This is a genomic window from Pseudomonas fluorescens (assembly GCF_001623525.1).
GTDB classification, from domain to species: domain Bacteria; phylum Pseudomonadota; class Gammaproteobacteria; order Pseudomonadales; family Pseudomonadaceae; genus Aquipseudomonas; species Aquipseudomonas fluorescens_Q.
The window spans coordinates 3,493,498-3,550,024 of sequence record NZ_CP015225.1; the positions used below are offsets into that span (position 1 = coordinate 3,493,498).

57 protein-coding genes (2 of these 57 running past the window's edge) are annotated in these 56,527 nt (G+C 60.8%); 5 read left to right on the forward strand and 52 right to left on the reverse strand.

Features of this window, described 5'->3' with window-relative positions; all coding sequences use genetic code 11:
- The 28 genes from TK06_RS15050 to TK06_RS15180 all read right to left on the reverse strand — a co-directional run.
- Positions 1-416: the 5' portion of a phage baseplate assembly protein V gene (locus TK06_RS15050; RefSeq protein WP_063322723.1), read on the reverse strand. It extends 94 nt beyond the left edge of the window; 416 of the gene's 510 nt are visible here — the first part of the coding sequence; its start codon is at positions 414-416; the stop codon falls past the left edge of the window.
- Positions 417-546: 130 nt separating this feature from the next.
- Complete coding sequence (locus tag TK06_RS15055) at positions 547-1,587, reverse strand: phage baseplate assembly protein (protein ID WP_063322724.1); 1,041 nt, start codon at positions 1,585-1,587, stop codon at positions 547-549.
- Positions 1,588-1,590: 3 nt separating this feature from the next.
- Complete coding sequence (locus TK06_RS15060; protein ID WP_063322725.1) at positions 1,591-2,829, reverse strand: DNA circularization protein; 1,239 nt, start codon at positions 2,827-2,829, stop codon at positions 1,591-1,593.
- Positions 2,816-4,390, reverse strand: coding sequence for a hypothetical protein (locus tag TK06_RS15065; RefSeq protein ID WP_063322726.1), 1,575 nt, complete (start codon positions 4,388-4,390; stop codon positions 2,816-2,818). The genes TK06_RS15060 and TK06_RS15065 overlap by 14 nt, the downstream gene beginning before the upstream one ends.
- A gap of 130 nt (positions 4,391-4,520) precedes the next feature.
- Positions 4,521-4,817, reverse strand: coding sequence for a phage tail assembly protein (locus TK06_RS15070; RefSeq protein ID WP_045155211.1), 297 nt, complete (start codon positions 4,815-4,817; stop codon positions 4,521-4,523).
- Positions 4,814-5,161: a phage tail tube protein gene (locus TK06_RS15075; protein ID WP_003198314.1), complete on the reverse strand. Its 348-nt coding sequence runs from the start codon at positions 5,159-5,161 to the stop codon at positions 4,814-4,816. Before TK06_RS15075 ends, TK06_RS15070 begins: the two co-directional genes overlap by 4 nt.
- Before the next feature lie 67 nt (positions 5,162-5,228).
- Positions 5,229-6,725, reverse strand: coding sequence for a phage tail sheath subtilisin-like domain-containing protein (locus TK06_RS15080; protein WP_063322727.1), 1,497 nt, complete (start codon positions 6,723-6,725; stop codon positions 5,229-5,231).
- Positions 6,725-6,907 carry a DUF2635 domain-containing protein gene (locus TK06_RS15085; protein ID WP_003198311.1) on the reverse strand — a complete coding sequence of 61 codons (183 nt, stop codon included), beginning with the start codon at positions 6,905-6,907 and terminating at the stop codon, positions 6,725-6,727. The genes TK06_RS15080 and TK06_RS15085 overlap by 1 nt, the downstream gene beginning before the upstream one ends.
- Complete coding sequence (locus TK06_RS15090; RefSeq protein ID WP_063322728.1) at positions 6,904-7,488, reverse strand: phage tail terminator protein; 585 nt, start codon at positions 7,486-7,488, stop codon at positions 6,904-6,906. Before TK06_RS15090 ends, TK06_RS15085 begins: the two co-directional genes overlap by 4 nt.
- Positions 7,489-7,612: 124 nt before the next feature.
- The gene (locus TK06_RS15095; protein WP_063322729.1) at positions 7,613-8,629 is read right to left on the reverse strand and encodes a contractile injection system protein, VgrG/Pvc8 family; all 1,017 of its coding nucleotides are present in this window, start codon (positions 8,627-8,629) and stop codon (positions 7,613-7,615) included.
- Between the two features lie 9 nt (positions 8,630-8,638).
- Positions 8,639-8,851: a tail protein X gene (locus tag TK06_RS15100; RefSeq protein ID WP_063322730.1), complete on the reverse strand. Its 213-nt coding sequence runs from the start codon at positions 8,849-8,851 to the stop codon at positions 8,639-8,641.
- Complete coding sequence (locus tag TK06_RS15105; RefSeq protein WP_063322731.1) at positions 8,844-9,227, reverse strand: phage tail protein; 384 nt, start codon at positions 9,225-9,227, stop codon at positions 8,844-8,846. The genes TK06_RS15100 and TK06_RS15105 overlap by 8 nt, the downstream gene beginning before the upstream one ends.
- Positions 9,227-11,404 (reverse strand): phage tail tape measure protein, encoded by a 2,178-nt coding sequence (locus TK06_RS15110; protein ID WP_063322732.1) that lies wholly within the window; start codon positions 11,402-11,404, stop codon positions 9,227-9,229. Before TK06_RS15110 ends, TK06_RS15105 begins: the two co-directional genes overlap by 1 nt.
- 128 nt (positions 11,405-11,532) lie before the next feature.
- Positions 11,533-12,099: a phage tail assembly protein gene (locus tag TK06_RS15115; RefSeq protein ID WP_063322733.1), complete on the reverse strand. Its 567-nt coding sequence runs from the start codon at positions 12,097-12,099 to the stop codon at positions 11,533-11,535.
- A 152-nt stretch (positions 12,100-12,251) separates the two neighbouring features.
- Complete coding sequence (locus TK06_RS15120) at positions 12,252-12,758, reverse strand: phage major tail tube protein (RefSeq protein WP_063322734.1); 507 nt, start codon at positions 12,756-12,758, stop codon at positions 12,252-12,254.
- On the reverse strand, positions 12,758-13,924 hold the full coding sequence (locus TK06_RS15125) for a hypothetical protein (RefSeq protein ID WP_063322735.1): 1,167 nt from the start codon (positions 13,922-13,924) through the stop codon (positions 12,758-12,760). The genes TK06_RS15120 and TK06_RS15125 overlap by 1 nt, the downstream gene beginning before the upstream one ends.
- A 2-nt stretch (positions 13,925-13,926) precedes the next feature.
- Positions 13,927-14,136 (reverse strand): hypothetical protein, encoded by a 210-nt coding sequence (locus TK06_RS15130; protein WP_063322736.1) that lies wholly within the window; start codon positions 14,134-14,136, stop codon positions 13,927-13,929.
- Positions 14,137-14,226: 90 nt separating this feature from the next.
- Complete coding sequence (locus TK06_RS31795) at positions 14,227-14,625, reverse strand: phage tail assembly chaperone (protein ID WP_072343356.1); 399 nt, start codon at positions 14,623-14,625, stop codon at positions 14,227-14,229.
- Between the two features lie 214 nt (positions 14,626-14,839).
- Positions 14,840-15,115: a glycine-rich domain-containing protein gene (locus TK06_RS33485; protein ID WP_428993587.1), complete on the reverse strand. Its 276-nt coding sequence runs from the start codon at positions 15,113-15,115 to the stop codon at positions 14,840-14,842.
- The gene (locus TK06_RS33040) at positions 15,036-17,114 is read right to left on the reverse strand and encodes a phage tail protein (protein WP_238992545.1); all 2,079 of its coding nucleotides are present in this window, start codon (positions 17,112-17,114) and stop codon (positions 15,036-15,038) included. The genes TK06_RS33485 and TK06_RS33040 overlap by 80 nt, the downstream gene beginning before the upstream one ends.
- Positions 17,115-17,750: a phage tail protein I gene (locus tag TK06_RS15145; RefSeq protein ID WP_063322737.1), complete on the reverse strand. Its 636-nt coding sequence runs from the start codon at positions 17,748-17,750 to the stop codon at positions 17,115-17,117.
- Positions 17,747-18,742 (reverse strand): baseplate J/gp47 family protein, encoded by a 996-nt coding sequence (locus TK06_RS15150; protein WP_063322738.1) that lies wholly within the window; start codon positions 18,740-18,742, stop codon positions 17,747-17,749. The genes TK06_RS15145 and TK06_RS15150 overlap by 4 nt, the downstream gene beginning before the upstream one ends.
- The gene (locus TK06_RS15155; RefSeq protein WP_063322739.1) at positions 18,739-19,071 is read right to left on the reverse strand and encodes a hypothetical protein; all 333 of its coding nucleotides are present in this window, start codon (positions 19,069-19,071) and stop codon (positions 18,739-18,741) included. Before TK06_RS15155 ends, TK06_RS15150 begins: the two co-directional genes overlap by 4 nt.
- Positions 19,072-19,082: 11 nt before the next feature.
- Positions 19,083-19,694 carry a phage baseplate assembly protein V gene (locus TK06_RS15160; RefSeq protein WP_063322740.1) on the reverse strand — a complete coding sequence of 204 codons (612 nt, stop codon included), beginning with the start codon at positions 19,692-19,694 and terminating at the stop codon, positions 19,083-19,085.
- A 3-nt stretch (positions 19,695-19,697) separates the two neighbouring features.
- Complete coding sequence (locus TK06_RS15165; RefSeq protein ID WP_063322741.1) at positions 19,698-20,210, reverse strand: hypothetical protein; 513 nt, start codon at positions 20,208-20,210, stop codon at positions 19,698-19,700.
- 36 nt (positions 20,211-20,246) lie between these two features.
- Complete coding sequence (locus TK06_RS15170; RefSeq protein WP_060738977.1) at positions 20,247-20,597, reverse strand: phage holin family protein; 351 nt, start codon at positions 20,595-20,597, stop codon at positions 20,247-20,249.
- Positions 20,598-20,716: 119 nt separating this feature from the next.
- Entirely contained in the window at positions 20,717-21,145 is a 429-nt protein-coding gene (locus tag TK06_RS15175; RefSeq protein ID WP_063322742.1) for a hypothetical protein, read from the reverse strand.
- Between the two features lie 544 nt (positions 21,146-21,689).
- A complete protein-coding gene (locus TK06_RS15180) occupies positions 21,690-22,424 on the reverse strand; it encodes a LexA family transcriptional regulator (protein ID WP_003198297.1) in 735 nt (244 codons plus the stop codon).
- Between the two features lie 623 nt (positions 22,425-23,047).
- Between TK06_RS15180 and TK06_RS15185 the strand changes: the two genes are divergently transcribed.
- From TK06_RS15185 to fdxA, 4 genes are all read left to right on the forward strand, one after another.
- Positions 23,048-23,401, forward strand: a complete 354-nt coding sequence (locus TK06_RS15185) for a DUF6124 family protein (RefSeq protein WP_063322743.1) — start codon at positions 23,048-23,050, stop codon at positions 23,399-23,401.
- Between the two features lie 583 nt (positions 23,402-23,984).
- On the forward strand, positions 23,985-24,152 hold the full coding sequence (locus tag TK06_RS32760) for a hypothetical protein (protein ID WP_203417384.1): 168 nt from the start codon (positions 23,985-23,987) through the stop codon (positions 24,150-24,152).
- Between the two features lie 494 nt (positions 24,153-24,646).
- Positions 24,647-27,226 (forward strand): DNA mismatch repair protein MutS, encoded by a 2,580-nt coding sequence (mutS, locus tag TK06_RS15190; RefSeq protein WP_063322744.1) that lies wholly within the window; start codon positions 24,647-24,649, stop codon positions 27,224-27,226.
- Between the two features lie 142 nt (positions 27,227-27,368).
- On the forward strand, positions 27,369-27,692 hold the full coding sequence (gene fdxA, locus TK06_RS15195; RefSeq protein ID WP_063322745.1) for a ferredoxin FdxA: 324 nt from the start codon (positions 27,369-27,371) through the stop codon (positions 27,690-27,692).
- Between the two features lie 489 nt (positions 27,693-28,181).
- Here the strand turns inward: fdxA and rpoS are convergent, their stop codons facing one another.
- From rpoS to TK06_RS15230, 8 genes are all read right to left on the reverse strand, one after another.
- Positions 28,182-29,189 (reverse strand): RNA polymerase sigma factor RpoS, encoded by a 1,008-nt coding sequence (gene rpoS / locus TK06_RS15200; protein ID WP_003198289.1) that lies wholly within the window; start codon positions 29,187-29,189, stop codon positions 28,182-28,184.
- 106 nt (positions 29,190-29,295) lie between these two features.
- Complete coding sequence (locus tag TK06_RS30920; protein ID WP_086936656.1) at positions 29,296-30,141, reverse strand: peptidoglycan DD-metalloendopeptidase family protein; 846 nt, start codon at positions 30,139-30,141, stop codon at positions 29,296-29,298.
- 211 nt (positions 30,142-30,352) lie between these two features.
- A complete protein-coding gene (locus TK06_RS15205; protein ID WP_170862085.1) occupies positions 30,353-30,988 on the reverse strand; it encodes a protein-L-isoaspartate(D-aspartate) O-methyltransferase in 636 nt (211 codons plus the stop codon).
- A gap of 41 nt (positions 30,989-31,029) precedes the next feature.
- Positions 31,030-31,779: a 5'/3'-nucleotidase SurE gene (gene surE, locus TK06_RS15210; RefSeq protein ID WP_063322746.1), complete on the reverse strand. Its 750-nt coding sequence runs from the start codon at positions 31,777-31,779 to the stop codon at positions 31,030-31,032.
- Positions 31,767-32,825: a tRNA pseudouridine(13) synthase TruD gene (truD, locus tag TK06_RS15215; protein WP_063322747.1), complete on the reverse strand. Its 1,059-nt coding sequence runs from the start codon at positions 32,823-32,825 to the stop codon at positions 31,767-31,769. The genes surE and truD overlap by 13 nt, the downstream gene beginning before the upstream one ends.
- Positions 32,822-33,295 (reverse strand): 2-C-methyl-D-erythritol 2,4-cyclodiphosphate synthase, encoded by a 474-nt coding sequence (gene ispF / locus TK06_RS15220; protein ID WP_063322748.1) that lies wholly within the window; start codon positions 33,293-33,295, stop codon positions 32,822-32,824. The genes truD and ispF overlap by 4 nt, the downstream gene beginning before the upstream one ends.
- 43 nt (positions 33,296-33,338) lie before the next feature.
- Positions 33,339-34,184 carry an S-formylglutathione hydrolase gene (fghA, locus tag TK06_RS15225; protein WP_063322749.1) on the reverse strand — a complete coding sequence of 282 codons (846 nt, stop codon included), beginning with the start codon at positions 34,182-34,184 and terminating at the stop codon, positions 33,339-33,341.
- Positions 34,185-34,192: 8 nt separating this feature from the next.
- Positions 34,193-35,305 (reverse strand): S-(hydroxymethyl)glutathione dehydrogenase/class III alcohol dehydrogenase, encoded by a 1,113-nt coding sequence (locus TK06_RS15230; RefSeq protein WP_063322750.1) that lies wholly within the window; start codon positions 35,303-35,305, stop codon positions 34,193-34,195.
- Between the two features lie 107 nt (positions 35,306-35,412).
- Here TK06_RS15230 and TK06_RS15235 point away from each other — a divergent pair, with 107 nt between their 5' ends.
- On the forward strand, positions 35,413-36,309 hold the full coding sequence (locus TK06_RS15235) for a LysR substrate-binding domain-containing protein (RefSeq protein ID WP_063322751.1): 897 nt from the start codon (positions 35,413-35,415) through the stop codon (positions 36,307-36,309).
- A 103-nt stretch (positions 36,310-36,412) separates the two neighbouring features.
- Here TK06_RS15235 and ispD read toward each other — a convergent pair whose 3' ends face one another.
- The 16 genes from ispD to rseP form a co-directional block, all read right to left on the reverse strand.
- Positions 36,413-37,120 (reverse strand): 2-C-methyl-D-erythritol 4-phosphate cytidylyltransferase, encoded by a 708-nt coding sequence (gene ispD, locus TK06_RS15240; RefSeq protein ID WP_063322752.1) that lies wholly within the window; start codon positions 37,118-37,120, stop codon positions 36,413-36,415.
- A complete protein-coding gene (gene ftsB, locus TK06_RS15245; RefSeq protein WP_003184873.1) occupies positions 37,117-37,395 on the reverse strand; it encodes a cell division protein FtsB in 279 nt (92 codons plus the stop codon). The genes ispD and ftsB overlap by 4 nt, the downstream gene beginning before the upstream one ends.
- 171 nt (positions 37,396-37,566) lie before the next feature.
- Positions 37,567-38,856, reverse strand: a complete 1,290-nt coding sequence (gene eno / locus TK06_RS15250; RefSeq protein ID WP_063322753.1) for a phosphopyruvate hydratase — start codon at positions 38,854-38,856, stop codon at positions 37,567-37,569.
- Positions 38,857-39,060: 204 nt separating this feature from the next.
- Positions 39,061-39,906, reverse strand: coding sequence for a 3-deoxy-8-phosphooctulonate synthase (gene kdsA / locus TK06_RS15255; protein ID WP_063322754.1), 846 nt, complete (start codon positions 39,904-39,906; stop codon positions 39,061-39,063).
- Between the two features lie 4 nt (positions 39,907-39,910).
- Positions 39,911-41,542 (reverse strand): CTP synthase, encoded by a 1,632-nt coding sequence (locus TK06_RS15260; RefSeq protein WP_003198266.1) that lies wholly within the window; start codon positions 41,540-41,542, stop codon positions 39,911-39,913.
- A 274-nt stretch (positions 41,543-41,816) separates the two neighbouring features.
- Positions 41,817-43,142, reverse strand: coding sequence for a tRNA lysidine(34) synthetase TilS (tilS, locus tag TK06_RS15265; RefSeq protein ID WP_063322755.1), 1,326 nt, complete (start codon positions 43,140-43,142; stop codon positions 41,817-41,819).
- A gap of 132 nt (positions 43,143-43,274) precedes the next feature.
- Positions 43,275-44,222, reverse strand: coding sequence for an acetyl-CoA carboxylase carboxyltransferase subunit alpha (locus TK06_RS15270; RefSeq protein WP_063322756.1), 948 nt, complete (start codon positions 44,220-44,222; stop codon positions 43,275-43,277).
- 149 nt (positions 44,223-44,371) lie between these two features.
- The gene (gene dnaE / locus TK06_RS15275; RefSeq protein WP_063322757.1) at positions 44,372-47,893 is read right to left on the reverse strand and encodes a DNA polymerase III subunit alpha; all 3,522 of its coding nucleotides are present in this window, start codon (positions 47,891-47,893) and stop codon (positions 44,372-44,374) included.
- Between the two features lie 194 nt (positions 47,894-48,087).
- A complete protein-coding gene (gene rnhB, locus TK06_RS15280) occupies positions 48,088-48,741 on the reverse strand; it encodes a ribonuclease HII (protein ID WP_063322758.1) in 654 nt (217 codons plus the stop codon).
- The gene (gene lpxB / locus TK06_RS15285; RefSeq protein WP_063322759.1) at positions 48,738-49,868 is read right to left on the reverse strand and encodes a lipid-A-disaccharide synthase; all 1,131 of its coding nucleotides are present in this window, start codon (positions 49,866-49,868) and stop codon (positions 48,738-48,740) included. Before lpxB ends, rnhB begins: the two co-directional genes overlap by 4 nt.
- 2 nt (positions 49,869-49,870) lie before the next feature.
- The gene (gene lpxA, locus TK06_RS15290) at positions 49,871-50,647 is read right to left on the reverse strand and encodes an acyl-ACP--UDP-N-acetylglucosamine O-acyltransferase (RefSeq protein WP_003198252.1); all 777 of its coding nucleotides are present in this window, start codon (positions 50,645-50,647) and stop codon (positions 49,871-49,873) included.
- On the reverse strand, positions 50,644-51,084 hold the full coding sequence (gene fabZ, locus TK06_RS15295; protein WP_003184897.1) for a 3-hydroxyacyl-ACP dehydratase FabZ: 441 nt from the start codon (positions 51,082-51,084) through the stop codon (positions 50,644-50,646). Before fabZ ends, lpxA begins: the two co-directional genes overlap by 4 nt.
- A 105-nt stretch (positions 51,085-51,189) precedes the next feature.
- The gene (lpxD, locus tag TK06_RS15300; RefSeq protein WP_060738995.1) at positions 51,190-52,245 is read right to left on the reverse strand and encodes a UDP-3-O-(3-hydroxymyristoyl)glucosamine N-acyltransferase; all 1,056 of its coding nucleotides are present in this window, start codon (positions 52,243-52,245) and stop codon (positions 51,190-51,192) included.
- A gap of 3 nt (positions 52,246-52,248) precedes the next feature.
- Entirely contained in the window at positions 52,249-52,752 is a 504-nt protein-coding gene (locus TK06_RS15305; protein ID WP_003184901.1) for an OmpH family outer membrane protein, read from the reverse strand.
- A gap of 45 nt (positions 52,753-52,797) precedes the next feature.
- Positions 52,798-55,185, reverse strand: a complete 2,388-nt coding sequence (gene bamA / locus TK06_RS15310) for an outer membrane protein assembly factor BamA (RefSeq protein WP_063322760.1) — start codon at positions 55,183-55,185, stop codon at positions 52,798-52,800.
- Positions 55,186-55,259: 74 nt separating this feature from the next.
- On the reverse strand, positions 55,260-56,527 hold the 3' portion of the coding sequence (gene rseP / locus TK06_RS15315; protein WP_063322761.1) for an RIP metalloprotease RseP. 85 nt of this gene lie beyond the right edge of the window; the window shows 1,268 of its 1,353 coding nt (coding positions 86-1,353); its start codon lies beyond the right edge, outside the window; the stop codon is at positions 55,260-55,262.

Sequence of the window (56,527 nt, forward strand, 5' to 3'; positions counted from 1 at the left end):
TCGCCCTTGGAAACGATCTTGCCGGTGTGGTTGATGACCGGGCTGTCGATGTTCACCGCACTGCTGGCGCGGATGTTCAGGATGGCGGTGTCGATGTCGATGACACGGCCGCGCTTGAAATGGATCTTGTCGCCTTCGTCGGTGTAGAGCGCCACTTCGCCGGGGGCCAGGGCCTGGAGGCGGAAGCGGCGATCGGCGACCACCAGGACCACGGCATGGGAACGGTCGCCCCCCAGGAACGTGGCAATGCCCTCGGCACCGGCCAGCGGGTTGCTGGTGAAGCCGTAGGGTTCGAAATGCTCCATGTCGTCGTTCACTTCGCCGGCGGTGAGGCGCATTTGCAGCGACTGCAACTTGGTGGCCGAATGGGCGAGCACGACAGTGCCGCGCGCCAGGAGGCGGGTCAGTAGGCTCATTGAGGTTTCCTTGAGAATCGGGGACTTGAACGCGGTGTTCGGATCAACGTCTCTATTGGCTGCACTGCCGCCATCGCGAGCAAGCTCGCTCCCACAGGGGGACTGTGGTGGGCAGGCGTCGGCGTGGGGCTCAGGGTTTTGGCGGCATCGGATTGGCGTCGAAGGTATGCGGCGGCGCGACTTGCAGGGTGGTGACGGAGCCTTGGGCCGACAGCGAGTACGTCACTTTGGAAATCAGCATGTCACCGTCGAACCCCAGCACCGGGTCGATCACCCGTACCAAGGTGTTGTGCCGCCACAAGTCACCATTGGCCTGGCGCCAGCCTTGCACGCGGTAGGTGGTGGTCAAGGCCTTGCCGGTGCGGATGGCGCTTTCCCAATCAGCCCGTTGCTGGGCCAGTTCGAAGGTCAATTGCGCACTCTCGCTGATCACCGTCACCCGCTTGCGCTTGAAGCCCAGATCGGTGGCAGTGCCAGAGACTTCGCTCACCGCCGCCCCGCTCTGCTGATCGTTGCCCTTGTGCTGGCCGATGACCCGGTATTCGGAGAACACCTGGCTGTAGTCCATCGGCGCGTTGCCCGACAGAATGTTCTTGCCCAGTTCCAACACATCACTGGCCCGCCCACCGCTACCGGGTTTGGCCAGCAACACACGTCCTTGCGCGTCATCGGTGGAGAACACTCGGAACAACGTCAGCAAACGGTCGATGGATTGAAAGACCGTTTCCCCCGGCACGATGCTGTGTTCGCTCAACCGTGCGGTTTCAGGGATCTCGCTGACGACCCCCACGCCGTATTGCGATGCCAGGGCCTGGACGATGCTCAGCAGCGTTTGCCCACGCCATTGGGTCGGGCGGTTGATCGCCGCGCAGTCCACCAGGTCCTGGGTCTTGGAAGCGCCTTCAATGCTCAGGCTGATCTGCCGACCGTCATAGCTGACCGGTGCCTTGAATACATATCCGCTGAGGACCAGATCGGCACCAATGCGCACCTGGCATTCATCGCCCGGACGGATCGGCACAGCTTGGGTCTGCCCCGGCCATTGCCAGGTGATGTCGAGTTTGAAGGTGCGGAACTGGCGCTCCAGGTCCGCACTGATTTCCACGCTTTTCCAGCCGCCGTAATCCAAACCGCCGATAGTAAGCGAGACAGCGTTGTCGAGTTCGCTCATGGCTTACTCCCCCGAGACTTTCAGGTCATTGGGCGGCAGGAAACCAGGATGGGCGACGCCGTTACGCTGGGTCACCTCCGTCACCCGGGTGGCATCGGCGAATTGCTGATATGCCACCACCAGCGCCGGCAGGCTTTGCTTGAACGACAGGTTGATCAGCCTGACGCCCGAAGACGCCACCGCCGTCAGATGCGCGGCCATTTGCTGGCGCAGGTTGTTCATCGCCTGGTAGTGCTCCGGATCAGCCTTGAGGGAGGCCTGCCAGATCGCCTCGTTAAGGGCATCGCGCAGGGCCAGCACATCGTCGGCCACCGGTACGTCCCGGCGCTGGACCGGTTGCATGGCCTGTTGCGCCACCGACGGCGTAGCGCCCAACTTGACCACAGGCGCCGCCACCGGCATCGCCGCAATCCATTGCGCGGCCTGCACCAGCAGGGTGTCCTGTACCAGGTCGGCCACGGCCTGGGCCGCCGCCATGGTGTCCTTGCCGGTGGTGAGTTTGGGCGCGTCGGCCTTGCGAATGGCCTCCACCTGTTGCGACACGCTGGCAATCACGCCGCGATAGCCGTCACGGGCAAAGTCCTTCAGCTCGCGGATGTCGCCCAGCAACCCCTTGAACTCGGCCACCACCTCCTTGGGCAACGCTTTCACCGCCTTGACCAGATCGCTGAGTTGCCGATAGGTCTCGATCAACGGCTTGAGCTCCTGCTCGATCACGCCGTAGATTTCCTTGAGGCTGTTGCGCAGGTCAGCGATGCCGATCCGTGCGGCCTTGAGCAAGGTCATGGCGTCTTCGAAGCGCCGCACCGCCGAACCGAGAAAGCTGTCGGCCGAGACCAGCAGCAGTTTCTGGCTGTTGATCGTGGCCGAAGGGAATTGCAGCGGCTGGTCGGGATAAAACTTCAGGGCGAACGTCACCAACCCGCCGTCCTGACGGGTCTGGGTCATGTCGCACTCGCCGACCTTGACCTGCAGGCGCCCCAGCCATGGATGCACCAGTTCGCCGCTGCCCTGCTCCAAGGCCTTGAGCAGCTTGTCGCGCTGCTCCAGGCAATCGGGGCCGACGATGAACGCGGTCAACTCATGAATCTTCGCCTGCTGGCCGAGCCCCTCGAAAAACGGCTGGTCACGCTGCGGATATTCATGCAACTGACCTTTGTGGCCGACCGGGGTTTTCGCCTGATCGACCCAGAACCCGACGCCACGAAACGACGCCGGCAACAAACGATCACGCCAGCTCATTGGAGCCTCCTGTGGAAAGTGAGCGATAGCCGATGCGCGAACTCACCGCCAGGGCCGGTTGATTGGTCTGGGGCGGATCGGCGCGCAGCCCGGCCGGCGCGTTTTCGAAGCGCACGGTCAGGCCGCCTTCGAGTTGCGTGCGGTTATTGGCGGCGCTTTGTTGCACCAGGGCGCTGGAGGTTTGTGGCAACGTACCCGGCGCCAGCGAGGTCTTCGCCAGAACGTTGGCGGAGGCTGGCGCCAGGCTGGACGACAGGCCCGGAGGCTGCTCGTTGGCCGCGCCAAAAAACGCCGGCGCCAGCTCCCCTTTGCCTTCGACGTTGGTGGCGCGCTGCGCCTCGGTCAAGCCCTCGACCTTAGCGGTGAACGAGGTGATCATCTCGCCGAAGCCGCCGCTGAAAAACGCCTTGATCGGCGCAATCACCGCCTGCAACTCGTTCCACCACTGGCTGAACCACTCGCCCACCGGCCCCCACTGTTGGGTGAGGCCCTCGATGGGCGACCAGTCGAACAGGCCGCTGAACACCGCCAGCATGATCGCCACCTGATTGCGCACGCCTTCGCAGATCCCGGCGAAGACTTCACCGATCGTGCCCCAATTGGCCATGATCAGTCCCAACGGTGTCCAGTCGAACAGGCCTTTCAAGGCGTCCATCACCGGTACGGTCAAGGCCTTGAGCAGGTCCCAGATCGCCGCGAATAACCCGGTCAGGGGCGCCCAATTGGCAATGATCAAACCCAAGGGTGACCAGGCGAACAGCGTCTGCATGAAACCGATGACCGGCGTTGCCGCCGCCACGACCACATTCCAGAGGGCGCCAAAAAAGCTGCTGATCGGAGCCCAGTTGCTGATCACCTGCCCCATCGGGGTAAAGGCGAACATCGTCTTGAAGAACTCGACCATCGGCAGGACGATCGGCGCAAGCCTCTGCCAGAGTCCGGCGAAGAACGCTGAAATCGGCGTCCAGTGGGCGATGATCATCCCTGCCGCCAAGGCGATGCCCATGGCAATCAAGCCGATGGGGTTCATCTTCAAGGCCTGGTTCACCACTTCGAACGCCTGGCTCGCGCCGCTGACCGCCATCTGGATCGCGTTGAACGCCACGACGCCATTCGCCAGGCCTTGTACCAGTTGCGGGTTGTCCTGCAGGACCTGGGCCACGCCGTTGACCATGGGCTGCAAACTGACCGCCACCGCGTTGACAGCAGGCCCCAGGGCCGAGCCGAACTGCACCGACACGTTGCTGATGGAAGTCTTCAATCCTTCCAGGTTCTGTGCCGCTACACGGGGCGCGTCAGGCGTCTGGACAGCACTGGCCGCCGCGCTCGCCGCGCCTACTTCGTCCTTGAAGGCCAGCGCCGACTTGAGCCCGTCCATAAAGGGCTGGGCCAGGCCGCCGCTGGGCAGCAGACCGGAAATATCCAGGCTGCCCAGGCCCGTGGCGTCGAGGTTCTGCTTGAAACTCGCGACCTTCGTACGAAGGCCGGCGAGCTTGGGTGACAGCTCATCGATGCCCGTCAGCAGCACCGCTTTTTTCTCTACCGTTTGTGTGTCTGCCATCACTGCACCTGCTGCGTCGCATTGATCCGTTGCGCGTGCTCCAAGGATTCGCGGAGCACATCCAGTGGCCTGGCCATCATCTGTTCGGGGTCAACCTTCCAGAACCAGGCCAGGTCATAGGCGGCGGCGATCAGGTCGCCGATGGCTGCGACGCCGCACTCATGAAAAAACTCGCCACGGCCCAGCTCAAGGCGTTGAGGTCAGCCAGGTCCAACTGGTTGACCGACGACGGCGGGATGCCGGCGCACACCGCGATGTATTTGGCCGCAACGTCCATGTCCAGGCTCACCTCCTCGCTCTTGTCGATCTTGTACGGCAGCGCCTTGATCGCCCGCACTTCCTGCACCGTCGGACGGCGCAGGGTCAGTTCGCTCAACGGCTCGCCGTGGGCCTCGATGGCCACGCGCAGCGTCACGACATCGGTCATTGCCAGGTCCCCTTGATGCCTTCGAATTTCAGCTCGATGGTGGCGTCGTCCCCCTTGGACACCGGCTCTTCCACCAGGTAGGCGCCGGCCAACACATAGACCTTGCCGTTGTTGAATTCGCAGGTGACGGTCATGTCGGTGCCGGCGACCAGTTGCTTGAGCGGGAAGTCCGCGGTGTGCAGCGCCGTGACCTTGAAGGACGGGGCGATGTCGGTTTCCTTGTAGAAACCCGGTACGACGGTTTCGCGTTTGGTGAACATCAGTGGCGCTTCGCAGCCGCCATTGATGGTCAGTTGAGCGCCGTCCACTTTGACGTAGCAGGTGCCCGCAATCAGTTGACCCATGGTGTTTCTCCCTTCAAATAAAAAGCCCACGCAAGGTGGGCTGAATGCATGCGACTGAGTGCTACCGTCAGGCGGCGGCGTCGTATTGCAGGCGGAATTGGTTGAGCAGCGCGAACACCCGCAGGCCGTTGATGTAGTCCGGTGGGAACAGCACATTGACCCGGCTCGGGTCCTGGCTGTCGCGCTCGACGATCAAGTGCTCGGCGAACAGCTCAGCGTTTTCCACGTGGCCTTCCAGCTCGAGCTTGGCGTATTGCGCGATCAGTTCGCCGCGGATGGTGCTCGGGGTCACGATGGGCTGGCCGGCGCCGAAACGGGTGCCGTCGGAGGCCAGTTTGTGGCGACCGTACTTGCTGGTGATCACGCTTTGCAGGCGGCGGACGATGAACGCCGACTGGTGCATGGTTTCGCTGTCCAGGTAGGAGTTGTCGGCCTGGCCGAAGGCATTCTTCTGATACGTGGTGATGGAACGCTGGATGCGTACGTAGCCACCTTCGTAATACGCCGTGGCGATGCCGTAGTTGAGCAGCGACTGGCGCTCGGTCAGGGTGAAACGCTCGCTGGCCGGTGCCGGGTCCAAGCCTGGCAGGCTGCCGCTCTGGGTCGGACGGCTGGCGTCGGCGGAGATGAACACCGCCGTACGCGCCGCCAAGGCCGCGGCCTGGACCCAGAACGGTTGCGGTACGCCCAGCTCCAGCGCCTGGAGGGTCATGTGCTGGTCGTTGCGCGCCTGTCCGGCGGCAACCAGGGTGCCAATGGTGCCGCGCTTGGCGCTGTAGACATGGCCGAACAACTGCTTGGCCCAGGACCAGCGACCGGTGTTGTCGTCCATGACCGCTTGCCAGGTGTTGAGGCTCGCCACATCGGACCAGGGCATGGCGATGAACTCGAAGGGTTCGTCGCCCAGGGCTGCGACGGCAGCGGTCTGGTCCGGCACGCCGGCACCGCCGGTCATCGCAGTGATGGCGGCGGTCAGCCCCGCCGGGGTGTTTTCGCCATTGCTCTTGCCCAGGCGATTGAATTGCAGGTTGATGTCGTTGCCGCTGTCACCGGTCCATTTGGCGCGGAGCGTCACGACACCTTCGGCGGCCGCAGCGGCCACCGGCAGGTCAGCGGCCGCGTTGATTTTCAAGGCCAGCGCAGTGGCGGCCTGGGCCGCCGTGGCGCCGTTGACGATGGCGGCCTGGACGCGTACACCGCCAACGTACAGGCTGAGCACACCGCTTTCAGTCGCCTCGCCGGTGAAGGTCAGCACGCCCTGGGCAATGGCGCCTTCGACGTTGTGCAGCGGCAGGCACCAGATTTCACCGAGGGGGTCCGTCTTGCGCCAGGTCTCGTACATCGACGCGAGCATCGAACCCTGCCCACCGATGTTCCTGGCCAGCGCGACGCTGGACACCAGCACCAGTTTGCCGACATCGGCCGGGGCGACATTGTCGTTGACCTGGGCGACGATCAACCGGCGCATGGCCGATGACGCGCTATTGGCGGCCGAGTTGTCCATTTCGGCGTAGAACAGCGGAACACGAATGTCCGCGGGAATGTTGCTGAATCCGATCGCCATTATTTGGCTCCCTGTGGTTTTGCCGCTTTCACGGCTTTGGTAGTGATATCGCCGTCGGCCAGACGTCGACGCCACCAGGCGTTGTCTGGCACTTCACGGCCTTCGAGGGGCAACAGATCGCCCGCTTCCGGGTCCGGTACGGCACGGCCCGGGGCCGGCAGCACAGTGATGCGTTTGCTCATGGGGTTACGTCTCCAGAGAAAGTCAGTTCCACGCGCCCGTCGGGGCCGGGACGTTTCAGATTGGGGTCCGCCGGGTCGATGGCATCGACCCGCACGGTGGCCCCGGTAAAGGACGACAAGCCGTCCAGTTCACGCTCGTGCCAGCTTTCGGCAGGCTGGCTCGCCAGATTGCGACCCAACTGGAACTCGGCGAAAAAGCGCAGCCGGTACAGCACACGGCTGCTATTGATGGAAACCAGTTCGCTGCCGTCGTATTCAATGCCGGTGTACTCGGCGCCCGGCTTGAACCCCACCAGCGCGCGCCACAGTTCGGCCCGCAGGTCGTGCAACAGATCCAGCGCTTTTGTCGCGTCAATGGCGTCGAGCACCAGCACGGCATCGAAGCGATCGCGCACCGCTTGCAGCGTGACGTTCTGAGCCGCGTTCTTGCTGGCAATGTCGGCGGTGGGCAGGACATAGGCGCAGGGGGGTTGCAGCGGGGTCTCGGCTTGCAGCGTGGCGAGGTCAAAACCTGCGGCCACACGCTGGGCAAGCGTCGGACAGTGCTCACGCAACTGCGTGAGGATCGGTGTGATCTTCATGGGGGGACTCCAGTATCTGAAGGTGCGAGCCTCCCCTGTGGGAGCGGGCTTGCTCGCGATGGCGGCGTGTCAGTCAGTGCAAATGTTGAACATCTGGGCGCTATCGCGAGCAGGGGTAGTGGGATCAGGCCTTGGCATCCAGGCAGGTCGCATCAATCAGGCAGCGATAGCTTTTTTCCCGGTCGCCACTGGCGGTGACCTTGTCGATCGACCAGCGACCGCGCATGAAATCCGGCCAGGTGGCGTCCAGCAGTACGATGCCCTCGGCGGACAGCCCCGGGTTGCCAGGGCACTCGATCGCCACCTTGAGGGCTTCGCGCATCATCCTGCGCACCTCGCCTTCACCGGCAGCGCGGGCGTCAGCGGCGTTCTGGAAGCGCTGGCGCAGGGTTTTGAACGGGGCGAGGCCGCTCTCCTCGACCTGCAACTTGCCGGCCGTCGCGTCCCACCAACGGGTCTTGCAACCTTGGTATTTCGCCCGGGCGGTTTCATCCAGCTTGGCCGAAATAAAAGCCTGGTCGCCAGGGCGATTGTTGGTCGTCACCGACAGTTTTATCTCGGGCAGGACCTTGCCCGACAACGACTTCGCCTGGCCGCGCCGAGCCAGCACATACAGCTCGTTGATCGGCTTGGCGACGGCGTCATAACGATGGGCCAAGCGCGTCAGGAACCCCATGTCGGTTTCGTTGGACTGGTCGATATGCTCGATCTTGATCAGCGCCAGGTCTGGCGCCACCCGGGGAGAAAAACCGTGCCTGGACGTCAGTTGACGAAACAGCGCCCCCAGGGTCGTCGGTCCATGGCTGACGGATCGGCGCTGCTTGAACCCGGTCTGGTCCGCCGCGCTGAACGGCGCGGCCATGGCCACCAAGGTCAGGCGCAACGGGAACAGCGTCGGCGTGCGCCGGGTAATGACGAACTCGCCCTTGTCCACCAGCCCCGACTCCAGGTAGCCGACCCGCAAACCGATTTTCCCACCCAGGCTGGGCAACCCTTCCAGCCCGTCCAGGCTGATGGTGAGGGTCAATTGATCCGACTCGATTCCTGCCGCGTCGACGTGTGTCCAACTGAGCAATCGTGCGTTGAGCAGCGCGGCGTTCGCGCCGTACACTTCCACCGCAGGCGTGAAACCCAATGACATGTTGCCTCCTTAATCCCAGGCCGAAACCGGTGGGGTTGCCACGGGCTTGAGGTCCACTTCCGGCAAGACCACCCATACGCCCGCCGGCAATACAGGCCCCCATTCAGCCAGCCCCGGATTGAGCCGCCAGAGCGCCTCTTCGACGATGTCGTCACAGCGCTCAAGCTCGCGGTACAGCAACAGATTCACCGAATCACCGGCGATACTTCGAACCCTACGCATTGGCGAACTCCGTCAATTCAACCACCCAGCCGACCACCATCGCCGTGCCGTCATCAATGATCTCGGTCTGTGTTTCCGTCACCTTGCTGATCTGCCACAGGCCCCAATTGCGACCGATGCCATCGACCAACGGCACGGGGACTCGCTGCGCCTGCAAGGCGCGCAACTCATCGAGGCGATCCATGGCGGTGGCGTACATCGACTTGCCGGTGATCGTCAGCCCTTGCAGGCCTTGGCCGACCTGGCTGGACTTGGGTTTGCTAGTGAGGATGTCGATGCTCTTCCAGCCACCGTCCGAGGTGCGTACCAGGCTGTGGTACGCAAAGTTTCTCGACAAACCGAAAATGAAACTGCCGAGTGCCATTTGCTGACGCATCACGTACCTCCGTCGGTCAGGGCCGCGTCACTGCGCATGGCGAGTGAGTTGGGCATGGTCGTCAAGCCGAATTGGCCCGAGAGCTGCTGCACGACCAGGTTGGCCAACTGACTCGCGCTGGCCTGGTCCTGGCCGTTGATGTAGATGTTTGCGGTCATGGTGTTTTGTTGCGTGGTTGTCTGGGTGCTGGCCAGGTCTTTGCTGACCTGGTCTGGAGCGGCGAGTCTGTCGGCGGGGGCGACGAGCTTCTCACCCAGGGACGCGCCCGCATCGCTCCCCAACCAACCGCCCAGCAGTCCGCCAACCAGACCACCAATGGCAGTGCCAATCACCGGAACGACGCTCCCCAAAGCGGCACCGGCCGCAGACCCCGCAGCAGCGCCTGCCCAGCCGCCACCTGCCGCTCCCAGGCCTGCGCCCATCATTCGTTTGTCGCCGGTCAGTACACCCTCGGCCACATCAGCGACGGCACCGACTACTTTTAATGGGCCGGGCGCCCTGCGGGTCATCGAGCGCAATGAGGCCGTTGGCCCGGGTGAAAAACGCCCTGCGCCTCCCAGTGAGCCTCGTGTACTGACGCGTATTTTCGTCCTGCTCGTGGATTCGGGACGCTGGTTGGCATTGCGTGTATCCAGCTTGTCCCCACGAGGATTTCTGAAATCTTCAGAGATCACTTCCCCCAATCGGCCGGGAAGGTGCGGAGCGACCTTGCCCAACACCCGCTTGGCCACCTGATTGGACATCTCATCCCCTACAGCCTTGAGCAGCGCGCCCACCAGCGGTTTGATCGCCGCGCCAATCAACACAATGGCCGCAGCGGCTTTAGGTGAGGACTCCGCCAACTCACTCATGCCATCGGCCAGCGACCCCAACCACTGGAACGAGGTATCCGTCGAGGGCATCAGGGCATTTCCCGCGGCCAGCGACAAACGCTCGCTGCGGGCGTTGAGGACGTTCAGTTGGCCCTGCCGGGTGTTCGACAGCGCCAACGCGTCCTGCCGCACCGAACCATTGTTGTCCAATTGTGAAGTGGCATATTGGCCTGGGTCTTTGACCTGCCAGAACGCGGCGTTCACATCGTCGAGTTTCTGCGACATGCGCAACACCGCGGCATCCCCAGAGCCAAACAACGAAGAGGCCAGGGACGAGCGTTTTTCGGCCGGCTGCGCGTTCAAGGCCGCCAGCACCGACATCACTGTCCCCGGCGCGGCGTCCTTGTCACGCAAGCCGCTCGCCACCGCTTTGGGATCAAGCCCCAGTTGCTTCCAAGCCGCTTGCTCGGTCGCGGAGGCCTGATCGCCCTTGCCTAGAGCAGTCGTGAAGTGATCGAGCGCCACACCCGCTTCAGCTTGTTGCGCGCCGGTATTGAGAAGTGCCGCCGTCAGCGCCGCAGCTTGGGCAGGTTGCAGGCCCGCCGAGGTCGCGGCCGCACCGTCACGCTGCAACACTGTGCCGATCTCACTCGCTTTCGCACCACCGGGAATCTTGCTCAGGTGGTTGGTCGCATCCGCCAGATCAAACGCTTTCTCTGCGCTGAGCTTCATGGAGGTGCGCCAGCCGAGCAGCATCTCAGCGGCTTCCATGGCTGGCATTTTGAACGTCGATGCTGTGACACCCGCATCACTGGCGAAGCGCAACAGCGCCAATTGCCGGTCCGAGGCACTGGGCAGATCGCTGCCGACTCCTGCCCTGGCCGCCAGGCTTTGCATCCTCACCACCTCAACCGCAGTGGTCCCGCCGGCCGCCACCAACGGCGCACTGGCGATACGCTGGGTTGGCTCCGCCATTTCTGCAATCTGGCGAGGCGTGAAGTGGCCGGCCTGCTTCAGATCGGCCATGGCCGAGTCCATCGCTATCGCGGGTTTGAGCAGCGCCGGTGGTTCTATACCGCCACCCGACTTACCCTTTGGCTCATTGGCCGACTCACCCTTGGCACCAGCGCCCATCGTCTGGGAAAACAATCGTTGCGCCGATAGCTTCACGGTCAGCGACTCGATCGCCGTGGTCAGCAACCCGAGCTTGAGCCCAAGTTTCTCCAGCGCCAGGTCGAGGCCCGACAGCTGATCCCTGGCGAACGTGCCTTGTGCTGACACACCGTTCGTAGGGCTGGTATTACCGAACGCCAACCCACTCTCATTGAAGGCTGCGTATTTGAGCGAATATCTATCGTCCGCCATCCCGCTCTACTCCTGTTTCACGCCAAGGCGAGTGATCGCAATGTCGTAGCGGCGCAAGGCCTTGCCGGCGTCCCACTCCAGGATTTCCGCCTCACTTACCGAGTAAATGAGCGGCACCACATCGAGGATCACTTCGATGTCGCGCTCCGAAAGAAGTCCGCCGGTTTGTTTAAAAAATCGTCGATGCGCACCTGCAGTTGCGTCCAGTCGGGCACGGTCAGCAGGTCCAAATCGGGAATCATCAGGCCGGTGCAGTGGGCCGTGATGAACTCGGCGCGCTCCTTGGCCGTCTTCAGTTTTTTCATCGCCTTGGTCGCACGCAGCACCGGCATTTCAAGGGTCAGCGACGTCAGGCTGCGACCCGCGACGTCGAGCGGTTGCAGCAGCTGTACCTGGTCGGGATCGCCCTGTGGCTCATCCAGAAAGTGCGACGCCGGGCGCGTCGACATGTCGTGCACGTACTGGGCAATGCTCACGTAGTCCGGGCGCTTGAGCTGGTCGAGTTCCTTGACCGACAGCCCGGTGGCCAATTTGGCCAGTTCGAAGAACTGATCGTCTTCATCATCGCCGGCGCGGGCCAGGGCGTCTTTTTGCGCGGCGTAGTACAGCGGTTTGAGGGGGAGCTGCTCGATCTGCGCATCGTCGTCACCGATGATCGGCGACAGCAAGACGTGAACGGGAGGTGTCCAGGGCATGGAATCAGTTCCTTGGTAAATCAGAGGACAACCTGTGGGAGCGAGCTCGCTCGCGATGACGTCGGATCAGTCAGCATCGATGTTGGCTGACACACCGCTATCGCGAGCAAGCTCGCTCCCACAAGGATCGGGTTCAACTGACGGGCATTCGTTTACGGCAACAACACCGCACGGCGAGCATCACCGAGGATGTCGACGCCGTTGAGCACGAACTTCTGGGTGCGCACGTCGATGTCGATCACCGGGACGCCGTTTTCCAGGCGGTTGTAGGTGCGGCAGGACAGCTCCAGGTTGGTCTTGGGTTTCTCGCCCATTTTCAGCAGGGTTTCCTCGAGGGACTTCAACTTGCCACCCACCGTGTGGTAGGTAAACCAGGTGTTGCCGTCCTGATCCTGGCCGGCTTCACGCACGCTCAGCAGAATGTCGTCGCCCACGCTCACGCCCAGCGCCAGCATGACTTCCGGACCGAGGCCTTGCAGCGTCAGCTTGGCTGTCAGCACTTTGCCGCCCTTGGCCATTTCCTCGCCAATGAAACGGCCGCCACGCATCTCTTCCATGTCGAATTCGATCTTCGGCGGGGTGAACTCTTCCACGGTCGCCGACAACGGCAAGCCTTGCAGGGTGGCCGCGATGGCCTGTCTTACGCGGTTGGTAAACATTAGAGAACGTCCTCCAGGAACTGCTCGATGATTTCATCGCGGGCATTGAGTTGATAAATCATGTGTTCGTTCGGCGCGTAGCGGCCGTAGTCGATGACCACGTACCAGGTGCCGTTCTTGTACTTCTCGACGCTGTTCAATTCCGGGTGCAGGTACACGCTGCCGCCGGGAATGGTTTCGTCGGCGACCAGGGTTTGCAGCCAGTCGTTGATGCGCTTGACCTCCTGGTCCATGAACGACTTGGTCAGGTTCTTGGCCATGGCCTTCTGGCCGGCCTTGACCAGCTTGCGGCTGATGGCATCTTCCAGGCCGACGTAGCTGATGAACTTGCCGGTGATGGAGCGGTTGCCCAGCAAGGAGAAGCCGCCGAGGATGGTCCGGGCGTAATAGCTGACGCCGTAGCGGTTGAGCAGATCGCCCTCGGTGGAGGTGTCGAGGATGTTGTATTCCACGGTGCGGGAAACGTCTTCGGCGTAGGTGACCTGGTTGCCCGGGCTCTCCCATTGCTTGACCTTGGCGAGGGCGGCGATGGCCAGGCTCGACGGGGCCAGGAAGACGTTTTTCTTCGCGGCCTTGGAGTACACCGCCGGCATGTTGTGCACCACCAGGCAACGGTCGAAACCGAGGTCCGCACCGCCCAACTCCTGACTGTAAGTCACCTGGTCGGCGACCGAGGCATCCTTGCCATCGAGCACCACACGGGCCTTGATGCGCTTGCCGAACGAGGCGAACTCACTGGCGACGGCCTTGGTGCCGGTAAAGCCTGGCGCGCCGATGATGGTCAGGTCTTCAGCGACCCCACTCAACGCGGCCAGGCCCAACTTGCGCCCGGTCTGCGCTTCGATGCCGCCGATCACATTGTTCTGCGTGTCGGCCAGCGTGGCGCCCTCTTCGACGATCACCACGTACACCGGCACCTTGACCACTTTGAGGATCTGGTAGACAGCGTGGAACAACGTCCCCGCTTCGGCACCGGTCGGGTCCAGCTGGGCCTGGGTGGTGAAGCTGTTGATACGGAACGGCGTGTTTTTCGGAATCAGCGGGTTGGCATTCGGCGCGGTGCCGACCAGCCCGATGACGTTGTCACCCAGGCCACCCATGGCCTCGGGAGATTCAGTGGCATTGACGGTAATGCCGTTGTGCTCGAAGTTCAAAACCTCAGCCATGGTTATTCAGCCTTTTTGGTGGCGGCCTTTTTGGCCGGGGTGGATGCAGAGGCCGATTCGCCGGCCTCGGTTTTTTTCAGCTCCAGGCGACCGGCGCTGCGCAAGGCATTGGCCTCGACGTCGAGCAGGTCGAGTTCCTGGCCAGTGGTCGACCAGTGACCGCCGCCGGTGGGGAATGGGAGGAGTACGGTGTAGGTTTGGCGTGGTGCCATTTTTGGTTCTCCAGATACGGAAAAGCCCCTTGGAAAGGGGCTTTGGGTTGTTTTTGACGGATAAGAAAACGCCCCGTCGGTGCGGGGCGTTTATTGGAGTTGAAGATCAATCCATGTTGGCGGTATTGGACGCTGGCCTGTGTCTGGAAATAATTCGGACTGAGGCCAGTCGCGCAACTTTTGAAGGTAATCGAGCAACTCTACAAATTGCTCATTATTGAGCGTCGTGGTCCGCTCCAGGTCCTGCTCGTCTCGGTGCCTATCACGCAGCCATTGACGAGCCAACAGCTCTCCATCGCGCCACAGACGTTCAGACGCTTTCCGCTCCTCCAGCGCCGTGACCTTCTCGGCGAACAAATCATTCTCGAACAACCAGCCTGGCTGAACCTGCGCAGCACACGATTGCCATTTTAGATCGGGGTGATAACGCCCCTCCGGATCAACGGTCGTCGTTTCGAGAACGATGCCGTCTTGTACCAATGCCCACATAACCTTTCCTCAGCAAGTAATAAACACGCAGCCGTCTGCACCAGGTTGCGATCGGGTCTTTGAACGCCCTCCCCCTCCCATGCCTGGCCGAGTCAGAATCGACGTGTCCAGAGCAGCAAAAGCACTCTCGCCACCACCGCCTGGACCGCCCCAGTTCCCTGTACCTGCTGAGTTGCGAACAGGCGGAAAGCCCAGACCGAGCGAGGCGTTAAAATCACCACCGGCCCCCCACACCACTTTGAGCACCGTTATTCATAACGCCACCACGCCCACCAGTCGCCGAACAGAAGGAGCCAAAGGACGAAGTACCTCCGGCAATCCCAGGATCACCCTCAACCGTAACGGCTGCACCGCCGGCACCAACTGTTACGGAGATAACACTGCCCGGCACCACGGTACAGAGACGGTTGCTAATACCTCCACCACCGCCCCCGCCAGCACCGATAGTGGTTGATCCATCGCCACCAAACGCTCCGCTTCCCCCCGCCACCAACGACTTCAACGTGAACCTTCGTCACACTTGCCGGTACGGTCCACTGATAAACGCCAGCAGCCTTGAAATAAAACTTTGCGCGATAGGGTAAATGTGAGGATTGGCCTAGCTCGCTCCAAAACGGCTGTGTACCCGCGGCAGTCTTGTGTCCAAGATAAGCCCGCGTCGGACCATTTGCGGTGTTGTTGATGACCGCCAGAAACGTCTTGTACCCGGCAGAAATATATCCCCCGCCGACAAGTACCGTCATAGAGGTGCCGCCTGGGGAGCTGGCGTCTGGAGGCCCACCGATTGATGCACTGGAGTGTTCCAGCGTAAAGGCTCGGTAGAGCCCTGGCTTAATGTCAGCTGAAAAATCTGTAATCAGTGGGATTTTCGCGGGATCCGCGCCGAGGCCGAAAGTATCCAGAACAGCCCGGACTCGTTCCACTGTCGTGATCTGCTCCCACTTCGTCCAAACGCCGTTAGCGTTTCGTGTACGCAGACAAGTAATTGGATCAATGGCGTTAACCAAGGAGTCCCAAAACTGGGTCGCCATATTGCTACTGCCCCGCTCCATGTGGAACACGGTGCCCTGCGGAATCTGCCCCGTACCTTGCTGTGGAGGATATTCCGGCTTCGTTCCTGTGGTCGAAGCGCTAACCAGAAACACGCCATTTTCTACGAGGCTATCGATATTCCCGGTGTAGTTGTAGGCAGCAGCCCCCAGACCATAACGAGCCATGATGGCCCGAACCCCTCCATTGAATGCAGTAGACAACGCATCCGAGACCGATCCGTTCTCCGCATACCAAGTGATGCCCGCGCCAGTGGACAACGTGATGCTGTCCATTGTCTTGAGCACCAACTGATTGGCGGCAATACCCGCTACATAGTCCGTACCCTGCAGGACGATGGTTACAGTACCGCTCGACACGTTAAGCAGGTTGATAGTGCCGCCATTGAACCCCGTGCTTGCCTTCGGCAACGTGATATTCACTGGGTTGGCCGAGTTGATGATGAACGACCTACCGAACGCATCCGCAGTCAGAACGGTACTTGCGTCCAGCCCACCAACGCTTGAATGGTTACCGAGTGCGCGTTGCACAAACGCAGTCGTCGCGAGTTGCTGATTGTTGGTGCTGGCCGGTGCAGTCGGAGCCGTCGGGACGCCCAGCAACGCGGGGGAATTGAGCGGCGCAAACCCTTGAGTGATGTTCTGAAACACCAACCCTGTAGTGCCCAACACAATCGCCCCATCGGTAACCAACTGCCAGATCGTGTTGGCAAGCGTCGCGCCCTCCTCCACCGAGACAATCAACCCCGAAGTCACTTCGGCGCTCGCATCGGCATCCTTTGCCCGAACCCAAGTGTCGTTCGCGGCCACGTAAATACCGTTGTCTTTCGCCAAAGTCTGGGACTTGACCAGGACCCGATTCCCGGCGACCACCGCAACACCATCGATCGCCTGCGCGCCACTCAAGACAATATTGGCCGTCGTCGCTACCCGCACCGACTGCTTCCTGTCGAGTTTGGCGAGTTCGTCGGCCACATAGCCGGCCACCCACGCCCGCGTCGCCTTGACCACCGTATCGTCGATCAGCAACGTCACCAACTCAGCATTGCTGGTCTCGAAAATCGACCGAATGTAGAACTCTTTGCCCGAGCCGGACGTCGCCAACACCGGTTTGAACGACTCTGGATATTTGACAATCGCGTACAGGATCCCGGTATCGGTCCAGATCCCGGCCTCTCGCACATACCAGCCGCCCACTTCCGGCGGGATGGTCACTTCGGCCAGCAACCAACTCGGGTTTTTCTCATCCTGGAACAGCGCGTTGAGCGGCCCACGCCACACTTCGCGTTTGAGCGCGGTGGCGGTGGCGGCCGGGTTGTAAACCTCGCCGCCGCCATCACCGACGGAAATCTGCGACAACTTGATCGGTGTGCCCGCCGCCTTGCAGGCAGTTTCGTAGGCGATCCCCGCATCGGTGAGCAGGGTGTAGTAGTCGGCCATTTAGGACCCCTGTGGATAAATAGTGGAGGTTTCGACGGTGTAGAGTCCGGCGGCCATGAAGGCCTGGCCCGAGGCTTCCAGTCCTTCGATGACGATCGGATAAACCGTGGTCAGTTCGCCGCACAGCGTGGCGGCGCCGATGACGTGACGGCCGAAGGCCCTCAAGCCGACAGACACCTTCAAGGTGTCGCGCTCGCTTTTGGCATCCGCCAGGCGACGGTCGAGACGGGCGTCGATTTCTTCGCTGTAGGGCTGCTCGGTAAATGCCCTGACGGAAAAACTGTAGGGCGGGCCAGCGGGTGTTTGCTCATACCAGGCGCGCACTTCAGGCATCAGTTGCAAACCCTTGGCAGCATTTTCCAGCGCCTTTCGCGTCCCGGCCTGCCGGGCGGTTGGCCAGGCGAGTTCAACGGTCAGGCGCTTTTCAGCTTCGGGCGCCGTGGAGCTCCACTCGTTGACCCCACGATCCGCCGCGAGATACGGCAGGAACGCCAAGGGCGTGGTGGCCGGGTTCATCAACTCGGGAAACGGCGGATCGATGCGTTCGAGCAGCCGAGCGAACCCCAGATCCAGTGCCCTTTCCAACGGTGAGCTGTTGACCGGCAGCAGGCTCGGGCGAGGTGTGTCGTCACTCATAGCGTGTCCACCTCAACCTCGACGCCCGTGCAGTACGGGGCTTGGAAAGCCGTGGTCACAATCGGCACCAGCGGTTCGAGAATCTCAAGCTGGACCGCGCCGGCGCTGTGCAGCGTGTAGTCGATCCAGCTCGGGTCCACCCGCCCTTCCAAGCGATGACAGGCCTGGGCATACGCCTGCAACTGCTGCTCGGCGGCAACCTGGGTCAAGCCTGAATCCGGGCCGGCATTGATCTTCGCCACGACGCGGATTTTGTAAGGTTTGATTTGTGCGGCCTGCACGAAGACCAGATCGGTTTCCGGTCGCACATCAGGCCGGGCGAAGTGCTGGCGAACACCGTTGAGCAGCGCCTCGGACGGTGTGCCGTCGCCCTCGCGGGAAAGCACCGTGACCGTGACTTCGCCCGGTGCCGTCCGGCGTCCGTTGCCGTCCTTGACTTGCGCGGCGAGACCGTCCGGATCGAATGTGTAGGTCACGTTCACTACACCGCCAGCGGCACTGTCCACCTTCACCACTGGCCGTTCACCCAAGGTAAAAATCTCCCGCCGATACTGCATGCGCGAGCCCGCCGCTGGCGCGTGGGGCGCCAGGTAGTAGCGCAACCGCGCATCGTCATCGCTCTCGTAGACCGGGGGGATGGGCGGGAAGGCCGCCGGGTCGCCCGGGTCGAGCAACTGACGCTCAAGGCCCATGTCCGCGAGACGAGCGTCGAGGTTGGTCCCGGTGGCCCACCACGCCAACATCTGCTTGATGCGGGCGTTGTATTTGCGTTCGTGGGTTTGCAGCCGCACGCAGAACGCCTCAAGCGCCAGGGTCAGCAGTTCGCTTTCGTTTTCAAGACTGTCCACCAGCTTCGCCGCACTTGCTGGCGAGCGTGCGCCGACGTACTCGACCACGAAGGTCTTGAACTCTGCGAGCAAGTCCTCGAACGCTTCGACAGTGACGATGGCCGGTTCGGCCAGTTGGTTCTGGCCGGGTATCAGCATGCTCATGTCACCACCTCGAACGTCTGTTTGCGGTTTTTCCAGGTGCCGGCGAAACGCAACAGCAAGCCGGCGCCGTGTCGACTGGCGACAATGACCTGCGGCTCGAAATCACCGATGCCGTTTTGTGGGTTGTAGAACGCTTGGGCCGCGTGGCTCTGGGCAAGGATCAGCAGGTCGTCGCCGAGGTTCTGCCCCAGCAGCTGCGTGAGTGCACAGCCATACAACGGGCGCTTCTGGCGAGTGCCCAACGGCGTCGTCAACGCCCGGGTGGCGCGCTGTACGAACTGCAGCCAGTCGTCGACCGTGGCGCCGGTATTTCGATCGATTCCAATCATGAGGAAATCTCTTATGCGGTACTGATGACGCGTCCCTGGTGATCCACCACCGGGCCGCTCAGGTGCACGCCGGAGGCGTCGAGCCGAATGCCGACGGCGCCCAGCTGCCATTCGATGGCGTCGGCGGTCATCGCCAACCGCGACGGGCCGATACTCAGTTGGAGCGTTTCACGGGAACCGCTGAACGTCGCTGGGCCGTTCTGCCAGTGCAGGACATGGCTGGCATGGTCGTAGCCGTTTTCCGTACCGTCCTGATAGAGGCGCCGCGTCAGCGAGGCCTGGGTCGAGACGGGCGGAAACTGACCGCCATTGAGGCCGAACAACGCCACTGCCTGCCCGCCGCTCTCGCCGCCGCCATGGTTGAGCAACAGGCACTGCTCGCCCACGGACGGAATCCGCGACTCGCTCTGGGCGCCGGCGCTCGGGTTGAAAAAGCGGATCGCCGGGGTCAGCAGGCCACCATGGCTGACCTTGCAGGTGTTGCTGGCCGCATCGACTTCCTGGCAAACGCCAATGCGGCAGAAACTCTCCGCACGCCGATGCAAATCTTCCAGCTCGGTTTCCATCTGAGCCAGACGCTCGATGATCGGCCCCAGGTGCATCCGTAACAGCCCATCGAACATGGCTCAGCCCTCGAGTGCGGTGTATTGATCCGGGTCGTCGATGTTCGATACTTCCCAGGTACGGGCAAATTTCGGGATGCCCAACGGGTCCTCCAGCAGCGTCGGGCCGAGGTACAGGGTTTGGTTGAAGGAAAGAGTCCAGGCGCTGTACGCCCGTGCTTCGTGGATGAACGTGGATGCGATGCCATCGATTTCCGTGGGCAGGTCGCATTGATCACCCGACAGGCCCCAGCGGTTATCCATGACCAGGTGTTTCAATTCACCGGCCAGATCACAGGCCTCCCATCCTGGAACGGCCATGACCACTTGCAAGGAAACCGTCAGGACATGGGCGATACGCCCGTCATTGGCGCGGTTACCGGGCGCATCGCGCTCAAGCGCAATCAGCACCCAGGGTTGGTCGTCGGCGCCATCGAAATCCTGGGGGCTGCCGACTTTCAAGGCGGGATAAATGGCGCGCAGCGTCTGGGCAATGGCCGAGAACAACTGCGACGGTTTTTCGATAAGGGCAGGCATTGATCGCCTCCTTGTGTATGGATCAGCGCTGTCGATTCACTGCTGGTCGGGCGGCAGGTCCCGCGGTGGCACTTCGCAAACGCCGATCCGCTTGGCGACCCATCGCTCGTAAAGACCGATCGCCACATCGGCACCGGCCATGGCGGTCAGGCAACCCAGGGCGCAAGCACTCCAGATCGACATGCCGAGGGCATACAACAGCATGGTTGCCGACACGCCGCAGACCACACAGGCACCGGAGCGCAGCACCACGCGGCGCAGCAACGGCCAGCCACGGGCGCCCTCCTTGTCAGCGCGCCACATCTCGCCGGACACCCCGCCCACCAGGGCGAGCACGATGACCAGCCAGATCGGCATGTCCAGCAACGCTTGTTGCTCGTTTGTCATGTCTCGTTTCCTGGGGGTGATTAAGATTGGGCGGGGAAGTTAAGAGATGTGGGTCGTTGCAACCCGTTAAGTCACTGGAAGCGGCGTTCAAACGTTTATCAGGTCATTGAAGGCTGACATTACTTTGGCGCAGCGCAGGTCGCGCCTTTGTAAGTCATGGTGTAGGTGTAGTGCCTGTCCCAGGGTAGCGGTAGCGCACTGGGTGCGGCCCATTCCGCGTAGTTACCCGACATCGAACCAGCGACAGCTAACTTACCCATGGCAATGGTCGCGAGATTGTTGGCACTCCCTGCACCCGGCATTGGCACACTCCCATTCCACTGGAGATCGTCTCCGTTCTGGAACCATGCGCCCTTCCAGCCGGCCTGCGAACTCGAGTACCAGGTATTGTCTTCTTTGAAACAGATCGTCTGGTTGGCATAAAAACCGCCGCCCGGAACATGGTAGGAAGCGAATTGCCAGGAACCAACAGGTGAGGTTTCGGCAAACGCGTGGAGGGCCTGGGTCGCCAGGACGGCTGCGAGCAGCATGCTGAGCAATTTTTTCATTAGTTTTCTTCCCTTTAAATGAGTGGATTTTTTGAGAACGTCGATACACGTTTTTATCTGAACACCTCCTTAGCCTTCACAAGTGAGCGCATGGAAATCTCCTTACTAATTTGAAGTGCCTCACGACAGAGGCATTCCAAAAAGCCCGGTTGCCCAGGCTTTTCAGTAATGCGCTTGATCTTTCGGCGCGACTGGCGCGGTACGGATCCATTCAAATTGTTCCTCCGGCCGCGGTCCCTGCCCGCCGGATAACTGCTTCTGGTGCTTTACGCTGCACACCCGGGTCAGTTGCCAACCCTCTGAACCGTTAAGGCCGGTTCATCGCTGCCTGTTGGTGGAACTAAAGAGCTGTGTTGCCAGCCGCTTTGTCGAGCGGCTTGGACACAGAATATGCATGGATGCATATACAGTCAATGCGTAAATGCATTTATTTATGCAGACCGAATGCGTAAATGCATGGAGCCCTTGCAAATACGGGGTTGCGGGCTTTCGAGAGGCGAAAAAAAACCCGCACGGCGGCGGGTTTTATCTGACAGCGGAGGGGTTAACGGGCGTACATGCCCCACCAGAAGACGTGGCCGAGGATGACGATTTGCTCGTCCTGCATTTCCTGGAACGTGTAGTCCTCGTCCGGATGCTCATCGCGGTTGAAGCTGCGCAGGCGGATGCCGGTGGGCAGGCGATAAAGCTGCTTCACCCGCAGTTGGCCGTTGTGGTTGATGGCGTAGAGGTCACCGTCGACGATGTCGCCAATCCCGCATTTGCCTGCGTTCACCCCGACCGTGGCACCGTCGCGCAGCACCGGCAACATACTGTTGCCGCGCACCGTCACGCACTTGGCCTGGTCGAACTGCACGCCGTTATGCCGCAGGCTGCGCTTGCCAAAGCGCAGGCTTGAGCGTTCGCTTTCCTCGATGACGAATCTTCCTGATCCAGCAGCCAATTCAACCTCGCGCAGAAAAGGGACCGACACTTCGTCTTCTTCGACGGGTGTTTCGTCGTCCCACAGGCTTATGTCCTTGAGTTCGGAATGCGGCTCATCGCGGCGAGCGTTGCCAGCAGGCACAACGTCCGCGCGCCCGCGCAACTGGTCGGTGCTCACGGCAAAATATTCGGCGATCTTCGAGATGTGTTTATCCGAAGGATCGACAATCTTGCCGCTGAGGATCCGCGAGAGAGTGGACTGAGGCACGCCGGTACGCCGGTGAAGCTCCGTGGGGGAGATCCCGTGCTGATCGAGCAATGCTCTTAATACGGTAGAAACGTTGCGTTTTTGCATAACGCGCATAGTGCTTGTTCTTTTCGCAGAAGACAAATGCTGTTTTGCATAAGCGTGCATATCGATGAAGAAACCATTCACTCAAGGTCGGCCCGATCCACCGTGGCGAGGGAGCTTGCTCCCGCTGGGCTGCGCAGCAGCCCCAAAAAACTTCCGACCACAGAGCATCAGGCCGATTGAGTTCAATCCTGTTGGGCGCGCTCCGCACGCCAGCGGGAGCAAGCTCCCTCGCCACAGGTTCAATCCAATCCTTGAATTGGGGAATTTCCCCTACAACTTCTTGGGAAAATCCTCAATCCGCGCCCTTCAAATGTGCGACACCAGGCTACATCGCCTTGCGCCTCTGCCTACGACTGCGCCAGAATCCGCCGGCTTGTCCACCTTGGATCCCATCGGTACTTTGATTCTCGTCACTGCCCATCAGTGATCGGGTTTAGTAGCTCGGTATCCAAGATGTTCATTGCTCCATTCAGTCAGGTATTCCTGCACTCAATGGTGGCTGTGCGCAGGGCGCCTTCGGGTGCGCCGGTTCCTTGGATCCCCGGTCTACTAACCTGCGTACAGCTGCCACCCACTTCGTTTAGTAGCGAGTGAGTGGTGGCTCAACTTCAAGGATCCATAAAATGCCGAAGAACACTCCAAATCCCCCAGACGATCACGTCTCCCGCAGCCAATCGGCCAATGCCAGGAAACTCGACGAAGCCGCCACCCGCGCCTTGGACTATTACCTCAAGCCCAAAGCCGGCAAAGAAACATCCGACACACTCGATACCCTTTTCATCATCGCCCCTAACATCGACGCCGAATGCCTGCTCGCCAACCTCAGCGAAACCCTGGCCTCAGCCAATGCGATGGTCAGCGATCTGGCATTCGACCTGGAGGGCTCACGACGACATATCGCGTTGGGGGTTCAGCAGATGATTGAGCTGGGGCAGTTGTTGGCGAATCGGGCGTTGGATGTGGTTGAGCCGAGGTAGGTGTTTTTGATCGCTCCCACGCTATGCGTGGGAATGCATCCCGTAACGCTCTGCGTCACCTCCCAGAAGCGGAACGCGGAGCGTCCCTGGCGGCATTCCCACGCGGAGTGTGGGAACGATCAATCACCGGTTCAATCCTTTTGGGCGCGCTACTCACGCCAGCGGGAGCAAGCTCCCTCGCCACGGGTTCAATCCAATCCTTGAATTGGGGAATTTCCCCTACAACTTCTTGGGAAATCCCTCGATCGCATCCTTCAATGTGCGTCACCAGGCTACATCGCCTTGCGCCTCTGCCTACGACTGCCCCAGAATCCGCCGGCTTGTCCACCTTGGCCCCCATCGGTATTTTGGTTCTCGTCACTGCCCATCAGTGATCGGGTTTAGTAGCTCGGTATCCAAGATGTTCATTGCTCCATTCAGTTAGGTATTCCTGCACTCAATGGTGGTTGTGCGCAGGGCGCCCTCGGGCGCACCGGGTCCTTGGATCCCCGGTCGACTGACCTGCGTACAGCTGCCGCCCTCGTTTAGTCGCGAGTGAGCGCTTCGCGCTGGAGCGCCAACGAACGGCCATCGGGAGCGCACTATGATTTCGATCAAGCAAGGCTTGTCCAAAGGAGCAAAACGCCCCTTTGCTGATTTCATTCGTAACGCAAAATCGAAGGAAAAGAAGCGTGTTTACCGCATGGTATTGGCCGAGGCTACCAAGCAGCAGAATCTGGTGATGATGCAAGCCGAGGTAAAACGAGCCTGATCTCCAGATTCAAAAGAGCTCGATCAAGTGTCGTAATGCCGTCCAACATTTTCATCGACTGTGGTGCCGCCTTCGCGAGCAGGCTCGCTTCCACAGGGGAAACGCGGTCCCCCAGAACCAGGTCGGCTATCAGGCCGCCTCGCGGTGGACGTTGATCTCGGCGCCCCATTAACCACGCTGGCTGAACGAAGGTATTGCGCAGTGGGCCACGGAGCAATGCCTTCGTTCAGGCATGCCGAGCCTAGGCGAGGCACCGAGTGGTGGGGCTAAAGCGTTTTGCTTACTTTTGACTGGGCCGGCTTCCGGGCTTCTCAAAAGTGAGACGCCGTAAGGGCGGAACCATAAGTAGCCGTTACCGCAGCAACGGATATGCACACAATCCCAAACGCTGGGTAGCACCAGACCGCCCATGTTAACCTTGCGCCCATCGCGGAAAAGCCGGGCCAATGCCCCTCCTTTTGCCCCATACCTTTCAACGAGCTTGCCTGACACCCATGAATACCGCCGTTAACGACCTGTCCTCCCACACGCCGATGATGCAGCAATACTGGCGCCTGAAGAACCAGCACCCCGACCAGCTGATGTTCTACCGCATGGGCGACTTCTACGAGATCTTCTACGAGGATGCGAAGAAGGCAGCCAAGTTGTTGGACATCACCCTGACGGCACGTGGGCAATCGGCAGGCATGGCGATTCCGATGTGTGGGATTCCTTACCACGCGGCGGAAGGTTACCTGGCGAAGCTGGTCAAGCTCGGCGAATCCGTGGTGATTTGCGAGCAAGTCGGCGACCCGGCCACCAGCAAGGGCCCCGTGGAACGCCAAGTCGTGCGGATCATCACCCCGGGTACAGTCAGTGACGAGGCCTTGCTGGACGAACGCCGGGACAACCTGATCGCCGCAGTGCTTGGGGATGAACGCCTGTTCGGCCTGGCGGTGCTGGACATCACCAGTGGCAATTTCTCGGTACTGGAAATCAAGGGCTGGGAAAACCTGCTGGCGGAGCTGGAGCGGGTCAATCCGGTGGAGCTGTTGATCCCGGACGACTGGCCAAAGGACCTGCCGGCAGAAAAACGCCGTGGCGTGCGTCGTCGGGCGCCGTGGGATTTCGAGCGCGACTCGGCGCTGAAAAGTCTCTGCCAGCAGTTTTCCACCCAGGACCTCAAGGGCTTCGGTTGCGAGAACCTGACCCTGGCCATTGGCGCGGCTGGTTGCCTGCTGGCCTACGCCAAGGAAACCCAGCGCACCGCCCTGCCCCACTTGCGCAGCCTGCGTCACGAGCGTCTGGATGACACCGTGGTGCTGGACGGCGCGAGCCGACGCAACCTGGAGCTGGACACCAACCTGGCCGGCGGGCGCGACAATACCCTGCAATCGGTGGTCGACCGCTGCCAGACCGCCATGGGCAGCCGCCTGCTGACTCGCTGGTTGAATCGGCCGCTGCGGGACCTGACCGTGCTGTTGGCGCGCCAGTCCTCCATTACCTGCCTGCTGGATCGTTATCGCTTCGAGCAGTTGCAACCGCAGCTCAAGGAAATCGGTGATATCGAGCGAATCCTCGCCCGTATCGGCCTGCGCAACGCCCGTCCCCGTGACCTGGCGCGTTTGCGCGATGCTCTCGGCGCGTTGCCTGAACTGCAGGTGGCGATGACCGGCCTCGAAGCGCCGCACCTGCAACAACTGGCACGCACCACCAGCACCTACCCGGAACTGGCCGCGCTGCTGGAAAAAGCCATTATCGACAACCCGCCGGCGGTGATCCGTGACGGTGGTGTGCTGAAAACCGGCTACGACGCCGAACTCGACGAATTACAAGCGCTGAGCGAGAACGCCGGCCAGTTCCTGATCGACCTCGAAGCCCGGGAAAAAGCCCGTACCGGCCTGGCCAACCTGAAGGTTGGTTACAACCGTATCCACGGCTACTTCATCGAGCTGCCGAGCAAGCAGGCCGAACAGGCCCCGGCCGATTATGTTCGCCGCCAGACCCTCAAGGGTGCCGAGCGGTTCATTACCCCGGAACTCAAGGCGTTCGAAGACAAGGCGCTGTCGGCCAAGAGCCGCGCCCTGGCCCGGGAAAAGATGCTCTATGAAGCGTTGCTCGAGGATCTGATCAGCCAATTGCCGCCGTTACAGGACACCGCCGGTGCCCTGGCGGAACTGGACGTGCTGAGCAACCTGGCCGAGCGCGCGCTGAACCTGGACCTCAACTGCCCGCGCTTCGTCAGCGAGCCGTGCATGCGCATCAGCCAGGGTCGCCACCCAGTGGTCGAGCAAGTACTGACCACGCCGTTCGTGGCCAACGACCTGAGCCTGGACGACAACACCCGCATGCTGGTGATCACCGGTCCGAACATGGGCGGTAAATCCACCTACATGCGCCAAACCGCGTTGATCGTGCTGCTGGCCCACATCGGTAGTTTCGTCCCGGCGGCCAGTTGCGAATTATCCCTGGTGGACCGGATTTTCACCCGGATCGGCTCCAGCGACGACCTGGCCGGCGGGCGTTCGACCTTCATGGTGGAAATGAGCGAAACCGCAAACATCCTGCACAACGCCACCGAACGCAGCCTGGTGCTGATGGACGAAGTCGGACGCGGCACCAGTACCTTCGACGGCTTGTCCCTGGCCTGGGCGGCGGCCGAGCGCCTCGCGCACCTGCGGGCCTACACGCTGTTCGCCACCCATTACTTCGAACTCACCGTGTTGCCGGAAAGCCAGCCGCTGGTGGCCAACGTTCACCTCAATGCCACCGAGCACAACGAGCGCATCGTCTTCCTGCACCACGTGCTGCCCGGCCCGGCCAGCCAGAGCTACGGCTTGGCGGTGGCGCAACTGGCTGGCGTGCCAAGTGAAGTCATTACCCGTGCCCGCGAGCACCTGAGCCGCCTGGAAACCACCAGCCTGCCCCACGAAGCGCCGCGCCCGACCAAAGGCAAACCGACCGCACCGCAGCAAAGCGACCTGTTCGCCAGCCTGCCGCATCCGGTACTCGATGAACTGGCCAAGCTCGATCTGGACGACCTGACACCTCGTCGGGCACTGGATTTACTCTATACATTGAAGACACGGATCTAACATACAGGCTTTCAAGCTGTTAGAATCGCGCGCGGTTTGGGATGCTGCGGGCTATTAGCCTGGTTCGCAGACTATCGCTCCCAAACCTGGCGACCCTACCGTGAATGGGCTTCGCTGCCGCCGCCTGAGGAGAGAATTAGAAATGACCTTCGTCGTCACCGACAACTGCATCAAGTGCAAGTACACCGACTGCGTAGAAGTGTGTCCGGTGGACTGCTTTTACGAAGGGCCGAATTTCCTGGTCATTCACCCGGACGAGTGCATCGACTGCGCCCTGTGTGAACCGGAATGCCCGGCGAATGCCATTTTCTCGGAAGACGAAGTGCCGGCCGGCATGGAGAACTTCATCGAGCTGAACGCCGAACTGGCGGATATCTGGCCGAACATCACCGAGAAGAAAGACGCGCTGCCGGACGCCGAAGAGTGGGATGGCAAGACTGGCAAGATCACAGACCTGGAACGCTGATTGCCCAGCGTTCGCTGAAAAGGCCCCTTGCGGGCCTTTTTGCTTTTTCGGATCAAGAAATCGCAGGCAAAAAAAGGGGCGGTTTGACCCGCCCACATTTTTTCCCTAATCCCTTTAATCCTTTTCATCATCCTGATGAATCGCGTCCTGCGATGTCCTTCCTTCCCATCATCCTTGACGGGTGTGTCTGTCCGTCGACACAGGACTGATATTAGTATTTTCCCTGGCGAGTGCAACGCGGCTGATACAGGTGGCTTGCTCTGTCACGCCACTTTCACAAAATAAAAGCCCTTATAAATCATATAAATATAAAAAAATCACAATGCTTATAGCAGTCTGTCCCGCCAATGAGAAACCGATCACTTACGCGACACTAGGCAAAGGCTTACAAGTCGAACCTACAAATAGAGCGGTCCTGGAAAAAACAATCCTTCCGAAACGGAAAAGCCCCGAACCAGTCGGGGCTTTTCTTGCTGCGCTGCACTCGGGTTATTGAAACAGCGACTCACTCGACAGGCCATTCTTCTCCAGGATCTCCCGGAGGCGCTTGAGGCCCTCCACCTGGATCTGCCTGACCCGCTCACGGGTCAAACCAATCTCCAGGCCTACATCTTCAAGCGTGCTGCTTTCGTGACCGCGCAAGCCGAAGCGGCGAATCACCACTTCCCGTTGCTTGTCCGTAAGTTCCGAAAGCCACTGGTCAATGCTCTGGGACAAGTCATCGTCCTGGAGCAACTCGCACGGATCGGTCGGACGATCGTCGGTCAGGGTATCCAGCAGGGTCTTATCCGAGTCCGGCCCCAGCGAGACATCTACCGAAGAGACACGCTCGTTGAGCCCAAGCATGCGCTTGACCTCACCTACCGGTTTTTCCAGCAAGTTGGCGATTTCTTCGGGTGAAGGTTCATGGTCGAGTTTTTGGGTCAACTCACGGGCGGCCCGCAGGTAGACGTTCAGTTCCTTGACCACATGAATCGGCAACCGGATGGTCCGGGTCTGGTTCATGATCGCCCGTTCGATGGTCTGGCGGATCCACCAGGTGGCGTAGGTCGAGAAACGGAAGCCGCGCTCGGGGTCGAATTTTTCGACGGCGCGAATCAGGCCCAGGTTGCCCTCTTCGATCAGGTCCAGCAGCGAAAGCCCACGATTGACGTAGCGTCGGGCGATTTTCACCACCAGTCGCAGATTGCTTTCAATCATGCGTTTTCGACCGGCCGGGTCGCCACTTTGCGACAGTCGCGCAAAATGAACTTCTTCCTCGGGGGAGAGCAGTGGCGAAAAACCGATTTCGTTGAGGTACAGCTGAGTGGCGTCCAGCGCCCGGGTGTAATCGATGTACTTATGTTGTTTAAGCGAAGCGGAGTGTTTGGATTTGGCACGAACGGAAGGTGGAGTCGCCCCTTCATCATTCGACATCGAATCCATAGCGATGCCGGTCTCCATAAGGAGAACCTCATCGTCGATGTCAAACTCCGGCACTTCTTTACTGAGAGCCATTGTTATAGTCCTTTGGTGAGTTCGACCTCAAGCCCAAGCGACGCCTTTATCCTTGGCAACGCTGGAGCCTGTTCCCTCTACGTGACGGAACAGGCTGACAATCAAATCAACGCCGAGGCAGGAATTGCAGCGGATCGACTGGTTTACCTTGCCGGCGAATCTCAAAATGCAGTTTCACCCGGTCTGTTCCCGTTGATCCCATTTCGGCAATTGTCTGTCCGACTTTGACCTGCTGCCCCTCCCGAACCAACAGCCTGCGGTTGTGACCGTAGGCACTGACGTAGGTATCGCTGTGTTTGATGATCACGAGTTCGCCGTAGCCCCTTAAACCACTCCCGGCGTACACAACCGTGCCATCAGACGCGGCTAAAACAGGCTGTCCCAAATCCCCGGCGATATCAATTCCTTTATTCAAACTACCGTTTGAAGAGAATTTTCCAATGAGAACGCCATTAGAAGGCCATCCCCAGCCGGTCGGGGCGGGGCCTGCGGGAGGCATCGGAGCAGGGGCTGGTTTGCTCGCGACGGACGGTACTACCGCCGTCCCAGCCCCCGTCGGCCGGCGAATGACCGTGGTCTTGCTCGACGAAGAAGGCGTCGAACCCGACTGCGTAACCACCGCGGTAGGCGTTGAACCGCTACGGCCATCGAAGCGAATCGTCTGACCGGGGTGAATCGTATAAGGCGCAGGAATGTTGTTGCGCGCCGCGAGGGCTTTGTAGTCCCAGCCGTAGCGGAAAGCGATGGAAAACAGCGTATCGCCGCGACGGACTACATATTGGCCGGTCGTTACTGTAGGACGTTGCGGTGTTGCACTGTTGCGATCGACAACCCGGACATTACTCGACGGCGTACTGGAACATCCGACCAGCAAAGTGCTCAAGACGAGGCCAGTCACCAGGCGCTGAAAGCTCGTGATACCCATACGCTGCGCAATGACTGTGAGACTCACCCGCCGCTCCCTTTGTGGTGGCAGAAAAATTGGAAACTGCCTATCCAGGCAGAACTCATACAAATATAGCTGGCAACGACTGCGCCTCTATTAATGAAGCGCAACGTGTCGCCGCACACGTTTGCTCGACGCCGTTGGACTCTGTTCAGCAAATCGGTGCCGCTGTAAGACACAGGCCAGGCGACGGAATTCAGCGTGTGTTTATAAATGCTCAGGCCAACGGCCCATTGAGTAACGGCACGAACCGCACCGCCCCCAGGACGTGCCGTGAAAAACCATGTTCTTCACGCACGATCAGCATCAGTTGCTGGACTTCACCGGCACCCACCGGAATGACCAGTCGCCCGCCGGGAGCAAGCTGATCCAGCAGGGCCTGGGGTACATCGGTGGCCACCGCGGTCACGATGATGCCGTTGTACGGCGCCAGGGCCGGCCACCCCTCCCAGCCATCTCCCCAGCGAAACACCACGTTGCGCAGGTTCAACTCAACCAGGCGTTCCTTGGCGCGATCCTGCAGTACCTTGATCCGCTCTACGGAAAACACCCGCTCGACCAGTTGCGACAGCACCGCCGTCTGGTAACCCGAGCCGGTACCGATCTCCATCACCTTGTCCAGCGGCCCCGCCTCCAGCAGCAACTCGCTCATGCGGGCCACCATGTATGGCTGGGAAATGGTCTGGTTATGGCCGATCGGCAACGCCGTGTCTTCATAGGCGCGATGGGCCAGGGCTTCATCGACGAACAGATGGCGCGGCGTACGGCGAATCACCTCCAACACCTGGGCGTTGGAGAGACCTTCTTCGTAGAGACGCTGGATCAGTCGTTCACGGGTGCGCTGGGAGGTCATGCCGATTCCGCGGCGCAGCATATCGTCTTGCTCACGAGCCATCAGCGCAGCCCCTCCAGCCAGCCATCGAGATTTCGAAAGGCGTCGTTGAAGGTACGGTCCAACTGCAACGGCGTGATCGAGACATAACCTTGCATCACCGCATGGAAATCAGTGCCCGGCCCACCGTCTTCGGCATCACCGGCGGCGGCGATCCAGTAACCGGCCTTGCCGCGCGGGTCGACGACATGCATCGGTTTGGCGGCCCGGGCACGGTGGCCCAGGCGAGTGAGCTGGATGCCACGGATGTGATCGAGCGGCAGGTTGGGGATATTCACGTTCAGCACCGTGCGTGGCGGCAGCTCCAACTCGCCGTGGGCTTCGATCAGTTTACGGGCGAAATAGGCGGCGGTCGGCAAGTTATCGACCTGCCGCGAAACAAACGAAAAGGCAAACGATGGCTTGTCCAGGAAACGACCTTCCAGGGCGGCGGCAACCGTGCCGGAATAAAGCACGTCGTCCCCCAGGTTGGCGCCCAGGTTGATACCTGACACCACCATGTCCGGCTCACGCTCCAGCAAGCCGTTGAGGCCCAGGTGCACGCAATCGGTCGGCGTACCATTGAGGCTGATGAAACCGTTATCCAGATAGCAGGGGTGCAACGGACGGTCGAGCGTCAGCGAGCTGCTGGCGCCGCTTTTGTCCTGGTCCGGGGCGATGACCACGCACTCGGCAAAATCCGCCAGCGCAGCATAAAGCGCGGCAAGACCGGGTGCTGTCACCCCGTCGTCGTTAGAAATCAGAATACGCATGGGCTGTCCGTCTGCCCCACCGGCACCAATTCGACGAGTTCGCGCACCAAGACAGTGGCGAAACATCCGGCCGGCAGGACGAATTCCAATTGCAGAATGTCAGGCTGGGGATAATGCCACGACAGGCCGCCAATGGGCAGTCGCAGGATGCGACGTTCGTGACTCATTCCCGCGTTTATCAACCAGTCCCGCAGGTCGGCTTCGCCCGCGGCGATGGCTTGTTCCAACTCGAACGTCGCGCCAGCGGCAGGCGAAGGTCCCTCGCCCCACTGTGGCCCGGTCGGGTGCAAGTCGAGAATGGCCAGGCGCGGGTCGCTGCACTCAGCCTCGCCGGCTGGGAAAAAACTGCGGCTGTCGGTGAAGGCAAGCAAATCGCCAACCTGGGCCTGCTGCCAGGTGCCGTCGGCAACCCGCGCCGCCAACACCCGGTTGAACAGAAAGCTGCGGGCGGTGGACAACAACCGCGAGCGTACATTGCGCTGTTCCGGCAACGCCTTGCGCGCCGCCCAGGCCCGGGCATCGACGACATTGCCGCCGTCATGGCCGAAGCGCTGGGCGCCAAAATAGTTGGGGATGCCCTGGCGGACAATCTGTTGCAGCCGCGCATCGATCGCCGTCGTGTCGCCGTTGAATTGAGTCAGCCGCAAGGTAAAGCCATTGGCCGAGTGCGCGCCGCGTTGCAGCTTGCGCCTGTGGCGTGCGGTCTTGAGAATTTTCAGCGTGTCGTTCTCTGCCGCCGACAGGTCCGGATCGGCCTTGCCCGGCAATTGGATGCTGAACCACTGGCGGGTCAGGGCCTGACGGTCCTTGAGCCCGGCGTAGCTGACAGTGCGCAACGGCACGCCGGCAGCCTTGGCGATTCGCCGGGCGGCTTCTTCGGTGTTCAAACCACGTTTTTCAACCCAGATCCACAAGTGCTCGCCATCACCGGTCAACGGGATGTCGAGCACTTCATCGACCTGGAAATCTTCAGCGGTGGCCTTGAGTACCGCACTGCCCAGCGGTTCGCCGTAGGCACGCGGGCCCAGTAGTTCCAGTTCAGTCATGGGCGCAGCAACAAGGCGACGGAGTGGACGGCAATGCCTTCTTCGCGACCGACGAAACCAAGCTTCTCGGTGGTGGTGGCTTTCACGTTCACTTGGTCCAACTCAACTTGAAGATCCTCGGCAATCAGCTGGCGCATCGCTTCGATGTGCGGCGCCATCTTGGGGGCCTGGGCAACGATGGTGTTATCGACATTGCCGACTTTCCAGCCCTTGGCGTGGATCAGTGAAACCACATGACGCAGTAGCGCACGGCTGTCGGCGCCCTTGAATTGCGGGTCGGTGTCGGGGAAGTGCTTGCCGATGTCACCCAGGGCCGCGGCGCCGAGCAGTGCATCGCTCAAGGCATGCAGCAGGACATCACCGTCAGAATGCGCGAGCAGCCCGAAGCCGTGTGCGATCCGCACGCCGCCCAGAGTAATGAAGTCGCCTTCAGCGAAACGGTGAACATCGTAGCCGTGGCCAATACGCATAAAAAAACGCCCCGATTTTTGTCAGGGCGTGATTCTACCTGCATTAGACGTTTAGAGCGCGCGCATGATGCTGCAAGTGGTCGTCGATGAAGCTGGCGATGAAGAAGTAGCTGTGGTCGTAGCCCGGTTGCAGGCGCAATTCCAATGGATGATCAGCAGCCTTGGCCGCCTGTTGCAGGGCTTCGGGCTTGAGCTGGTTGGCCAGGAAATCATCACGATCGCCCTGGTCCACCAGCAATGGCAGCTTCTCCTGCGCCTCGGCAATCAACGCACAGGCATCCCATTCACGCCATTTCGAGCGGTCTTCCCCCAGGTAACGAGAGAAAGCCTTCTGGCCCCATGGACAATCCATCGGATTGTTGATCGGCGAAAAGGCCGACACCGAACGGTAACGCCCCGGGTTGCGCAAGGCGCAGACCAGCGCACCGTGGCCGCCCATGGAGTGGCCACTGATGCCACGTTTGTCAGAAGCCGGGAAATGCGCTTCGACCAGCGCCGGCAATTCCTGCACCACGTAGTCATGCATCCGATAGTGCCGCGCCCACGGATCCTGCGTGGCGTTCAGATAAAAACCCGCCCCCAGGCCGAAGTCCCAGGCGCCGTCCGGATCGCCCGGCACGTCGGCGCCACGGGGGCTGGTGTCCGGCGCAACGATGATCAGGCCCAACTCGGCGGCCATGCGCTGGGCACCGGCCTTTTGCATGAAGTTCTCGTCGGTGCAGGTCAACCCGGACAACCAGTACAGAACAGGCAACTTGCCGCCCTGCTCCGCTTGCGGCGGTAGGTACACGGCAAACACCATGTCACAACCGAGCACGTCGGAACGGTGCCGGTAACGTTTGTGCCAGCCGTCGAAGCTTTTCTGGCAAGAAATGTTTTCCAGGCTCATGACCGACCTCAGAAATGAATAACGGTGCGGATGCTCTTGCCTTCATGCATCAGGTCGAATGCCTTGTTGATATCTTCCAGGCCCATGGTGTGGGTAATGAAAGTATCCAGCGGGATTTCGCCCTTCTCGGCCATGTCCACGTAGCTTGGCAATTCGCTGCGACCGCGCACGCCACCAAAGGCCGAACCGCGCCAGACGCGCCCGGTCACCAACTGGAAGGGACGGGTGGCGATTTCCTGGCCGGCGCCGGCCACGCCGATGATCACCGACTCGCCCCACCCTTTGTGGCAGCACTCCAGCGCGGCACGCATCAACTGGACATTGCCGATGCACTCGAAGGAAAAGTCCACGCCGCCGTCGGTCATATCCACGATGACCTCCTGGATCGGACGATCGAAGTCTTTCGGGTTGACGCAATCGGTAGCGCCCAGTTGCTTGGCGATTTCGAACTTGGCCGGGTTGATGTCAATGGCAATGATGCGCGAGGCCTTGGCCTTCACGGCACCAATCACGGCCGAAAGGCCGATGCCGCCCAGGCCGAAGATCGCCACGGTATCACCTGGCTTGACCTTGGCAGTGTTGAGGACCGCGCCGATGCCAGTGGTGACACCACAACCCAGCAGGCAGACTTTTTCCAGCGGCGCTTCTTTAGGAATCTTCGCGACGGAGATTTCCGGCAGCACGGTGTACTCGGAGAACGTCGAGGTGCCCATGTAGTGGAAAATCGTCTCGCCCTTGTAGGAAAAGCGCGAAGTGCCGTCCGGCATCAGGCCTTTGCCCTGGGTGGCGCGAATCGCTTGGCAGAGGTTGGTCTTGCCCGACTTACAGAATTTGCACTGGCCGCACTCCGGGGTGTACAGCGGGATCACATGGTCCCCCACCGCGACCGAGGTCACGCCTTCGCCGACGGCTTCGACAATAGCGCCGCCTTCGTGGCCGAGGATCGACGGGAAGATCCCTTCCGGGTCGGCGCCCGACAAGGTGTAGGCATCGGTGTGGCAGACACCGGAAGCCACCACGCGCAACAGCACTTCGCCCGCCTTGGGCATGGCGACGTCGACTTCAACGATTTCCAGGGGTTTCTTGGCCTCGAAGGCAACGGCAGCGCGCGACTTGATCATCCGGTCTCTCCAGCAAATAAAAACAAGACCGGGAGTGTAATCCTCCGCCGGACGATGAATAATCCAACCAAAAGCAAAACATTATTGCCGTACAGGGATAATCTTTCATGTCCGAAAACCGCTGGGAGGGGATCGACGAGTTCGTCGCCGTGGCCGAATGCAGTCAATTCACCGCCGCCGCCGAACGCCTCGGGGTGTCGTCTTCCCATATCAGTCGACAAATCGTACGGCTCGAAGAACGTCTACAAACACGTTTGCTGTACCGCAGTACCCGCCGGGTGACACTGACCGAAGCCGGGCAAACCTTTTTGCAGCATTGCCAACGCCTGCAGGACGGACGCGAGGAAGCACTGCGGGCCGTCGGCGACCTGGCCAGCGAACCCAAGGGCATGCTGCGCATGACCTGCGCCGTGGCCTACGGCGAGCGATTTATCGTGCCGCTGGTGACGCGCTTCATGGGGCTCTACCCGCAGTTGCGGGTCGACATCGAGCTGAGCAATCGCCCATTGGACCTGGTACATGAGAGCCTGGACCTGGCGATTCGCCTGGGTCGCTTGCAGGACTCCCGCCTGGTCGCTACGCGCCTGGCACCGCGGCGCATGTACCTGTGCGCTTCCCCCTCATACCTGGAACGCTACGGGCGGCCCCATAGTCTGTCGGAACTGAGCCGCCACAACTGCCTGATCGGCAGCTCCGACATCTGGCAGTTGGAGCAGAATGGGCGGGAATTTTCCCAGCGGGTACAGGGAAACTGGCGCTGCAACAGCGGGCAAGCGGTGCTCGATGCGGCGTTGCAAGGTGTGGGGTTGTGCCAACTGCCGGATTATTACGTGCTGGAGCATTTGCACAGTGGTGCGTTGATCTCGCTGCTGGAGGCTCATCAGCCGCCGAATACGGCGGTGTGGGCGTTGTACCCACAGCAGCGACACTTGTCGCCGAAGGTGCGCAAGTTGGTGGATTATTTGAAGGAAGGGTTGGCTGGGCGGCCGGAGTATCGGGGTTAGGCTCAGCCGTTTTCTGTCCGTGATTTATCCGCGCCTGGACTATCGCCTTCGCGGGCTTGCTCGCGAAGGACGCGGCACGGTATTGGAGTTGATCAAAAGTTGATCAGCGACGACCAGCCCAGCGCTGGCGCAACCACTCCAAATCTTCCGGCCGGGTGACCTTGATGTTATCGGCCCGCCCTTCGATCAGCCGTGGCGCCTGCCCCGCCCACTCCATGGCGGACGCTTCATCGGTAATCACCGCATCCGCCACCAGGCTGTCAGCCAGGGCCCGATGCAAGGCGCCGAGGCGGAACATCTGTGGCGTGTAGGCTTGCCAGATCACGCTGCGGTCAACGGTCTCCAACACGCGGCCGTGTTTGTCGACGCGCTTGAGGGTGTCGCGCGCTGGGACAGCCAGCAGGCCGCCGACCGGGTCGTTCGCCAACTCGCTGAGCAGTGTGTCCAGGTCGGCCCGGGCCAGGTTGGGCCGGGCTGCGTCGTGCACCAGCACCCAGTCGTGATCGTCGGCGCCCTGCTCGTGCAGGTGCAGCAAGGCATTGAGCACTGAATCCGAACGTTGCTCGCCACCGTCGACACGCTGGATGCGTGTGTCGTTGGCACAGGCCAGGGTCGGCCAGTAGGGATCATCGTGTGCAAGGCTGACCACCACGCCCTTGACGGTGGGATGGTCGAGGAAACAGCCGAGGCTGTGTTCAAGAATTGTGCGTCCGCCCAATTGCAGGTATTGCTTGGGACGGTCCGCAGCCATACGAGCGCCAACGCCCGCGGCAGGAATCACGGCCCAGAAGGCCGGCAAACGAATACTCATTGGGCCAACTGGTAGAGGGTTTCGCCCTCCTTGACCATGCCCAGTTCATGTCGAGCCCGCTCTTCAACGGTCTCCATGCCTTTTTTCAGCTCTGTCACTTCGGCGTCCATCACCCGATTACGCTCCAGCAGCGCCTCGTTTTCGGCGTGTTGGTCGGCAATTTGCTGAGTCAGGTCGGCCACTTGCGCCAAGCTGCCATTGCCCACCCACAGGCGGTACTGCAGGCCGGCCAGCAACAGGAGCAAGACAAGAAACAACCAATTGGGACTGCGCATCGAATATCAGGTATCCAGTGAAAAAAGACCGCCATGCCAAACTTTGAAGCGTCTGATAGCACGAAGCCTGGAAGAACCAGGCTTGTGCTTGATAAGGCATCAGATTAGAGACAAAACCGCCGCCATGGCGACTTTTGCGACCTAAACCGCTGTCTTTTTACCATTTACCGCTTAACCGCGAAACTCGGCGCGACCGTTGTACTTGGCCTTGCCATTCAATTGCTCTTCGATACGCAGCAGTTGGTTGTACTTGGAAACGCGGTCGGAACGGCACAGCGAACCGGTCTTGATCTGGCCTGCCGCAGTGCCCACGGCCAGGTCGGCAATGGTCGAGTCTTCGGTTTCACCGGAACGGTGAGAGATCACGGCGGTGTAGCCGGCAGCCTTGGCCATCTGGATGGCTTCCAGGGTTTCGGTCAGGGTGCCGATCTGGTTGAACTTGATCAGGATCGAGTTGGCGATCTTCTTGTCGATGCCTTCTTTCAGGATCTTGGTGTTGGTCACGAACAGGTCGTCACCCACCAGCTGGGTTTTCTCGCCGATCTTGTCGGTGAGGATTTTCCAGCCAGCCCAGTCGGACTCGTCCAGGCCGTCCTCGATGGAGATGATCGGATAACGCTCGGTCAGGCCCTTGAGGTAGTCGGCGAAACCTTCGGCAGTGAACACCTGGCCTTCGCCGGACAGGTTGTACTTGCCGTCTTCGAAGAACTCGCTGGCGGCGCAGTCCAGGGCCAGGGTCACGTCGGTGCCCAGCTTGTAGCCAGCGTTGGCCACGGCTTCGGAGATCACTTTCAGCGCGTCTTCGTTGGACGCCAGGTTCGGTGCGAAACCGCCTTCGTCGCCAACGGCAGTGCTCAGGCCACGGGCCTTCAGCACGGCCTTGAGGTGATGGAAAATCTCGGTGCCCATGCGCAGGCCTTCGGAGAAGGTCTTGGCGCCAACCGGCTGCACCATGAACTCCTGGATGTCGACGTTGTTATCGGCATGCTCGCCGCCGTTGATGATGTTCATCATCGGCACCGGCATCGAGTAGACACCCGGGGTACCGTTGAGGTTGGCGATGTGGGCGTACAGCGGCAGGTCCTGGTCCTGGGCAGCGGCCTTGGCGGCGGCCAGGGACACGGCGAGGATCGCGTTGGCGCCCAGGGAGGCTTTGTTCTCGGTACCGTCGAGCTTGATCATCGCGTGATCGAGGGCTTTCTGGTCGGCAGGGTCCTTGCCCAGCAACAGGTCGCGGATCGGACCGTTGATGTTGGCGACGGCTTTGAGCACGCCCTTGCCCAGGTAACGGCTCTTGTCGCCATCACGCAGCTCCAGCGCTTCGCGCGAGCCAGTGGAAGCACCGGACGGCGCGCAGGCGCTGCCGATGATACCGTTGTCGAGAAGCACGTCCGCTTCAACAGTGGGGTTGCCACGGGAGTCGAGAACTTCACGACCTTTGATGTCGACGATTTTTGCCATTGTTGTAAACACTCCAAAGTTGACTAGAACGTTGCAGGAAGCTTGCTCCCACTCGGCTGCGACACGACTTGAACTCAACGGGAGCGCTTCGCACTCCAGCGGGAGCAAGCTCCCTCGCCACAGGGTACAAGGCGTGCCCTCAAGAACGGTGCAGCCCGCAGGCCAGAGCGATAATCGAGCGGTACTTTACCGGAGAAAACCGCGTTACGCGGTTTCTATCGTCGGAAAACTCTTGACCAACTCGTCCAACGCCTTGAGCTGAGACAGGAAGGGTTCCAGCTTGTTCAAACGCAAGGCACAAGGACCATCGCACTTGGCGTTGTCTGGATCGGGGTGGGCTTCGAGGAACAGACCGGCCAGGGACTGGCTCATGCCCGCCTTGGCCAGATCAGTGACCTGGGCGCGCCGACCGCCAGCGGAGTCGGAACGACCGCCAGGCATCTGCAAGGCATGCGTCACGTCGAAGAGCACCGGGTACTCAAACTGCTTCATGATGCCGAAGCCGAGCATGTCCACCACCAGGTTGTTGTAGCCGAAGCTCGAACCACGCTCGCAGAGGATCAACTGGTCATTGCCGGCCTCTTCGCACTTGCTCAGGATGTGTTTCATTTCCTGGGGCGCGAGGAACTGGGCTTTCTTGATATTGATCACCGCGCCGGTCTTGGCCATCGCGACCACCAGGTCGGTCTGGCGCGACAGGAAGGCCGGCAACTGGATGACGTCGCAGACCTCGGCGGCGACGGCGGCCTGGACCGGCTCGTGGACGTCGGTGATGATCGGCACGCCAAAGGCTTGCTTGATGTCCTGGAAGATCCGCATGCCTTCTTCCAGGCCTGGGCCACGGTAGGACGTCACGGACGAACGGTTGGCCTTGTCGAAACTGGCCTTGAAGACATAAGGAATCCCCAGTTTCTGGGTGACCTTCACGTACTCTTCGCAGACCTGCATCGCCATGTCGCGGCTTTCCAGCACGTTCATGCCGCCAAACAGCACCATGGGCTTGTCGTTGGCAACCTCGATGTCGCCGACGCGGATTATCTTCTGAGCCATCGTCTTATGCCTTTTTCTGGTGTTGAGCCAAAGCGGCTTTCACGAAACCGCTGAACAACGGATGACCGTCCCGTGGTGTCGAGGTGAACTCGGGGTGGAACTGGCAGGCGACGAACCATGGGTGATCCGGAGCCTCGACCACTTCGACCAGCGCGCCGTCACCGGAACGACCGGAGATTTTCAGGCCGGCTTCGATCAACTGTGGCAACAGGTTGTTGTTCACTTCGTAGCGATGACGGTGACGCTCGACGATCACATCCTTGGCGTAGCAATCGTGCACCTTGGAGCCGGCTTCCAGCAGGCATTCCTGGGCACCGAGACGCATAGTGCCGCCCAGGTCCGAACTTTCGGTACGCACTTCCACGGCACCGGTAGCATCTTCCCACTCGGTGATCAGGCCCACGACCGGATGGCCGCTGGCACGATCGAACTCGGTGGAGTTGGCATCTTTCCAGCCCAACACGTTACGGGCGAACTCGATGACCGCCACTTGCATGCCCAGGCAGATACCCAGGTAGGGCACCTTGTTTTCGCGAGCGTATTGCACGGCAGTGATCTTGCCTTCCACGCCCCGCAGGCCGAAGCCGCCCGGCACGAGGATCGCATCGGCGCCTTCGAGCAGGCCGGTGCCCTGGTTCTCGATGTCTTCGGAATCGATGTAGCGCAGGTTGACCTTGGTACGGTTGCTGATGCCGGCGTGACTCATCGCCTCGATCAGCGACTTGTAGGCGTCCAGCAGTTCCATGTACTTGCCGACCATGGCGATGGTGACTTCGTGCTCCGGGTTGAGCTTGGCATCGACCACGGCTTCCCACTCGGACAGATCGGCACTGGCGCATTGCAGGCCGAAGCGCTCGACGACGAAGTCGTCCAGGCCCTGGGAGTGCAGGATGCCCGGAATCTTGTAGATGGTGTCGGCGTCTTCCAGACCGATGACCGCACGCTCTTCAACGTTGGTGAACTGGGCGATCTTGCGACGCGAAGAGATGTCGATCGGGTGATCGGAGCGGCAGATCAGCACGTCCGGCTGCAGGCCGATGGAACGCAGTTCCTTGACCGAGTGCTGGGTCGGCTTGGTCTTGGTTTCGCCAGCGGTGGCGATGTACGGGACCAGGGTCAGGTGCATCAGCATCGCGCGCTTGGCGCCGATTTCAAAACGCAACTGGCGGATGGCTTCGAGGAACGGCTGGGACTCGATGTCGCCCACGGTACCACCGATCTCGACCATCGCCACGTCGGCATCGCCGGCACCCTTGATGATGCGGCGCTTGATTTCGTCGGTGATGTGCGGGATGACCTGGATGGTCGCGCCCAGGTAGTCACCACGACGCTCCTTGCGCAGCACGTGCTCGTAGACACGGCCGGTGGTGAAGTTGTTGTTCTGGGTCATGGTGGTGCGGATGAACCGCTCGTAGTGGCCCAGGTCCAGGTCGGTCTCGGCGCCGTCGTGGGTGACGAACACTTCACCGTGCTGGAACGGGCTCATGGTGCCCGGGTCGACGTTGATGTACGGGTCCAGCTTGAGCATGGTGACCTTAAGTCCCCGCGCCTCCAGGATGGCCGCCAATGAAGCCGAGGCAATGCCTTTCCCCAATGAAGAAACAACACCGCCCGTGACGAATATGTAGCGCGTCATGAAAAACCCTAGAAGTCTGCGTTAAAGCGGTCCGAGCCGCCGGGGAAAGCGAAGGAAGGCCGAAGCCCCCGATCACCTGCATTAATCACAGTGCACCTTTCAAAAAAACCGCCGCGTTGGGACAGACCGGAAGTGAAATCACCGGTACGTTGCTCGCTACACATTTTTTGGAATCGCCCAGCAAAGACTGCTTGGTAATCGGCAACTCCTGCAATTCAGGCGAATCCACAGAAGTTGTATCAAGAAGGGAGCGTAGTCTACCGGAAAGCCCCTTTCAGCTCAAACCCAGATCTTGGCTTCCTGGCGTCCAGATCAATTGCCAACTGCCATCAGCCTGTGCATCGAGCCCGGTCAGATTGGCCACCGCCAGCAATTGCTCGCCCTGATAGAGCAGCGGCAATCGGCCGCGAACGAACACCGGCACGGCCTTTTCATTGAGCAAACGCTTGAGGTCACGATGACCACGACCCGCTAACACCATCACCTCGCCGCCTTGACGATAGCGCACGCTAAGCGGTCCCGCAGGCGGCGTGCCGTCGAGCACTACCCGACCATTGCCCGGCAAGCGCAGCGCAACCGCCGGATCGGCCCAGTCGACGGTGCCTGGCAGCGAACATAGCCAGTGGTCGGATAACCACCAGACCCGCCCGGCGGCGCGATGCAGCTCGCCACCGGCCAGGCGCCAGATCGGCCGGGCATCGTCGGCAGCATCGCGCAACGAGTCCCAGCCCGACCAGTGATCGGTGTCGGGCAGCAGGGTCATCGGTGCCAGCCAGTGGCTCAAGGCGTTGCGCTGACGGGCCGGCGACAACGCCCGCAAAGGCGCCAGCGCCAGGGATTGCAGCCCGAGCCAGTCGAACGCGCCCGGGGTCGCGGCCTGGGCCAGGTCGATTTGCGCCAGATCGTCCAGCAACCCCTGGGCTTCGCCCATGTGCGCAGCGCTACGAGCCAGGGTCGTCGAAGCTTGGGGCCATTGCTTGGCCAACACTGGAAAAACTCGCTGGCGCAGGTAATTGCGCGCGTACCGATGGTCGTCGTTGGATGGGTCTTCGATCCAGCTCAAGCCATGCTGCCTCGCATAGGCTTCCAGCTCCGCCCGGGGCACATCGAGCAAGGGCCGCAGCAAATGCCCTTGACCCAAAGGACGCTGCGCCGGCATCGCCGCCAGGCCCTTCACCCCCGCTCCCCTGAGCAGGCGAAACAGCAGGGTTTCGGCCTGGTCATCGCGATGCTGGGCGGTCAGCAGCACTTCATTGCGGTGGATCGCCGCGACAAAGGCCGCGTAACGCGCTTCCCGCGCGGCGCGCTCGACACTGGGGCCTGGACGCACTTGCACAGCCACCACATCCAGCGGCACGCCCAGGGCCGCACAGACCGAACGGCAATGGTCCGGCCACGCCTCGGCCACCGCCTGGAGGCCGTGATGCACATGGAGAGCGCTCAGCGGGGGCAAGGGTTGGCGTTGAGAAAGGGTTACGAGCAGGTGCAGCAGGACGGTGGAGTCGAGGCCGCCGGAGAAGGCGATGCGCCAGTTGGCGGCGTTGCGCCAGGGGGATAGCTGTGTGAGGAGCCGGGTTGGCAGGTCCGTGCTGTGGTTCATAAGGGTTTGCCTTGGCACAAACAAATGTGGGAGCGGACTTGCTCGCGAAAGCGGTGTACCAGTCAACGCATCTGTTGAATGTTAAACCGCTTTCGCGAGCAAGCCCGCTCCCACATGGGTGTTGCAGTCAGATCAGAGGCCGTAGCTCATCAACCGCTCGTAGCGACGAGCCAGCAGCGCTTCGTTGTCGAACTTCTTGAGCATCGACAGTTGCGAGCTCAGCTCGGCGCGGATCAGTGCCGCCGCTGCAGCCGGATCGCGGTGAGCGCCGCCGACTGGCTCGCTGATCACTTTATCGACGATACCCAGGCCTTTGAGACGCTCGGCGGTAATGCCCATGGCCTCGGCGGCATCCGGCGCCTTCTCGGCGGTTTTCCACAGGATCGAGGCGCAACCTTCCGGCGAAATCACCGCATAAGTGGAATATTGCAGCATGTTCAACTGGTCGCAGACGCCGATGGCCAACGCACCGCCGGAACCGCCTTCGCCAATCACGGTGGCGATGATCGGGGTTTTCAGGCGTGCCATGACGCGCAGGTTCCAGGCAATTGCTTCGCTCTGGTTGCGCTCTTCGGCGTCGATGCCCGGGTAGGCACCCGGCGTGTCGATGAAGGTCAGGATCGGCATCTTGAAGCGCTCGGCCATTTCCATCAGGCGGCAGGCCTTGCGGTAGCCTTCCGGACGCGGCATGCCGAAGTTGCGACGTACTTTCTCGCGCACTTCGCGGCCTTTCTGATGGCCGATCACCATCACTGGCTGGTCTTCCAGACGGGCGACACCGCCGACGATCGCGGCGTCGTCGGAGAAGTGACGGTCGCCATGCAGCTCATCGAACTCGGTGAAGATGTGCTCGATGTAGTCCAGGGTATAGGGACGACGCGGGTGACGCGCCAGGCGAGCGATCTGCCAGCTGGTCAGCTTGCCGAAGATGTCTTCGGTCAGCGTGCGGCTTTTGTCCTGCAGACGAGAGATTTCATCGCCGATATTCAGCGAATTGTCATTACCGACCAAGCGCAACTCTTCGATCTTGGCTTGCAGGTCGGCGATCGGCTGTTCGAAATCTAGAAAATTCGGGTTCATAGGCGTCCGTCTTGGGTCGACGTCCAAGAGAGCTTGGGCCGGCCGGTTGTCTATTCGCGCCTACCTTAAGGGAGAGGCGCGTTCAGGTCGAGATTAAAAATTCGGGTCGAGATCAGGGGTATTCCGGTTTCAAGAATGGCCCCTGGCCGTCAACGGTATTGGAGGAAGACGTTGTCTTTGCCGAACTGGTCACGCAAGGCTTGAATCAACGCATCCGCCGGATCGATCCGCCAGCCTTCGCCGAACTGCAACACAGCCTTGGCATCGGGGCGTACGTACTCCATGGTGATCGGACAAGCACCGCGATGGCGCTTGAACAATTCGCCCAACCAGCGTAGCTGATCGCCCTTGAGATCCTGGGTCTGCAACTTCAGGCGCAGGCTTTCAGCCAGGTTGGTACGGGCATCTTCCATGCTCATCACCCGCTTGACCCGCAGCCGCAGGCCACCGGAAAAGTCATCGTTGCTGACCTCGCCTTCCACCACCACCATCGCGTCGGTCTGCAACAGCGACTGCGCCGAATGGAACGCATCGGCGAAAAGTGACGCCTCGATGCGCCCGGAGCGGTCGTCGAGGGTGATGAAACCCATCTTGTCGCCCTTTTTGTTCTTCATCACCCGCAGGGCGATGATCATGCCGGCGACGGTTTGCGTATCGCGCGCCGGCTTGAGGTCGATGATGCGCTGACGGGCGAAGCGGCGGATCTCGCCTTCGTATTCGTCGATCGGGTGCCCGGTGAGGTACAGGCCCAGGGTGTCTTTCTCACCCTTGAGGCGTTCCTTGAGGGTCAGCTCCTTGGCCTTGCGATGATTGCCGTAGACATCGGCGTCTTCTTCGACGAACAGCCCGCCAAACAGGTCGGCATGGCCGCTGTCATGGGTGCGGGCAGTCTGTTCGGCGGCCTTGATCGCCTCCTCCATTGCCGCCAGCAACACCGCGCGGTTGCGGTCGATGTTGGCCTGGTAGGCCTTGGGCTCATCCTGGAAATAAGGCCCCAGGCGGTCCAGGGCGCCACTGCGGATCAAGCCGTCGAGGGTGCGCTTGTTGATGCGCTTGAGGTCGACCCGGGCGCAGAAATCGAACAGATCCTTGAACGGCCCGTCCTGGCGCGCTTCGGTGATGGCTTCCACCGGCCCCTCGCCCACGCCCTTGATCGCGCCCAGGCCGTAAATGATGCGGCCTTCGTCGTTCACCGTGAACTTGAACTCCGAAGCGTTCACGTCCGGTGCGTCGAGGCGCAGTTTCATGGTCCGCACTTCTTCGATCAAGGTCACGACCTTGTCGGTGTTGTGCATATCCGCCGACAGCACCGCGGCCATGAATGGCGCCGGGTAGTGCGCCTTCAGCCACGCGGTCTGGTACGACACCAGGCCATAGGCGGCGGAGTGGGATTTGTTGAAGCCGTAGCCGGCGAACTTTTCCACCAGGTCGAAAATGTTACCGGCCAGGTCAGGGTCGATGCCGTTGGTGGCGCACCCCTCAATGAAACCGCCGCGTTGCTTGGCCATTTCCTCGGGCTTTTTCTTACCCATCGCCCGACGCAGCATGTCCGCGCCGCCAAGGGTATAACCGGCCATGACCTGGGCAATCTGCATCACCTGTTCCTGGTACAGGATGATGCCGTAGGTCGGCGCCAGCACCGGTTTCAAGCCTTCGTACTGATAGTCCGAGTGTGGGTACGCCAGCTCGGCGCGACCGTGCTTACGGTTGATGAAGTCATCCACCATGCCCGATTGCAGCGGGCCCGGACGGAACAGGGCCACCAGTGCGATCAGGTCTTCCAGGCAGTCGGGCTTGAGCTTTTTGATCAGCTCCTTCATGCCCCGGGATTCAAGTTGGAACACCGCTGTGGTTTCGGCTTTTTGCAGCAGGTTGTAGGTCGGCTTGTCATCGAGCGGGATGAAGGCAATGTCCAGCGGTTCTTCGCCGACCTTGGCCCGGTCACGGTTGATGGTTTTCAGCGCCCAGTCGATGATGGTCAGGGTGCGCAGGCCGAGGAAGTCGAACTTCACCAGGCCAGCCGCCTCGACGTCGTCCTTGTCGAACTGGGTCACCAGGCCGTCGCCTTCTTCATCGCAATAAATCGGCGAGAAGTCGGTCAGTTTGGTCGGCGCGATGACCACGCCACCGGCGTGCTTGCCAACGTTACGCACCACGCCTTCGAGCTTGCGGGCCATTTCCCAGATTTCCGCGGCTTCTTCATCGACCTTGATGAAGTCCCGCAGGATTTCTTCCTGCTCGTAGGCTTTTTCCAGCGTCATGCCGACTTCGAACGGAATCATCTTCGACAGACGATCCGCCAGGCCGTAGGACTTGCCCTGTACCCGCGCCACATCGCGCACCACGGCCTTGGCGGCCATGGAACCGAAGGTGATGATCTGGCTCACGGCGTTGCGACCGTACTTCTCGGCCACGTAGTCGATCACCCGGTCACGACCGTCCATGCAGAAGTCGACGTCGAAGTCGGGCATGGAGACCCGTTCCGGGTTGAGGAAACGTTCGAACAGCAGGTCATATTCCAGCGGATCGAGGTCGGTGATCTTCTGCACATAGGCCACCAGCGACCCGGCACCCGATCCACGGCCAGGACCCACCGGCACGCCGTTGTTCTTGGCCCACTGGATAAAGTCCATCACGATCAGGAAGTAACCGGGAAAGCCCATCTGGATGATGATATCCAGCTCGAAATTCAACCGATCGACATAGACCTGGCGCTTGGCTTCGTAATCTTCGGTGGTGTCCTTGGGCAGCAGGACGCTGAGGCGCTCCTCAAGACCATCGAAGGACACCTTGCGGAAATACTCGTCGATGGTCATGCCATCGGGGATCGGGAAGTTGGGCAGGAAGTGCTTGCCCAGCTTCACTTCGATGTTGCAGCGCTTGGCGATCTCGACGGTGTTTTCCAGCGCCTCCGGCAGATCGCTGAACAACTCGGCCATTTCCTCGGCGCTTTTGAGGTATTGCTGGTCGCTGTAGTTCTTCGGACGGCGCGGATCATCAAGGGCGCGGCCCTCACCAATGCAGACACGGGTTTCGTGGGCCTCGAAATCCTCCTGCTTGATGAAGCGCACGTCGTTGGTCGCCACCAGTGGCGCGCCTATCTTGTCGGCCAGGGCCACGGCAGCGTGCAGGTGTTCTTCGTCGTTGGGGCGATTGGTGCGCTGCACTTCGATGTAGAAGCGATCGGGAAACACCGCCATCCAGTCGCGCGCCAGGACTTCAGCCTCTTCGGCGTTGCCACTGAGCAGGGCCAGGCCGATTTCACCCTCCTTGGCCGCCGACAGCATGATCAGCCCTTCGCTGGCTTCAGCCACCCACTCGCGCTCGATGATGATCGAGCCATTGCGCTGGCCGTCGATAAAGCCGCGAGAAATCAGCTCGGTCAGGTTGCGGTAACCCACGGCATTCATCACCAGCAGGCTGATGCGACTCAACGGCGCGTCCGGGTCCTTGTTCGACAGCCACAGGTCGGCACCGCAGATCGGCTTGATCCCAGCGCCCATGGCGGCCTTGTAGAATTTGACCAGCGAACACATGTTGTTCTGGTCGGTGACCGCTACGGCAGGCATGTTCATGCCCACCAGGGTCTTGACCAATGGCTTGATCCGCACCAGGCCGTCGACCAGGGAGTATTCAGTGTGCAGGCGTAGATGAACGAATGAAGCCGGCATAGTGATCCTGCGTTAAGTCATGAAAACAACAAGGCCCGGATTGTACCGGGCCTTGGGTAAAACATCAGCCTGCAACCCGTGCTCTTCAGGATGGAACCTCTGGCGAGGGAGCTTGCTCCCGCTGGGCTGCGCAGCAGCCCCCTTCTTATGGGCGCTTCGCACCCCAGCGGGAGCAAGCTCCCTCGCCACAATGATCAGGCGAATCTCTCGATTTCGATCACCCCTTCACGGGCTTCATAAGCCAGCCGCACCGGGGCGAACGAACGCCGATGGATGGGCGTCGGCCCAAGGCGCGCCAGGGCTTCCAGATGAACGGGGGTCGGGTAACCCTTGTGACCGCCGATGCCATAGCCCGGGTAAATCAATTCGAAAGCGGCCATTTCCCGGTCGCGACTGACCTTCGCCAGGATCGAGGCCGCCGCGATGGCCGGCACCTTGGCGTCGCCCTGGATCACCGCTTCGGCGCGCATCGACAGTTTCGGGCAGCGATTACCATCGATCATCGCCAGTTTCGGCGTGATGTGCAGGCCCTGCACGGCACGCTGCATGGCAAGCATGGTGGCGTGCAGGATATTGAGTTCATCGATTTCTTCCACTTCGGCCCGGGCGATGCACCAGCTCAGGGCTTTCTCGCAGATCTCGTCATAGAGCTTTTCGCGACGGGCTTCAGTGAGTTTCTTCGAATCGTTGAGGCCCAGGATCGGCCGCTTCGGGTCGAGAATCACCGCCGCCGTCACCACCGCGCCGCACAACGGGCCACGCCCCACTTCATCGACACCAGCCACAAGTTCTTCCACTTCGGCGACCAGGTTGAAGTCCAGGCCCATCTGTAGCTTTGAGTTGCTCATGGTTTTGCGCCAATCAGGGTCAGTACCGCGTCAGCCGCCTGGTTGGAAGCATCACGACGCAAGGTACGGTGGATTTCGTCAAAGCCTCGGGTCTGCTCCTCGCCGCCGTCGATCAAGGGCGACAGCGTGGTGGCCAGCGCCTCGGCGGTCGCCTCGTCCTGCAATAGCTCCGGCACCAACAAGCGCTGGGCCAACAGGTTCGGCAAGGACACGTAAGGGCTCTTGACCATGCGCTTGAGAATCCAGAACGTCAGCGGCGCCAGGCGATAGGCGACCACCATCGGGCGTTTATACAGCAGCGCTTCAAGGGTAGCAGTGCCGGAGGCAATCAACACGGCATCGCAGGCCGCCAACGCTTCGTGGGAACGACCGTCGAGCAGCGTCACCGGCAAATCGCGACCAACCAGCAACGCCTCCAACTGCGCGCGACGCTGCGCACTGGCACACGGCAGGACAAAACGTACACCGGGACGCAGCGCCCGAAGGCGCTCGGCGGCGTCGAAAAACAGCCCACCCAGGCGACTCACTTCGCCGCCCCGGCTGCCGGGCATCAAGGCCACCAGGGGGCCCTCGGGCAGGCCCAACGCCTGGCGGGCCGCATCGCGGTCGGCTTGCAGGGGAATGGTATCGGCCAGGGTGTGCCCGACAAATCGAACCGGCACGCCCTTCTCTTCATAGAACCGGGCTTCGAACGGCAGCAGCGTCAGCATCAGGTCGCAACCTTCGCGAATCTTCAGCACCCGCTTCTGCCGCCAAGCCCAGACCGATGGACTGACGTAATGCACGGTCTTGATACCGGCCTGACGTAACTTGAGTTCGATATTGAGGGTGAAATCCGGCGCATCGATGCCGATGAACACATCCGGTTTTTCATCGATCAGGGTCTGGATCAGCTTCTTGCGCCGGGCCAGCAGCTCACGCAGGCGACCGAGTACTTCCACCAGGCCCATCACCGACAGGCGTTCCATCGGGAAATAGGACGTCAGCCCCTCGGCCTCCATCAACGGCCCACCAACACCAATGAATTCGACAGCGGGGTGCTGCGTCTTGAGCGCGCGCATCAGACCGGCGCCCAGAATGTCACCGGAAGCCTCTCCCGCCACCAGTGCAATACGCAAATTAGCCATGATCAGCGAGTGATGCCGCGGGTCGAAGACTGTATGGAATCGCGGAAGATCGCCACTTCCGGGTGTTGCGCTGAAGCCTCGGCCAGTTCGGCAAGTGCCTGTTCGACCGTCAGGCCCTGGCGATACACGACCTTGTAGGCGCGACGCAGTGCCGTGATCGCCTCTTCGCTGAAACCGCGACGACGCATGCCTTCGAAGTTCATGCTGCGGGCTTCGGCCGGGTTGCCGAACACCGTGACATAGGCCGGGACGTCCTTGCCGATGGCAGTGCCCATGCCAGAGAAACTGTGGGCGCCGATATGGCAATACTGGTGCACCAGGGTGAACCCGGACAGGATCGCCCAATCGTCCACGTGCACATGGCCGGCCAGGGCGGTGTTGTTGACCAGGATGCAATGGTTGCCAATCACGCTGTCATGGCCGATGTGCGCATAGGCCATGATCAGGTTATGGTCGCCCAGGGTCGTTTCGGAACGATCCTGAACGGTGCCACGGTGAATCGTCACACCTTCGCGGATCACGTTGTGATCGCCGATGACCAGACGGGTTTCTTCACCTTTGTACTTGAGATCGGGCGTGTCCTCGCCTACCGAAGAGAACTGGTAGATGCGATTGTGCCGACCAATCCGGGTCGGTCCCTTGAGAATTACGTGGGGACCGATCACCGTACCCTCGCCGATTTCCACACCTGCGCCGACAATCGACCACGGGCCGACCTCGACATCGGCGGCCAAAACGGCCGTCGGGTCGATGATTGCGCGAGGGTCAATCAAACTCATAGCTTGCGTTCCGCACAGATGATTTCAGCGGAGCAGACTGGCTTGCCGTCGACCGAAGCCTGGCATTCGAATTTCCAGATCTGGCGCTTGCAACTGATGAACTTGGCTTCGAGGATCAACTGATCGCCCGGGGTGACCGGCTGGCGGAAGCGCAGCTTGTCGGAGCCGACGAAGTAATAGAGCGTGCCGTCGGCAGGCTTTACGTCGAGCATTTTGAAACCAAGGATCCCGGCAGCCTGAGCCATCGCCTCGATGATCAATACGCCCGGCATGATTGGATGCGCGGGGAAGTGACCATTGAAGAACGGCTCGTTGATGCTGACATTCTTATAGGCGCGAATGCGCTTGCCTTCAACGTCCAGGTCCACCACCCGATCCACCAGCAGGAACGGGTAACGGTGAGGCAGGTATTCGCGAATCTCGTTGATGTCCATCATTTCGGGGGGAAGCCTATGTAAAGATTGGGAGCGCACGAGTGACGCGCACTCCGCTAGCAAATCAAGATGCCCTAACGGCTGTGCACACTTGATATGGAAATGGTATCAGCCATCTGATGAAGCATTACCGCCAGGGGTCACGTCCCCTACACGCTTTTCCACCTGCTTGAGGCGCCGCGCGATGTCGTCGAGCTGGCGGATACGCGCCGCGCTCTTGCGCCATTCGGCTGCCGGCTGCATGGCCGTACCGGAAGAATAGGCACCCGGCTCGGTAATCGAGTGGGTCACCATGGTCATCCCGGTCAGGAACACGTTGTCACAGATATCGATATGGCCCACCAGCCCCACGCCACCGGCGAGCATGCAATGCTTGCCGATCTTGGTGCTGCCGGAGATGCCCACGCAGGCGGCCATGGCGGTGTGATCACCGACCTGGACGTTGTGGGCGATCTGGATCTGGTTGTCGAGCTTGACGCCATTGCCGATGACCGTGTCGGCCAGGGCGCCGCGGTCGATCGCGGTGTTGACGCCGATCTCCACGTCATCGCCAATGGTGACGCCACCGATCTGGGCGATCTTCTGCCAGATGCCTTTCTCGTTGGCGAAACCGAAGCCTTCGCCGCCCAACACCGCGCCGGATTGAATCACCACGCGCTTGCCGATGCGGACATCGTGGTACAGGGTGACCCTTGGGGCCAGCCAGCCACCTTCACCGATCTCGCTGCGTGCGCCAATGACACAATGGGCACCCAGCGTGACACCCGCACCAATGCGGGCCGCGCTTTCGATGACCACGAACGGACCGACGCTGGCCGTGGGGTCGACCACGGCATCCGCCGCGATCACCGCGCTGGGATGAATACCAGCAGCCGACTTGGGCTTGGGATCGAACAGATGGGAAATTCGCGCATACGCCAGGTACGGATCGGGCACGATCAGGGCATCGCCGGCAAACCCTTCGGCATCAGCGGCCTTGAGCAACAGCGCGGCGGCCCGGCTATCGGCCAGATACTTGCGATACTGAGGATTTGCCAGAAAGCTCAACTGAGCTGGGCCAGCCTCTTGCAAAGTGGCTAGCCCAGTAATTGCCTTCTCCGGGTCGCCACGCAGGGTGGCGCCGAGGAACTCGGCCAACTGGCCGAGCTTGATAGTCGCTGTCATGGATTACTTCAGCTGATTCATGCGCTCGATTACCTGGCGCGTGATGTCGTATTGAGGCTTGACATCGATCACTGCGCCACGCTCGAACACCAGGTCAAAACCACCTTTCTTGATGACTTCTTCCACGGCGCTGTCGAGTTTCGGCTTGAGTTGCTTGAGCATTTCGCGGTCGGCAACAGCTTTCGCTTCGTTCAGCTCCTTGGACTGGAACTGGAAGTCACGGGCCTTTTGCTTGAATTCAAGCTCCAGACGCTCACGCTCACCCTGGGCCATCTTGTCGCCACCGGCTACCAGACGATCCTGAATGCCCTTGGCGCTGCTTTCCAGGCCCTTGAGCTTGGTCAGTTGCGGACCGAATTTCTTCTCCGCATCCACGGCGTATTTCTTCGCTGCGTCGGATTCCAGCAGGGCCATCTGATAATTCAGCACGGCAATCTTCATGTCGGCAAAAGCCGGACCGGCGACCAGCACGGTGGCCAGGAGAACCAATTGAGTCAACTTACGCACGATGTACTCCTACAAAATCCATTGTCGTTATCTTGGGTCAGGCGCTTAGAACGTCTGGCCGAGGGAGAATTGGAACACTTGGGTTTCAGCGTCATCCGGTTTCTTGATCGGCATCGCCAATGCGAAGCTCAAGGGGCCCAGCGCGGTGACCCAGGTCACGCCCACGCCGACGGAACTGGCCAGGTTGCTCAGGCTGATGTCGTTGCACTCCGTATTGGAGTTGCCCCCGTTAGAAGTAGTGGTGTCTTCGCATGTGGAGTCGAATACGTTACCGACGTCCCAGAATACCGAAGTGCGCAGCGAGCGCTGATCCTTGACGAACGGCATTGGGAAAAGCAACTCCACGCCACCCTGAAGGAGGACGTTACCGCCGAATGGCAGCGGATCCTGGTCCGGATCACGGATTGTACCAGTGTTACCCGTGACACTCGCTCCCCGGCTCGGCGTACTGCGCGGCCCGAGCGTACTGTCCTTGAAGCCACGCACCGAGTTGAAACCACCGGCGTAGTAGTTCTCGTAGAACGGCAGGCCATCGGTCGAACCGTAGCCGTCGCCATAACCCAGTTCGGTGTGCAGGCGCATGGTGTAGTTGTCGGTCAACGGCTGGAACAGTTGGCCACGATAGTCGAGCTTGAAGAACGACAGGTCACTACCCGGCACAGTCGTTTCCAGGACTAGGCTCTGGGAATGACCACGGGTCGCCAGCACGCCCTTGTTCAGGGTCGACTCGGACCAACCGGCAGACGCCTTGAAGTTCAGGTATTTGTCGCCTTCTTTCTCGACGAAATCGAAGATCTCGTCAACGGTATAGCGGCCAGTGCTGATCTCGTCCTGCTGGGCGGTGAGACCGAATGTAAGCCGCGAAGTCTCGCTGATTGGATAACCCACGTTGACGCCGGCACCCAAGCTGTCTACTGCATAGCTGGAGACATCGGAATCGAGCTCGTCATAGTCGGTGGTACGGTAGAAGGCGTTATAGCCCAGGCTCACGCCGTCAGCGGTCCAGTAGGGGTCCACGTAACCGAAGTTGTAGCGGGTCTGGTACTCACTGCGAGTCAAGCCGATGCTGACCTTGTTACCGGTACCCAGGAAGTTGTTCTGGGTGATCGAGCCACCGAGGATCAGACCGGCACTCTGGGCAAAACCGACGCTGGCAGTGATCGAGCCGGAAGCCTGCTCTTCGACGCTGTAGTTCACATCCACCTGGTCATCGACACCGGGCACTGCCGGGGTCTCGACGTTGACTTCCTTGAAGAAACCCAGGCGCTCCAGGCGGGTCTTGGACTGGTCGATCAGGTAGGTCGAGGCCCAACCGCCTTCCATCTGGCGCATTTCACGGCGCAGCACTTCGTCCTCGGACTTGGTGTTGCCACGGAAGTTGATGCGGTTGACGTAGGCACGCTTGCCCGGGTCCACGGCGAAGGTGATGTCGACGGTGTGGTCTTCATCATGCGGCTGTGGCACGCCGTTGACGTTGGCGAAGGTGTAGCCCTCGTTACCCAGGCGGCGGGTGATCAGCTCGGAGGTGGTGGTCATCAGCTTGCGCGAGAACACCTGGCCCTTCTGCACCAAGAGCAGCGACTTGACCTGGTCTTCAGGCACTTTCAGGTCGCCGCTGAGCTTGACGTCACGAACGGTGTATTTCTCGCCTTCGTTGACGTTGACGGTAATGTAGACGTGCTTCTTGTCCGGGGTGATGGACACCTGGGTCGAGGCGATGTCCATGTTGATGTAGCCGCGGTCCAGGTAGTAGGAACGCAGGCGCTCCAGGTCACCGGAGAGTTTTTCACGGGCGTACTTGTCGTCGTTCTTGAAGAACGACAGCCAGTTGGTGGTCTTGAGTTCGAACAGGTCGATCAGGTCTTCGTCAGGGAAAACCGTGTTGCCCACCACGTTGATGTGCTGGATGGCTGCCACAGTGCCTTCGTTGATGTTGACCTTCAGGCCGACGCGGTTGCGCGGTTGCGGCACCACTTCGGTGTCGACGGTGGCCGAATAGCGACCCTGGGCAACGTACTGGCGTTGCAGTTCGTTACGTACACCTTCGAGGGTGGCACGCTGGAAGATCTCGCCTTCGGCCAGGCCGGATTGCTTGAGGCCTTTCATCAGGTCTTCAGTGGAGATCGCCTTGTTGCCTTCGATCTCGATACTGGCGACCGACGGGCGCTCGACAACGGTGATGACCAGGACATTGCCGTCACGGCCCAGTTGGATATCTTGAAAGAAGCCGGTCTTGAACAGCGCACGCGTGGATTCCACCAGGCGCCGATCATCCGCCTGCTCGCCGACGTTCAACGGCAAGGCACCAAAGACGCTACCCGCGGAGACCCGCTGGAGGCCATTGACGCGAATATCAGAGATAGTGAAGGACTCGGCGTGAACTTCGGCGATCATCAATACGGTGAGAACCGCAGTTAGCAGCAGACGTTTCATGAAGTCCTTTCTTATTCCAACTGGCAATAAACAAACTGCCGCAAAATGCGGCAGATTCGCAATTCAGCGAAGCGTTACAGACGACCCAGATCGTTGACGAGGGCAAGCAACATGACCCCGACCACCAAGCTGATACCGATCTGTATCCCCCAACCTTGCACCCGATCCGACAAGGGACGACCACGCGCCCACTCGATCAGATAAAACAGCAGATGCCCCCCATCCAGTACCGGGATGGGCAGCAAATTCAGAACCCCCAGGCTAATGCTCAGATAAGCAAGGAAATTCAGGAAATCAGCGACGCCCGACTGGGCAGAAGCGCCCGCCACTTTAGCAATGGTTATCGGTCCACTCAAGTTTTTTACCGAGAGCTCGCCGAACAACATTTTCTTGAGCGAGTCCAGCGTCAGGACGCTCATGGTCCAGGTACGACGCGCACCCTCGCCAATCGCCGCCACCGGGCCGAAACTGACCTCGCGAATCATTTCCGGTGGCCAGTCGACCGCCTTGACGCCCGCCCCCAGGTAACCGCTCGGTGCCTTGCTCTCGCCACGGGCGGCCAGGGTCACCGGGACATCGATTGGAGCACCGTCGCGCTCGATGCGCAGCACAATTTTAGTATCAGGACGTACACGAACCGAATCGACCACCTGTTGCCAGTCGCTGACCGGCTGGCCGTCGAGGGCCAGCAACCGATCGCCGGTCTTCAGACCAGCAGCCTGGGCCGGGCCTTTCGGATCGAGTTCGGCGAGTATCGGTGGCATCGCCGGACGCCATGGCCGGATCCCCAGGGACCGGATCGGATCCGGCTCGTCGGCGCCCTTGAGCCAGTTGTCCAAGATCAGTTCGCGAGGCGAATCCACCGTGGAGCCCTGCTCGCGCACCATCAATTGCAACGAACCGCTCTCACCCAGGCGACGCACCAGTTGCAGATTGACCGCCGCCCAGCCCGAGGTCGGCTCGCCGTCGATAGCGACGATTTCCTGCCCGACACCCAACCCGGCACGGGCGGCAACGCTACCCGACTCCACCGCACCGATGACCGGACGCACCTGCTCGCTGCCCAGCATGGCCAGGCCCCAGAAAAACACCATGGCCAGCAGGAAGTTGGCGATCGGCCCCGCGGCGACGATGGCAATACGCTGACGGACGGTCTTGCGATTGAAGGATTGATCGAGCTGGTCTGCCGGGACTTCACCTTCTCGCTCATCGAGCATCTTGACGTAGCCGCCCAGCGGGATGGCCGCCACGACGAACTCGGTGCCTTTCTTGTCGTGCCAGCGCAGCAAGGGCATGCCAAAGCCCACGGAAAAACGCAGGACCTTGACGCCACAGCGCCGCG

What these genes read in the sequence shown, in the direction of transcription:
- TK06_RS15100 (WP_063322730.1), bottom strand. Translation starts at nt 8,851, where the DNA reads ATGCGTAGGGTTCGAAGTATCGCCGGTGATTCGGTGAATCTGTTGCTG.
- TK06_RS15110 (WP_063322732.1), bottom strand. Translation starts at nt 11,404, where the DNA reads ATGGCGGACGATAGATATTCGCTCAAATACGCAGCCTTCAATGAGAGT.
- TK06_RS15165 (WP_063322741.1), bottom strand. Translation starts at nt 20,210, where the DNA reads ATGCCTGCCCTTATCGAAAAACCGTCGCAGTTGTTCTCGGCCATTGCC.
- TK06_RS15090 (WP_063322728.1), bottom strand. Translation starts at nt 7,488, where the DNA reads ATGAAGATCACACCGATCCTCACGCAGTTGCGTGAGCACTGTCCGACG.
- fghA (WP_063322749.1), bottom strand. Translation starts at nt 34,184, where the DNA reads ATGAGCCTGGAAAACATTTCTTGCCAGAAAAGCTTCGACGGCTGGCAC.
- TK06_RS15230 (WP_063322750.1), bottom strand. Translation starts at nt 35,305, where the DNA reads ATGATCAAGTCGCGCGCTGCCGTTGCCTTCGAGGCCAAGAAACCCCTG.
- TK06_RS15070 (WP_045155211.1), bottom strand. Translation starts at nt 4,817, where the DNA reads ATGACCGATGTCGTGACGCTGCGCGTGGCCATCGAGGCCCACGGCGAG.
- TK06_RS15155 (WP_063322739.1), bottom strand. Translation starts at nt 19,071, where the DNA reads ATGATTGGAATCGATCGAAATACCGGCGCCACGGTCGACGACTGGCTG.
- TK06_RS15150 (WP_063322738.1), bottom strand. Translation starts at nt 18,742, where the DNA reads ATGAGCATGCTGATACCCGGCCAGAACCAACTGGCCGAACCGGCCATC.
- TK06_RS15180 (WP_003198297.1), bottom strand. Translation starts at nt 22,424, where the DNA reads ATGCAAAAACGCAACGTTTCTACCGTATTAAGAGCATTGCTCGATCAG.
- TK06_RS32760 (WP_203417384.1), top strand. Translation starts at nt 23,985, where the DNA reads ATGATTTCGATCAAGCAAGGCTTGTCCAAAGGAGCAAAACGCCCCTTT.
- mutS (WP_063322744.1), top strand. Translation starts at nt 24,647, where the DNA reads ATGAATACCGCCGTTAACGACCTGTCCTCCCACACGCCGATGATGCAG.
- TK06_RS15060 (WP_063322725.1), bottom strand. Translation starts at nt 2,829, where the DNA reads ATGAGCTGGCGTGATCGTTTGTTGCCGGCGTCGTTTCGTGGCGTCGGG.
- TK06_RS15170 (WP_060738977.1), bottom strand. Translation starts at nt 20,597, where the DNA reads ATGACAAACGAGCAACAAGCGTTGCTGGACATGCCGATCTGGCTGGTC.
- TK06_RS15205 (WP_170862085.1), bottom strand. Translation starts at nt 30,988, where the DNA reads ATGACCTCCCAGCGCACCCGTGAACGACTGATCCAGCGTCTCTACGAA.
- ispD (WP_063322752.1), bottom strand. Translation starts at nt 37,120, where the DNA reads ATGAGTATTCGTTTGCCGGCCTTCTGGGCCGTGATTCCTGCCGCGGGC.
- TK06_RS15115 (WP_063322733.1), bottom strand. Translation starts at nt 12,099, where the DNA reads ATGCCCTGGACACCTCCCGTTCACGTCTTGCTGTCGCCGATCATCGGT.
- TK06_RS15185 (WP_063322743.1), top strand. Translation starts at nt 23,048, where the DNA reads ATGCCGAAGAACACTCCAAATCCCCCAGACGATCACGTCTCCCGCAGC.
- TK06_RS15055 (WP_063322724.1), bottom strand. Translation starts at nt 1,587, where the DNA reads ATGAGCGAACTCGACAACGCTGTCTCGCTTACTATCGGCGGTTTGGAT.
- TK06_RS15125 (WP_063322735.1), bottom strand. Translation starts at nt 13,924, where the DNA reads ATGGCTGAGGTTTTGAACTTCGAGCACAACGGCATTACCGTCAATGCC.
- TK06_RS15130 (WP_063322736.1), bottom strand. Translation starts at nt 14,136, where the DNA reads ATGGCACCACGCCAAACCTACACCGTACTCCTCCCATTCCCCACCGGC.
- TK06_RS15120 (WP_063322734.1), bottom strand. Translation starts at nt 12,758, where the DNA reads ATGTTTACCAACCGCGTAAGACAGGCCATCGCGGCCACCCTGCAAGGC.
- TK06_RS15260 (WP_003198266.1), bottom strand. Translation starts at nt 41,542, where the DNA reads ATGACGCGCTACATATTCGTCACGGGCGGTGTTGTTTCTTCATTGGGG.
- ftsB (WP_003184873.1), bottom strand. Translation starts at nt 37,395, where the DNA reads ATGCGCAGTCCCAATTGGTTGTTTCTTGTCTTGCTCCTGTTGCTGGCC.
- TK06_RS15105 (WP_063322731.1), bottom strand. Translation starts at nt 9,227, where the DNA reads ATGCGTCAGCAAATGGCACTCGGCAGTTTCATTTTCGGTTTGTCGAGA.
- TK06_RS15160 (WP_063322740.1), bottom strand. Translation starts at nt 19,694, where the DNA reads ATGTTCGATGGGCTGTTACGGATGCACCTGGGGCCGATCATCGAGCGT.
- eno (WP_063322753.1), bottom strand. Translation starts at nt 38,856, where the DNA reads ATGGCAAAAATCGTCGACATCAAAGGTCGTGAAGTTCTCGACTCCCGT.
- TK06_RS15235 (WP_063322751.1), top strand. Translation starts at nt 35,413, where the DNA reads ATGTCCGAAAACCGCTGGGAGGGGATCGACGAGTTCGTCGCCGTGGCC.
- TK06_RS15075 (WP_003198314.1), bottom strand. Translation starts at nt 5,161, where the DNA reads ATGGGTCAACTGATTGCGGGCACCTGCTACGTCAAAGTGGACGGCGCT.
- dnaE (WP_063322757.1), bottom strand. Translation starts at nt 47,893, where the DNA reads ATGCCGGCTTCATTCGTTCATCTACGCCTGCACACTGAATACTCCCTG.
- TK06_RS15175 (WP_063322742.1), bottom strand. Translation starts at nt 21,145, where the DNA reads ATGAAAAAATTGCTCAGCATGCTGCTCGCAGCCGTCCTGGCGACCCAG.
- bamA (WP_063322760.1), bottom strand. Translation starts at nt 55,185, where the DNA reads ATGAAACGTCTGCTGCTAACTGCGGTTCTCACCGTATTGATGATCGCC.
- TK06_RS15095 (WP_063322729.1), bottom strand. Translation starts at nt 8,629, where the DNA reads ATGTCATTGGGTTTCACGCCTGCGGTGGAAGTGTACGGCGCGAACGCC.
- lpxB (WP_063322759.1), bottom strand. Translation starts at nt 49,868, where the DNA reads ATGGCTAATTTGCGTATTGCACTGGTGGCGGGAGAGGCTTCCGGTGAC.
- TK06_RS31795 (WP_072343356.1), bottom strand. Translation starts at nt 14,625, where the DNA reads ATGTGGGCATTGGTACAAGACGGCATCGTTCTCGAAACGACGACCGTT.
- TK06_RS33040 (WP_238992545.1), bottom strand. Translation starts at nt 17,114, where the DNA reads ATGGCCGACTACTACACCCTGCTCACCGATGCGGGGATCGCCTACGAA.
- fabZ (WP_003184897.1), bottom strand. Translation starts at nt 51,084, where the DNA reads ATGATGGACATCAACGAGATTCGCGAATACCTGCCTCACCGTTACCCG.
- rpoS (WP_003198289.1), bottom strand. Translation starts at nt 29,189, where the DNA reads ATGGCTCTCAGTAAAGAAGTGCCGGAGTTTGACATCGACGATGAGGTT.
- ispF (WP_063322748.1), bottom strand. Translation starts at nt 33,295, where the DNA reads ATGCGTATTGGCCACGGCTACGATGTTCACCGTTTCGCTGAAGGCGAC.
- kdsA (WP_063322754.1), bottom strand. Translation starts at nt 39,906, where the DNA reads ATGGCTCAGAAGATAATCCGCGTCGGCGACATCGAGGTTGCCAACGAC.
- fdxA (WP_063322745.1), top strand. Translation starts at nt 27,369, where the DNA reads ATGACCTTCGTCGTCACCGACAACTGCATCAAGTGCAAGTACACCGAC.
- truD (WP_063322747.1), bottom strand. Translation starts at nt 32,825, where the DNA reads ATGACTGAACTGGAACTACTGGGCCCGCGTGCCTACGGCGAACCGCTG.
- lpxD (WP_060738995.1), bottom strand. Translation starts at nt 52,245, where the DNA reads ATGACAGCGACTATCAAGCTCGGCCAGTTGGCCGAGTTCCTCGGCGCC.
- TK06_RS15270 (WP_063322756.1), bottom strand. Translation starts at nt 44,222, where the DNA reads ATGAACCCGAATTTTCTAGATTTCGAACAGCCGATCGCCGACCTGCAA.
- TK06_RS15145 (WP_063322737.1), bottom strand. Translation starts at nt 17,750, where the DNA reads ATGAGTGACGACACACCTCGCCCGAGCCTGCTGCCGGTCAACAGCTCA.
- rnhB (WP_063322758.1), bottom strand. Translation starts at nt 48,741, where the DNA reads ATGAGCAACTCAAAGCTACAGATGGGCCTGGACTTCAACCTGGTCGCC.
- TK06_RS15085 (WP_003198311.1), bottom strand. Translation starts at nt 6,907, where the DNA reads ATGAGCAAACGCATCACTGTGCTGCCGGCCCCGGGCCGTGCCGTACCG.
- TK06_RS15080 (WP_063322727.1), bottom strand. Translation starts at nt 6,725, where the DNA reads ATGGCGATCGGATTCAGCAACATTCCCGCGGACATTCGTGTTCCGCTG.
- lpxA (WP_003198252.1), bottom strand. Translation starts at nt 50,647, where the DNA reads ATGAGTTTGATTGACCCTCGCGCAATCATCGACCCGACGGCCGTTTTG.
- TK06_RS15065 (WP_063322726.1), bottom strand. Translation starts at nt 4,390, where the DNA reads ATGGCAGACACACAAACGGTAGAGAAAAAAGCGGTGCTGCTGACGGGC.
- surE (WP_063322746.1), bottom strand. Translation starts at nt 31,779, where the DNA reads ATGCGTATTCTGATTTCTAACGACGACGGGGTGACAGCACCCGGTCTT.
- tilS (WP_063322755.1), bottom strand. Translation starts at nt 43,142, where the DNA reads ATGAACCACAGCACGGACCTGCCAACCCGGCTCCTCACACAGCTATCC.